This is a genomic window from Aquabacterium sp. (genome assembly GCF_016234775.1).
Classification (GTDB): domain Bacteria; phylum Pseudomonadota; class Gammaproteobacteria; order Burkholderiales; family Burkholderiaceae_C; genus Aquabacterium.
Map to the genome: position 1 here is coordinate 1 of NZ_JACRAH010000045.1, position 57,671 is coordinate 57,671.

At 61.0% G+C, this 57,671-nt stretch carries 42 protein-coding genes and 3 tRNA genes; 25 read left to right on the forward strand and 20 right to left on the reverse strand.

Annotated features, from left to right (window positions below):
* Nucleotides 1-3,975, forward strand: a 3,975-nt coding sequence (gene hrpA / locus HY836_RS13875; protein WP_367114706.1) for an ATP-dependent RNA helicase HrpA, incomplete at its 5' end; no start/stop codon positions are given.
* Nucleotides 3,976-4,007: 32 nt separating this feature from the next.
* Complete coding sequence (locus tag HY836_RS13880; RefSeq protein ID WP_290676795.1) at nt 4,008-4,373, forward strand: DUF4440 domain-containing protein; 366 nt, start codon at nt 4,008-4,010, stop codon at nt 4,371-4,373.
* Nucleotides 4,374-4,400: 27 nt separating this feature from the next.
* Here HY836_RS13880 and HY836_RS13885 read toward each other — a convergent pair whose 3' ends face one another.
* A complete protein-coding gene (locus HY836_RS13885; protein WP_290676797.1) occupies nt 4,401-5,411 on the reverse strand; it encodes an AraC family transcriptional regulator in 1,011 nt (336 codons plus the stop codon).
* A gap of 170 nt (nt 5,412-5,581) precedes the next feature.
* On the opposite strand from HY836_RS13885, the gene HY836_RS13890 reads away from it, so the two are divergent.
* From HY836_RS13890 to HY836_RS13925, 8 genes are all read left to right on the forward strand, one after another.
* Entirely contained in the window at nt 5,582-6,694 is a 1,113-nt protein-coding gene (locus HY836_RS13890; RefSeq protein WP_290676799.1) for an acyl-CoA dehydrogenase family protein, read from the forward strand.
* Nucleotides 6,691-8,076, forward strand: a complete 1,386-nt coding sequence (locus HY836_RS13895) for an acyl-CoA dehydrogenase family protein (protein ID WP_290676801.1) — start codon at nt 6,691-6,693, stop codon at nt 8,074-8,076. The genes HY836_RS13890 and HY836_RS13895 overlap by 4 nt, the downstream gene beginning before the upstream one ends.
* 17 nt (nt 8,077-8,093) lie before the next feature.
* Complete coding sequence (locus tag HY836_RS13900) at nt 8,094-8,855, forward strand: acetoacetate decarboxylase family protein (RefSeq protein WP_290676803.1); 762 nt, start codon at nt 8,094-8,096, stop codon at nt 8,853-8,855.
* A gap of 55 nt (nt 8,856-8,910) precedes the next feature.
* Nucleotides 8,911-8,987, forward strand: a tRNA-Pro gene (locus HY836_RS13905).
* 369 nt (nt 8,988-9,356) lie between these two features.
* Nucleotides 9,357-15,023: a PA14 domain-containing protein gene (locus HY836_RS13910; RefSeq protein WP_290676805.1), complete on the forward strand. Its 5,667-nt coding sequence runs from the start codon at nt 9,357-9,359 to the stop codon at nt 15,021-15,023.
* A complete protein-coding gene (locus HY836_RS13915) occupies nt 15,010-15,492 on the forward strand; it encodes a hypothetical protein (RefSeq protein ID WP_290676807.1) in 483 nt (160 codons plus the stop codon). Before HY836_RS13910 ends, HY836_RS13915 begins: the two co-directional genes overlap by 14 nt.
* Nucleotides 15,489-16,184 (forward strand): SCO family protein, encoded by a 696-nt coding sequence (locus HY836_RS13920; RefSeq protein WP_290676809.1) that lies wholly within the window; start codon nt 15,489-15,491, stop codon nt 16,182-16,184. Before HY836_RS13915 ends, HY836_RS13920 begins: the two co-directional genes overlap by 4 nt.
* 120 nt (nt 16,185-16,304) lie before the next feature.
* Nucleotides 16,305-16,781, forward strand: a complete 477-nt coding sequence (locus tag HY836_RS13925; protein WP_290676811.1) for a type II secretion system protein — start codon at nt 16,305-16,307, stop codon at nt 16,779-16,781.
* On the opposite strand, the gene HY836_RS13930 is transcribed toward HY836_RS13925, so the two are convergent.
* The 3 genes from HY836_RS13930 to HY836_RS13940 form a co-directional block, all read right to left on the reverse strand.
* Nucleotides 16,770-17,642, reverse strand: coding sequence for an alpha/beta fold hydrolase (locus HY836_RS13930; protein ID WP_290676813.1), 873 nt, complete (start codon nt 17,640-17,642; stop codon nt 16,770-16,772). The genes HY836_RS13925 and HY836_RS13930 overlap by 12 nt on opposite strands.
* Before the next feature lie 82 nt (nt 17,643-17,724).
* Nucleotides 17,725-18,186 carry a Cu(I)-responsive transcriptional regulator gene (cueR, locus tag HY836_RS13935; protein ID WP_290676898.1) on the reverse strand — a complete coding sequence of 154 codons (462 nt, stop codon included), beginning with the start codon at nt 18,184-18,186 and terminating at the stop codon, nt 17,725-17,727.
* On the reverse strand, nt 18,170-18,379 hold the full coding sequence (locus HY836_RS13940) for a cation transporter (RefSeq protein WP_290676815.1): 210 nt from the start codon (nt 18,377-18,379) through the stop codon (nt 18,170-18,172). The genes cueR and HY836_RS13940 overlap by 17 nt, the downstream gene beginning before the upstream one ends.
* A gap of 160 nt (nt 18,380-18,539) precedes the next feature.
* Between HY836_RS13940 and HY836_RS13945 the strand changes: the two genes are divergently transcribed.
* Nucleotides 18,540-20,903 (forward strand): cation-translocating P-type ATPase, encoded by a 2,364-nt coding sequence (locus HY836_RS13945; protein WP_290676817.1) that lies wholly within the window; start codon nt 18,540-18,542, stop codon nt 20,901-20,903.
* Nucleotides 20,904-20,916: 13 nt separating this feature from the next.
* A tRNA-Arg gene (locus HY836_RS13950) sits at nt 20,917-20,993 on the forward strand.
* Between the two features lie 18 nt (nt 20,994-21,011).
* Here HY836_RS13950 and HY836_RS13955 read toward each other — a convergent pair.
* On the reverse strand, nt 21,012-21,257 hold the full coding sequence (locus tag HY836_RS13955; protein ID WP_290676819.1) for a hypothetical protein: 246 nt from the start codon (nt 21,255-21,257) through the stop codon (nt 21,012-21,014).
* 375 nt (nt 21,258-21,632) lie between these two features.
* On the opposite strand from HY836_RS13955, the gene HY836_RS13960 reads away from it, so the two are divergent.
* Nucleotides 21,633-22,295, forward strand: a complete 663-nt coding sequence (locus HY836_RS13960; protein ID WP_290676821.1) for a hypothetical protein — start codon at nt 21,633-21,635, stop codon at nt 22,293-22,295.
* A gap of 15 nt (nt 22,296-22,310) precedes the next feature.
* Here the strand turns inward: HY836_RS13960 and HY836_RS13965 are convergent, their stop codons facing one another.
* Nucleotides 22,311-23,078, reverse strand: a complete 768-nt coding sequence (locus HY836_RS13965; RefSeq protein WP_290676823.1) for an oxepin-CoA hydrolase, alternative type — start codon at nt 23,076-23,078, stop codon at nt 22,311-22,313.
* Nucleotides 23,079-23,215: 137 nt separating this feature from the next.
* Between HY836_RS13965 and HY836_RS13970 the strand changes: the two genes are divergently transcribed.
* On the forward strand, nt 23,216-25,267 hold the full coding sequence (locus HY836_RS13970) for a hypothetical protein (protein WP_290676825.1): 2,052 nt from the start codon (nt 23,216-23,218) through the stop codon (nt 25,265-25,267).
* Here the strand turns inward: HY836_RS13970 and HY836_RS13975 are convergent.
* The 4 genes from HY836_RS13975 to lptF are packed head-to-tail and all read right to left on the reverse strand — an operon-like array spanning nt 25,255 to nt 28,941.
* Nucleotides 25,255-26,226 carry a CysB family HTH-type transcriptional regulator gene (locus tag HY836_RS13975; RefSeq protein ID WP_290676830.1) on the reverse strand — a complete coding sequence of 324 codons (972 nt, stop codon included), beginning with the start codon at nt 26,224-26,226 and terminating at the stop codon, nt 25,255-25,257. The genes HY836_RS13970 and HY836_RS13975 overlap by 13 nt on opposite strands.
* A 15-nt stretch (nt 26,227-26,241) precedes the next feature.
* Nucleotides 26,242-26,628 (reverse strand): CbiX/SirB N-terminal domain-containing protein, encoded by a 387-nt coding sequence (locus HY836_RS13980; RefSeq protein ID WP_290676832.1) that lies wholly within the window; start codon nt 26,626-26,628, stop codon nt 26,242-26,244.
* A 19-nt stretch (nt 26,629-26,647) separates the two neighbouring features.
* On the reverse strand, nt 26,648-27,814 hold the full coding sequence (gene lptG, locus HY836_RS13985) for an LPS export ABC transporter permease LptG (RefSeq protein WP_290676834.1): 1,167 nt from the start codon (nt 27,812-27,814) through the stop codon (nt 26,648-26,650).
* The gene (lptF, locus tag HY836_RS13990) at nt 27,811-28,941 is read right to left on the reverse strand and encodes an LPS export ABC transporter permease LptF (RefSeq protein ID WP_290676836.1); all 1,131 of its coding nucleotides are present in this window, start codon (nt 28,939-28,941) and stop codon (nt 27,811-27,813) included. The genes lptG and lptF overlap by 4 nt, the downstream gene beginning before the upstream one ends.
* A 42-nt stretch (nt 28,942-28,983) precedes the next feature.
* On the opposite strand from lptF, the gene HY836_RS13995 reads away from it, so the two are divergent.
* The 5 genes from HY836_RS13995 to HY836_RS14015 all read left to right on the forward strand — a co-directional run bounded on the left by HY836_RS13995 (nt 28,984) and on the right by HY836_RS14015 (nt 32,944).
* Nucleotides 28,984-30,573: a leucyl aminopeptidase gene (locus HY836_RS13995; protein WP_290676838.1), complete on the forward strand. Its 1,590-nt coding sequence runs from the start codon at nt 28,984-28,986 to the stop codon at nt 30,571-30,573.
* Nucleotides 30,574-30,575: 2 nt separating this feature from the next.
* Nucleotides 30,576-31,022 (forward strand): DNA polymerase III subunit chi, encoded by a 447-nt coding sequence (locus HY836_RS14000; protein WP_290676839.1) that lies wholly within the window; start codon nt 30,576-30,578, stop codon nt 31,020-31,022.
* Nucleotides 31,019-31,612: a hypothetical protein gene (locus HY836_RS14005; RefSeq protein WP_290676841.1), complete on the forward strand. Its 594-nt coding sequence runs from the start codon at nt 31,019-31,021 to the stop codon at nt 31,610-31,612. The genes HY836_RS14000 and HY836_RS14005 overlap by 4 nt, the downstream gene beginning before the upstream one ends.
* Before the next feature lie 64 nt (nt 31,613-31,676).
* Nucleotides 31,677-32,810, forward strand: a complete 1,134-nt coding sequence (locus tag HY836_RS14010; RefSeq protein WP_290676900.1) for a branched-chain amino acid ABC transporter substrate-binding protein — start codon at nt 31,677-31,679, stop codon at nt 32,808-32,810.
* Between the two features lie 44 nt (nt 32,811-32,854).
* Nucleotides 32,855-32,944: transfer RNA gene (locus HY836_RS14015), tRNA-Ser, on the forward strand.
* A 372-nt stretch (nt 32,945-33,316) separates the two neighbouring features.
* On the opposite strand, the gene HY836_RS14020 is transcribed toward HY836_RS14015, so the two are convergent.
* From HY836_RS14020 to HY836_RS14040, 5 genes are all read right to left on the reverse strand, one after another.
* Entirely contained in the window at nt 33,317-34,729 is a 1,413-nt protein-coding gene (locus HY836_RS14020; protein WP_290676842.1) for a hypothetical protein, read from the reverse strand.
* Nucleotides 34,726-36,456: a VPA1262 family N-terminal domain-containing protein gene (locus HY836_RS14025; RefSeq protein ID WP_290676844.1), complete on the reverse strand. Its 1,731-nt coding sequence runs from the start codon at nt 36,454-36,456 to the stop codon at nt 34,726-34,728. Before HY836_RS14025 ends, HY836_RS14020 begins: the two co-directional genes overlap by 4 nt.
* Before the next feature lie 170 nt (nt 36,457-36,626).
* The gene (locus tag HY836_RS14030) at nt 36,627-38,009 is read right to left on the reverse strand and encodes a hypothetical protein (protein WP_290676846.1); all 1,383 of its coding nucleotides are present in this window, start codon (nt 38,007-38,009) and stop codon (nt 36,627-36,629) included.
* 194 nt (nt 38,010-38,203) lie between these two features.
* Entirely contained in the window at nt 38,204-39,628 is a 1,425-nt protein-coding gene (locus tag HY836_RS14035; protein ID WP_290676849.1) for a hypothetical protein, read from the reverse strand.
* Nucleotides 39,629-39,907: 279 nt separating this feature from the next.
* Entirely contained in the window at nt 39,908-45,019 is a 5,112-nt protein-coding gene (locus tag HY836_RS14040) for a HEAT repeat domain-containing protein (protein WP_290676852.1), read from the reverse strand.
* A gap of 846 nt (nt 45,020-45,865) precedes the next feature.
* Between HY836_RS14040 and HY836_RS14045 the strand changes: the two genes are divergently transcribed.
* Together HY836_RS14045 and HY836_RS14050 are read left to right on the forward strand one after the other, a co-directional pair.
* Entirely contained in the window at nt 45,866-47,194 is a 1,329-nt protein-coding gene (locus HY836_RS14045; protein WP_290676855.1) for an AAA family ATPase, read from the forward strand.
* Nucleotides 47,191-48,033: a hypothetical protein gene (locus HY836_RS14050; protein ID WP_290676857.1), complete on the forward strand. Its 843-nt coding sequence runs from the start codon at nt 47,191-47,193 to the stop codon at nt 48,031-48,033. Before HY836_RS14045 ends, HY836_RS14050 begins: the two co-directional genes overlap by 4 nt.
* A gap of 54 nt (nt 48,034-48,087) precedes the next feature.
* On the opposite strand, the gene HY836_RS14055 is transcribed toward HY836_RS14050, so the two are convergent.
* The 5 genes from HY836_RS14055 to HY836_RS14075 form a co-directional block, all read right to left on the reverse strand.
* Nucleotides 48,088-48,618 (reverse strand): hypothetical protein, encoded by a 531-nt coding sequence (locus HY836_RS14055; protein ID WP_290676860.1) that lies wholly within the window; start codon nt 48,616-48,618, stop codon nt 48,088-48,090.
* Between the two features lie 280 nt (nt 48,619-48,898).
* Nucleotides 48,899-49,537, reverse strand: coding sequence for a hypothetical protein (locus HY836_RS14060; RefSeq protein WP_290676863.1), 639 nt, complete (start codon nt 49,535-49,537; stop codon nt 48,899-48,901).
* Between the two features lie 2 nt (nt 49,538-49,539).
* Nucleotides 49,540-50,241 carry an AHH domain-containing protein gene (locus HY836_RS14065; protein ID WP_290676866.1) on the reverse strand — a complete coding sequence of 234 codons (702 nt, stop codon included), beginning with the start codon at nt 50,239-50,241 and terminating at the stop codon, nt 49,540-49,542.
* A gap of 17 nt (nt 50,242-50,258) precedes the next feature.
* Nucleotides 50,259-51,482 carry a hypothetical protein gene (locus HY836_RS14070; protein WP_290676868.1) on the reverse strand — a complete coding sequence of 408 codons (1,224 nt, stop codon included), beginning with the start codon at nt 51,480-51,482 and terminating at the stop codon, nt 50,259-50,261.
* On the reverse strand, nt 51,483-54,593 hold the full coding sequence (locus HY836_RS14075) for a type VI secretion system Vgr family protein (protein WP_290676871.1): 3,111 nt from the start codon (nt 54,591-54,593) through the stop codon (nt 51,483-51,485).
* Between the two features lie 162 nt (nt 54,594-54,755).
* Here HY836_RS14075 and HY836_RS14080 point away from each other — a divergent pair, with 162 nt between their 5' ends.
* The 4 genes from HY836_RS14080 (at nt 54,756) to HY836_RS14095 (ending at nt 57,170) form a co-directional block, all read left to right on the forward strand.
* Entirely contained in the window at nt 54,756-54,998 is a 243-nt protein-coding gene (locus HY836_RS14080; protein ID WP_290676874.1) for a cold-shock protein, read from the forward strand.
* 229 nt (nt 54,999-55,227) lie between these two features.
* Nucleotides 55,228-55,815 (forward strand): hypothetical protein, encoded by a 588-nt coding sequence (locus HY836_RS14085; RefSeq protein WP_290676877.1) that lies wholly within the window; start codon nt 55,228-55,230, stop codon nt 55,813-55,815.
* Between the two features lie 21 nt (nt 55,816-55,836).
* Nucleotides 55,837-56,211 carry a hypothetical protein gene (locus HY836_RS14090; protein ID WP_290676880.1) on the forward strand — a complete coding sequence of 125 codons (375 nt, stop codon included), beginning with the start codon at nt 55,837-55,839 and terminating at the stop codon, nt 56,209-56,211.
* Nucleotides 56,212-56,267: 56 nt separating this feature from the next.
* Entirely contained in the window at nt 56,268-57,170 is a 903-nt protein-coding gene (locus tag HY836_RS14095; RefSeq protein ID WP_290676883.1) for a hypothetical protein, read from the forward strand.
* Nucleotides 57,171-57,671 lie beyond the last annotated feature (501 nt).

The window sequence follows — 57,671 nt, forward strand, 5'->3', positions numbered from 1 at the left end:
CCCATCACCTTTCCCGAATCCCTGCCCGTCAGCGGCAAGCGCGACGAGATCGAGGCCGCTCTGCGCGCGCATCAGGTCATCATCGTCTGCGGCGAAACGGGCTCAGGCAAGACCACGCAGCTGCCCAAGATCGCGCTGGCCATGGGGCGAGGAGGCTGGGGGCAGCCACGTGATCCGAACTTGCCACGCCACCTGCGCCCCAAGCTGATCGGCCACACCCAGCCCCGGCGGATCGCGGCCTCCAGCGTGGCCAAGCGCATCGCCGAAGAGCTCAACACGCCGCTGGGTGAGGTGGTGGGCTACAAGGTGCGCTTCCAGGATCGCATCCAGCCCGGCGCCAGCGTCAAGCTGATGACCGATGGCATCCTGCTGGCCGAGACCCAGGGTGATCCGGACCTCAAGGCCTACGACACCATCATCATCGACGAGGCGCACGAACGCAGCCTCAACATCGACTTCCTGTTGGGCTACCTGCGCCAGTTGCTGCCGCGCCGGCCGGATCTGAAGATCATCGTGACCTCGGCCACGATCGATGCGGAGCGCTTTGCCAAACACTTTGAATCCGCCAAGGGCCCAGCGCCAGTCATCATGGTGTCGGGCCGCTTATTCCCGGTGGAGCAACGCTACCGGCCGTTCGAGGAAAGCCGCGAATACGGTCTGAACGAGGCCATCACCGATGCAACGGACGAACTCTGGCGCGAGGGGAGCGGCGACATCCTCGTGTTCTTGCCGGGCGAACGCGAGATCCGCGAGGCGGCGGATCACCTGCGCAAGCATTTCGCGCACCACCGCGTCACGGCCAACATCCTGCCGCTGTTTGCGCGCCTGAGCCAGCAAGAGCAGGACGAGGTCTTCAGGACCGGTGGCGGGCGGCGCATCGTGCTGGCCACCAACGTGGCCGAAACCTCGCTGACGGTGCCCGGCATCCGCTACGTGATCGATTCGGGCATGGCGCGCGTCAAGCGCTACAGCTTCCGCAACAAGGTCGAGCAACTGCAGATCGAGCCGATCAGCCAGGCCGCCGCCAACCAGCGCGCCGGGCGATGCGGCCGGGTGGCCAACGGCATCTGCATCCGTCTGTATGACGAGAAAGACTTCAACGCGCGGCCACGCTTCACCGACCCGGAGATCCTGCGCTCTTCCCTGGCGGGGGTGATTCTGCGGATGAAGTCCCTGCATCTGGGCCTGGTGGACGACTTCCCCTTCATCGAGCCGCCGCTGCGCAAGGCCATTGCCGACGGCTACCAGTTGCTTAACGAGCTGGGCGCGGTCGACGACAACAACGAGATCACGAAGCTGGGCATGGACCTGGCCCGACTGCCGCTGGACCCGCGTGTGGGGCGCATGATCCTGGAAGCCAAGGACAGACAGGCGCTGGCCGAAGTGTTGGTGATCGCCGCGAGTTTGAGCGTGCAGGATGTGCGCGACCGGCCCATCGACCAGCAACAGCAGGCCGACACCAAACACAAGCAGTTCGACGATGAAAAGTCGGAGTTCATGGGCACGCTCAAGCTGTGGAAATGGTTGGATGAATCGAGGGGGGGGCATGGGCACCATGAGCCCGGCCAGCCCGAGAAACACAAGCTTAGCCACCGCAAGTACGAGCAGCTGCTGCGCGACAACTACATCAACCCGCGCCGCGTGCGCGAGTGGAAGGACGTCTACACGCAACTGCACACGGTGGTGGCCGAACACAACTGGCGGCTCAATGGCTCGCCGGCCACGTATGAGCAGGTGCACCTGTCCTTGCTGTCGGGCCTGCTGGGCAACATCGGCTGCAAGAGCGACGACGAAGACTGGTACCTGGGCGCACGCGGCATCAAGTTCTACAAGCACCCCGGTGCCAACCTGAGCAAGAAGCCGGGGCGCTGGATCCTGGCGGCTGAACTGGTGGAGACCACGCGCCTGTTCGGGCGGGGCATTGCCAACATCGATCAGCAATGGCTGGTGTTCATGGGCGGGCACCTGCTCAAGAAACAGTTGCTGGAGCCCCATTGGGAAAAGAAGGCCGCCGAGGTGGTGGCGCTGGAGCGGGCCACGCTGTATGGCCTGGTGGTCTACAACAACAAGCGCGTCAACTTTGGCCTGATCGATGCGCCCAAGGCCAGAGAGATCTTCATCCGCGAAGGCCTGGTCAACGACGAGTGGGAAACGCGTCTGCCTTTCCTGGCGGCCAACCGCAAGCTGATCAACCAGGTCGAGCAACTGGAGCACAAATCCCGCCGCCAGGACGTGCTGGTGGACGACGAGCTGATCTTCGCGTTCTACGATGCCCAGATCCCGCCCGAGGTGATGAGCGGCCACAGCTTCGAGCGCTGGTACAAACAAGCCAGCCGCGAGAACCCGAAGCTGCTCTACCTGAGCCGCGAAGAGCTGATGCGCCATGAGGCCGCTGGCATCACCAGCAGCGCCTTTCCCAAGGTCTTGCGCATTGGCGGGGTGGACTGCGCCACCGCTTACCTGCACGAGCCGGGCGATGCCCGGGATGGCGTGACGGTGACCGTGCCCATCTTCGCGCTCAACCAGGTCAGTGACGAGGCCGGTGAGTGGCTGGTGCCTGGCATGCTCAAGGACAAGGTGCTGGCCCTGGTCAAGAGCCTGCATCAAAAACCTCGTGCACGCCTGGTGCCGCTGCCCGATTACGCCGAGTCTTTTGTAGAGTCGGCCGAGTTCGGCAAGGGCAGCCTGATGGACGTGCTACTCAAGGCCGTGCGCGACAAGACGCAGCTCGACGTCAAGCGCGCTGACTTCAAGCTCGACATGCTCTCGCCGCACCTGTTCATGAACTACCGTGTGGTGGACGAGCATGGCCGCCAGCTGGGCATGGGCCGCAACCTGCCTGCGCTGAAAGCCGAGCTGGGTTCGCTGGCGCGTGGGGCCTTCCAGGCCTTGGCGGCGCTCAAGGCCCAGGCTGTGGCGCAAGGGGGCGATGCAGCTGCCGCATCCGGTCAGCCTGGGTCGACGTCATCACAGACGAACTCGCTAAAAGGTGGCTCGCAGCCCGGTGCGGCCAAGCCTGGTGTGCAGCGGGTACCAGGTTCACAGGGCGCGCACGGTGCCCAAGCTGCAGGCAAGGGCGGGGCGGCTCCTGGTGCTGGGGCAGCCGGAAGCAAGCCTGCACAGGCGGCACAAGCCCTCACGGACTGGACTTTTGGCGAGCTGCCGGAACTGATGGAGATTCAGCGCGGTGGCCACACCCTGATCGGCTTCCCGGCCTTGATCGACAAGGGCCAGCATGTGGAGATCGAGGTGTTTGACGAGCCCGATGTGGCCGCGGCCAAGCACCTTGCCGGCCTGCGTCGCCTGATCGCCTTGCAGATCCGTGAGCCCTTGAAGTACCTCGAAAAGAACATCCCCGATCTGCAGAAGATGGCCATGGCTTTCATGCCGCTGGGTACTTCCGATGAACTGCGCGATCAGATCATCGAAGTGGCACTGGACCGTGCCTACCTGCACGACCCCTTGCCTTCCGATGCGGCCAGCTTCAAGGCTCGCGTGGAAGAGGGCCGCACGCGCCTGAACCTGATCGCGCAGGAGGTGGCGCGTCTGGCTGGCACCGTGCTGACCGAGTATGCGGCAGCTGCGCGCAAACTCAAGGACTCACGCCCCCCGAAGGACGTCGCCGATGACATCGCCGCGCAATTGCAGCGCCTGATGCCCAAGCGCTTCGTGGCGTTGACGCCGTATGCGCAGTTGCAGCATTTCCCTCGCTACCTGAAGGGCATCACATTGCGACTGGACAAGCTCAAGGGAGACCCTGTGCGTGACGGTCAGCGCATGACCGAGTTGCGTCCGCTGGACCAAAGGCTGACGCGTCGCCTGAGTGAGCTCAAAGGCACCTACGATGCCCGTCTGGACGAGTTCCGCTGGTTGCTCGAAGAGTTGCGCATCAGCCTGTTTGCTCAGGAGTTGCGCACGCCGCAGCCGGTGAGCGCCAAGCGCCTGGAAAAGGTCTGGGCGCAGATGAATTCTTGATCGAGGCCGTAGACCCTTGGGAGACATGCACCATGGCTGATCTGCTCCAGACCTTGACGCAGCTTGAGCGCGCTTTGCATCACCCCGGTAGCGTGCTTGCAGCAGCGCAGTGTGATGCCCTGCTGCATGCGGATTTCTTTGAGGTGGGCAAGTCTGGCCTTCGCTACAGCCGTCAGCAAGTTCTGGCTTACTTGTCGCAAACGTCAGGCCAGGCGCCTCCCGTGGTCGAGACCTCGGATTACCAGGTGCACGAACTGGGGGCGGACTGCGCCTTGTTGACGTATGCCTGTGTTCACGCGGGTGACAGTGCGCCGTTCAAGGTGCTGCGCAGCTCGATCTGGCGGCGCACGCCATCAGGTTGGCAACTGTTCTACCATCAGGGGACGGTGGCGCCTTGAGCCCTCGCCGCCATGAGGCCGTGTGATTCAAGCCGGGGTAGCTGGGCCTGTATCAGGCTGGCGGCTCTGGATGCGGAAGGCTGACGGCGTCTGGCCTGTCCATCGTTTGAAGGCATGCGCAAAGGCTGCTGTTTCGCTGTAGCCCAGCTTCTCGGCGATCAGCTCGATGGGCAGTTGGGTGTGGCGCAGGTGATGAACGGCGCGTTGCTGCTGCACACGTGTCACCAGATCCTGAAATGTGCAGGACTCTCCCTGCAGGCGGCGCCTCAATGTACGCTCAGCGCAATGCAGGCGTTCGGCCACGGTGCCCAGATCCGGCATGGGGTGCGTGCTCAACAGCAGGTTCTCTACCTGCCGTGACCAGGGGTTTTGCTGACGCTTGAGCAACTGGGCATCGCACTGCTCCTGCATGATCTTGAGCGTGATTGGATTGGCCAGGCGCAGCGGTTTCAGCAGGGAGGTCAGGCGGGCGATCACGCGCGTTTCTGCCGCGCCAAAGTGCAAAGGCCAGCCAAAGAAAGTCTTCACGGCAGCCAGATCGGCGGGCGCCTCCATGGCGATCTCCATATCGTCCACCAGTTCGGACCAGTCCTCGGCGCCCGCCTCCTTGCTCAGGTTGCGGATGAAGGCCAGATCCCGCATCAGGTAGAAGCTGCGGCAATCGCCCAGGTCCATGCAGTCCATGTAGTGGGCGCTGACCAGGTCGCCATCCTCTTCCATCAGAATGCGAAATGGCGTGAAGGTCAGGTCCACGTAGCGGGCCAAGAAGCGGCAGGCCTCCAGCATGGTGGGGTGGCTCACCAGTGCCGCACCCAGGGTGCCAAAGCTGTTGTAGTGATAGAAGGTGCTCGCGCGCAGACCGGGCACGGTCTCGCGGGTCAGGCGCAGGTAGTTGCGCACCACGATCAACTCGTGGCTGAAAGGGATGTCGCGGTTGGCATCGCGCAGCAGGGCTTCGGTCAGCCCCGTGCCAGCCAGCAGTTGTTCGCCAGACAAGCCTTCATCCAGCGCGCATTGCAGCAGGGGGTACACCGACATGGTGGAAACGCGAAGCGAGCGAAGGTCCATACATCCAGATTTACGCAGAACAAGCCAAGACAGCCAGACAGTGAATTGGCCAGATCGATCAGTAGCCTGACCGGTCGTAGCATCCACACCTGACCAGCCCCCTCCTAGTATCACCTCGTACATCACAACGAGGAGACGTCGTGCAATTGAGCGATGAAGACATCGCCATGATCGGCGACAGTTTGCAGCACATCTGCAGGGATCTGGCTGAGGACTTGTTCGCACGTCCGGAGCAGACATGTGAACCAGACCGGTTCCGGGCGGTGCTGGATCTGTTCGTGGATCAGGGTTTCGTCAACACATCATCAGATGATGGATGCGGCTTGTGGGAAGGATGCGAACAAGCACCCCAACTGGCCTTGACCTTGCGCAACCTCACCACGATTGCCAGGGTGAGCGCCTCGCTGGCCTTGAGTTTGCATCGATCGGCATTGGCGCTTCACCTGCTGAAACAGCTGGGCGAGGCGGCGCCAGAGCGGGCCCATCCCTGCGTCAGCCTGCATGGCCGCCATGGCATTGGTCGCGGTGAGCTGGCCAACTGGTGGTGCGGGCAGGCTGTGGACGAGGCCATGTTGCGCGATGCCTTTGATCCAGGTCGAGTCTGTGCGGGCTTGATGCACGGGCAGGCTCACCTGCTGCTGGCGCCCGTGTTCGCACAAGGTACGCTGGCCTGGCAGATCCTGCAAGGCGAGGTGCATGGCATCACGCCAGGCCATGGCCTGGATGAGTTGCACGACGGTGAGTTCGTGCCGCGACAGGCTCGCATCGTGAGCTTGCCCGCAGAGCAGGCCAAGGCCTTGTCTCGCGATATCTGGCACCGGGAGTGGCTGGGCTTGCTGGCCATCCAGCAAGGCTGCGTCCAGCAGATGACCGAGATGGCCCATCAGTTCAGCGCCCTGCGCTTTCAGGGTGGCCGCGTCATCGCCGGGCACCCGGCGGTGCAGAACATGCTGGCCGACATGCAGGCAGCCCTGACCGATGTGCGCACCGTGTTGGCAGGGCAGCGCCTGAACGAATCCGGCTTTGCGGATGTGCTGCGGGCACGCAACCGTTTGCATGAGGGCCTGGCCCTGGCAGCCAATGTAGCCATGCAGACCTTCGGTGGCCTGGGCTATATGCGCGACAACGGCATTGAAAAACGCTGGCGCGATGTCAATCACCTGCGCCTGCAAAGCGGTGGCCCCCTGGAGATGCAGTTGATGTCGGCCAACTGGGCGTCGATCTCAGGGGCGAACGCGGGAGCAGGCGCATGAGCACACTGGATCACATCGAAGGGCATGTGGCGCCCCTGCACATGCTCAATCCCCTGCAGCGCATCAAGGAGCTCAACACCTTGGGGCGTGCGCTGACACACTATGGTCCCGCCGACTTGTGGGAGATGGACACGGCCAGCCTGCCGGCCGCATTGGGGCGTTTGCGCCGTCGCGTCCGCCAGTTCGCGCAGACCCACATGGCACCCAATGTGCGCCTGCTGGACGAGGCCGAACACGCGCAGCCGGGCACCTTGCATCCGGCTGCGCGGCAACTGCTGATCAAGGCGGGGCATGCAGGCTACATGTCCAACGTCGTGCCGACCCCGCTGGGTTCGGCGTCGTGGTGGGAGATGCGCTTCTCGCCGGCCTACCGCATGGCCATTCAGGTGGAAGAGATGTCGGCCGTGTGTGCGGGCCAGATGCTGTTGCTGAGCGCCCATCACCTGGGCCTGGCGCCCGTGCTGCTCAGTGGCGATGTGCAAGCGATGTGGCGATTCATCCGCCCCATGCACCAGGCCTTCATGCAAGGCAGGCCTCATCTGTTTGCCTATGCCATCACCGAGCCCACGGCAGGCAGCGACGCGGAAGATGGCCATGGCGCGCACACCAACCGCCCTCGGGTGGTGGCCAGGGCGGTGCCTGGCGGTTACCGCATCAACGGGCAGAAGTGCTACATCAGTGGTGGTGATGTGGCCCGCAAGGTCGCCGTGTTCGCTGCGCTGGAAGGCGAGGGCTTCGAATCCTGGACCTGCTTCATGCTGGACGCCAGCAACCCTGGCATGCGCGCCTGCCGCACCGAGTTAAAGATGGGGATGCGTGCCAGCAGCGCCGCCGAGCTGACTTTCGAGGATGCCTTCGTGCCGGAAGCCGACGTGATCGGCGGCTTGCGCAAGGGCTGGGCGCTCAACCGCGCCACCCTCAATGCCTCGCGCTATCCCGTGGCAGCCATGGCCGTGGGCATCGCCCGTCGTGCCTGCGAGCTGGCTTTGAACCATGCCATGGACACCCGCCTGGGCGGCCGCCCCTTGATCTCGTATCAGGAGGTGCAACTGCAGTTGGCGCAGATGGTGGCCGAGACCCGCACGATCCGCTCGCTGCTATGGCAACAAGCCAGCGGCAGCCAGCAGGCCAGGCAAGCGGGCGCCTGCATCAGCAAATTCATGGCCACCGATCGGGCCCAGGCGATCTGCGAGATGGGCATGGCCCTGATGGCCGAGCACGGATCGCGCACCGCCACCGGCCTGGAAAAGCTGCTGCGCGACATCCGCCTGACCCGCATCTTCGAGGGCACCAACCAGATCAACCGACTGGGCCTGATCGAAGACATGCAAACCCAGCTGCTGGCCCGCATGACCGGCGAGCCCCTCCACATCAGCGTGTGAACAAGGATCCAGACATCATGAGAAGTTATTTCGACGTGGACAGGCAGACCTACCCAACCCGAGTCGGGCCGGTGGAACTGCCCATCCTGTACTACAACGCGGCAGCCGTGTTTGCTTCCTTTCTGGTGGACGAGGACAAGGCGCAGGCCGTGCTGCCGCCCGAGCTGAAGGCTGTGACCTTGCGGCCCGGCAAGGGCCTGGTGACCGTGGCCTTCTTCGAGTACGTGGATACCTCGGTGGGCCCTTACAACGAGATGGGCGTGGCCGTGGCCGGGCACCCGGTCAAGGCGAAGTTCAAGGACACGGCAGCCTGGCACTGGGGCCAGTCCTCACTGCCCGGCATGTACGTGGCGGACTTGCCCGTCACCACGGCAGCGGCCCATGCAGCTGGGCACGACTGCTGGGGCTATCCCAAGATCATCGTGCCCATCGACTTCCAGTTGCGAGACAGGGATCTGGATTGCGCCGTGCGCAGCGAAGATGGGCGAGACCTGCTGTGCCGCCTGTCAGGGCGTGTGGGAGCAGGCGTGAAGATGTCTGCGCCCAACCTGATGACCTACACGCTGTTCAAGGGGCAATTGCTGCGCACGGTGATCAACACCCGAGGGCGCATGCGCCATGGCCTGGGCGGTGAGGTGCGCTTGCAATGTGATGGCGGGGGTGCCCATCCCTTGAGTGCGCGCCTGCGTGGGCTGGGCCTGCATGGCGCCAGGCCGCTGATGGTTCAGACCATTCAGGGCATGCATGCCATCCTGCCTTCCGGCGTGCCTGTGAAATGATTTTCAATCGTCGGCTTTGACGAGGTGAATTTTCGGTATAGAATAGCTGCTTCGTCGGGGCGTAGCGCAGCCTGGTAGCGCATCTGCTTTGGGAGCAGAGGGTCGTGAGTTCGAATCCCACCGCCCCGACCATTGATTCAAGAAGCCTGCAAGTGAAAACTTGCAGGCTTTTTTGTTTTTCTCCGCCCTTTCTCATCCACATTGGTTTGGCATGTTTGGCGGAGACCGGCGGTGCTACCCGTGGCCTGCCGATCAGCATTTGTCGTATCCCGCCATATTGCTGTCGTGATTCGCCTCCTGTGGCTTTGAGGCCTCCATTCACATAAGGGGAATGGGGCTTCGGGCATCGATCTGAGTGGTTGCCTTCGTTTCGCACAGTGCAACACAATCCGCCCTCTGTTAACAATTGACATGTTGTTAACAAATTCACACATGTAAAACGGCATCCATTTATCGACGTGTTTGTCGCGTGGTTTGGCGTGCCGGCGGAAGCGATTGCCCATGAATAACAAGGTTCTAATCACCAGTCAGAACGCGACGCGCAAGCGTGTTGTCCTGCTTGTGGCCTGTGTGTCGGCGCTGGCTTATGCGGCGTCTCAACTGGTGAGCGGTTCGGGCTCAGCTACGCTGTTGGCAGCCGGGGATACGGCTCCCGTGGCGGCTCCTTCCGGTAGCGCTTCTTTGGTGTCGGCGCAGAACACCTACGCTGCACTCACGCCCGAACAAGCAGCCTTGACCCGGTGGGATGCCCCGGTTTCGCTGCCGGTGGTGCCGGTGGGCGCGGCCCTGTTGTCCAATGGCAAAGTGCTCGTGTGGGCCAGCAACCTGACGAACAACTTCAACGCCAGCGGCAACACCATGACCGCCTTGTTCGATCCCGTGACGGGCACGTCCGTGGCTCGCAACGTGACCGAAACGGCGCACAACATGTTCTGCCCGGGCACGGCCCGTCTGACCGATGGCAGCTTGTTGATCAACGGTGGTTATGACGCGGCGCAAAGCTCGCTGTATGACCCGGTGGCCAACACCTGGAAGGCCACGGCCAAAGTGACCGTGCCACGCGGGTACCCAGGTAGTACCACGCTGGCGGATGGTTCGGTCTTGACCCTGGGGGGCGCCTGGGGCAATGTGACCGCCGGTGCAAAAGGTGCCGAAGTCTTCACGCTGGCAAGCGGTTGGCGTCAACTCAGCGGCGTGCCAGATGTGCCCGAGTTCATGATGGACCGCACGTTCAAGGGCTGGCAGAGCAACTCTCACTACAACCTGATCCCCACGGGTAACGGCAAGGTCCTGCTGGCTGCGCCCGCGGTGGACATGTACTGGATCGACACGCAAGGCAACGGCAGCTACACGCCTGCCGGTCAGCGTGGCGACGATGGCCTGGCGTTTTCTGCCAACACGGTGATGTTCGAGGCCGGCAAGATCCTGAAGGTGGGTGGCTCCTCCTGGAACAACAACACGCCATCGAGCGCCGGTGCCTATTTGCTGGACACCAACAACGGCGGGGTGGATGTGCAGAAGCTGGCGCCGATGGCGTATCCGCGCACCTTCTCCAATAGCGTGGTCTTGCCCAATGGCCAGGTGGTCGTTGTAGGGGGGCAGACGGCCACCCTGGAGTTCTCGGATTCCAACGCCGTGCTGGCGCCGGAGATCTTTGATCCGGTGACCGGCAAGTTCACCGTGCTGCCGCCGATGAAGGTGGCGCGCAACTATCACAGCGTGGCGGTGTTGCTGCCTGACGCCAGGGTGATGGTGGGCGGTGGTGGTCTGTGCGCTTGCGCGGCCGACCATGCCGATGCGGAGATCATGTCGCCGCCGTATCTGTTCAATGCCGATGGCAGCAAGGCGGCGCGCCCAGCCATTACGGTGTCGCCCGACAAGGTGGGTTACGGCAGCACCGCCAATGTGGAAACGGATTCTGCCATCACGGGCTTTGCCATGGTGCGGCTGGGCGCGGTGACGCACGCGGTCAACAACGGGCAGCGGCGTGTGTCGCTGTCCTTCACGCAGACGGACGCCACCCACTACGCGCTCAACATCCCCAGCAACCCGGGCATCCTGGTTCCAGGCCAGTGGATGTTGTTTGCGATGAACGCCAATGGCACGCCTTCCATGGCGCGCTTTGTGACCGTGAGCAATGAAGGCGCCCCGGTGCTGCCTGCTCAGGCCGCCATCACGGTGACGGCGGGCGGCACGGTCAATGCCAGCGTCAAGGCCTCGACCGCAACAGGCACCCTGACGTACAGCGCAACAGGCTTGCCTCAAGGGGTGTCCATCAACAGCAGTACGGGCGCCATCACGGGTACGGCTTCTGTGCCGGGCAAGTATGTGGTGACTGTTCGCGTGAGCAATGGCACCCAGACCGTGAGCACTGACACCACGCTGGACGTGATCGGCGCCGGCGCGGGCACGGGCCTGCTGGCGCAATACTTCAACAACACGACCGTCAGTGGCACGGTGGCTTTGCAGGCCACGCAAGCCGTCAACTTCGCGTGGGGTAACGGTGCGCCTGCCGCGGGCCTGTCCGCTGACAACTTCTCGGTGCGTTGGATCGGCTCGATCGAGGCAGTGAGCTCCGGTGCCACACAGATCCAGACCGTGACCGACGACGGTGTTCGCGTGTGGGTCAACAACCAGCTGGTTATCGACAACTGGACCGCCCACGCGCCCACTACCAATACCGCCATGGTCAACATGGTGGCCGGCCAGCGCTATGCCGTGGTGGTGGAGTATTTCGAGCAAGGTGGCGGGGCCACCATGCAACTGAACTGGCAGCCGGCCGGTGCCACGGCCTTCGTGCCCGTGCCAGCTGATCGCCTTTACGCAGGTGTCGCGCCTTCGGTGTCTAACCTGGCGCAAGGCAAGGCCGCCACGCAGTCTTCCACGTATGAGACAGCGGCAGCCAGCCGTGCGGTGGATGGCAATACCAACGGCACTTACGGTGCTGGCTCCGTGAACCATACGGCATCCACCGCTGCACAGGACTGGTGGCAGGTGGACCTGGGGCGTCTCAGTCGCATTGACCTGATCCAGTTGTGGAACCGCACGGATGGCAGCACAGCCCGTCTGCAGAACTTCTATGTGCTGGTCTCTCCGACCGACATGACTGGTCGCACATTGACCAATCTGCTGTCTGACCCCAAGGTCATACAGCGCAAGGTTGGCGTAAGCACGGTGGTCAGCAACATTGGTATCCCGGTCAATGGCCTGGGTCGCTATGTGCGCGTGCAGTTCATCGGTCAGAACTTCCTGCATATGGCCGAAGTCCAGGTCTGGGGTGGCCCCGGCGTGTACAACACGCCGACCATCAACGCCATTGGTGCGCAGACGGGTCTGATCAACAGCAACTTCAATCTGGCCGTGAGCGCCAGTGATGTGGACGGCAATCCCTTGACCTTCACCGCCACCGGCTTGCCTGCTGGTTTGAGCGTTGCGCCGGCCAGTGGCGTGATCCAGGGCAGCCCCTCGGCGGCGGGTGTGTTCAACGTGACGGTGACGGCCGCCAATGATGGTGGTTTGAATGCCTCGACCAGCTTCCAGTTGACGGTGCTGGACGCGGTGCCGGCAGTCACCAATCTGCCCGCGCCTCTGGTGAGCAGCGGCGGTGCAGCCAGCTATGCGCCGGTGATAGGCAGTGGTGCCAGCGCGCAGTACAGCTGGAACTATGGCGACGGCACGGGTGATACGGCCTTCAGTGCCACCGCAGCTTCCAGTCACATCTTCAGTGCGCCTGGCGTCTACAACGTGGTGCTGACCGTGCGCACGGCTGATGGTCGCGTGTCGTCCTATCGCTTCCTGCAAGCCGTGGGCAATGGTGCGGCGACGTCGGTGAGCCGAACCACATCCAATCTGGCGCTGGAGGCGCGCACCGGTGCGTCGACCCGCCTGTGGGTGGTCAACGCGGACAACGATTCGGTCAGTGTGTTTGACACGGCTACCAATGCCCGCGTGGCGGAAATCAATGTAGGCAGTGCGCCCCGCAGCATCGCACGTGCCAATGATGGCCGCATGTGGGTGGTCAACAAGACAGGTGCATCCATCAGCGTCATCAACGCCGGCACGCTGGCGGTGGTGCAGACGATCAGTCTGCCGCGTGCCTCACAGCCTTACGGCATTGTGTTCTCGCCTGCAGACGGCGCAGCCCTGGTCACGCTGGAGGCTGGCGGCAAGCTGCTCAAGCTGGATGGCAGCACGGGTGCGCCGCTGGCGTTCCTGGATGTGGGCATGGACGTGCGCCATATGGCAGTCTCTGCCGGGGGCGACAAGCTCCTGCTGTCTCGTTTCATCACCAAGCCGCTGCCGGGTGAAGGCACGGCCACGGTCAGCACCACCAACGCGGCAGGCAACCCGGTTGGGGCCGATGTGCTGGTGGTCGACCCTCGCACCATGAGCTTGAGCAAGAACGTGGTGCTGGCGCACAGCGAGCGCGTGGATGGCTCCAACTCGGGTCGGGGGATCCCCAACTACCTGGGCGCTGCGGCCATCTCGCCTGATGGGCAAACGGCCTGGGTGCCTTCCAAGCAGGACAACATCAAGCGCGGCACGCTGCGCGATGGCAACAACCTGGAGTTCAAGCACACGGTGCGCTCCATCAGCTCGCGCATCGACATGGGCAGCCTCAGTGAGGACCTTGCCGGTCGTGTGGACTTCAACCTGTCCAGCGTGGCCAGTGCGGCCGCCTTCCATCCCAAGGGCGCCTATCTGTTCGTCGCACTGGAAACCAACCGCCAGGTGGCGGTGGTGGACGCTGCGGGCAAGCAGGAGCTCTTCCGTCTGGAAGTGGGCCTGGCACCGCAAGGTCTGGTGGTCTCGGCAGATGGCTTGAAGCTGTACGTGAGCAACTTCGTGAGCCGCACGGTCAGTGTCATCGATCTGACGCCGCTGGTGAACTTCGGCCAGGCCACGCTCAATGCGCAAGCCACGCTGAATGCCATCACCACGGAAAAGCTGCCGACCGCGGTGCTCAAGGGCAAGCAGTTGTTCTATGACGCTCGCGACCCTCGTCTGGCACGCGACAGCTACATGAGCTGCGCTAGCTGCCACAACGACGGTGGGCACGATGGCCGCGTGTGGGACCTGACCGGACTGGGTGAAGGCCTGCGCAACACGATTACCTTGCGTGGCCGTGGTGGCATGGCCGATGGTTTCCTGCACTGGAGCGCTAATTTTGACGAGGTGCAGGACTTCGAAGCCCAGATTCGCGGCCTGGCTGGCGGCACAGGTCTGATGAACGATGCTGACTTCAATCTGGGTACGCGCAGCCAGTCCCTGGGGGACAAGAAGGCCGGCGTCAGTGCCGATCTGGATGCGATGGCGGCTTATGTGGCCTCGCTCAACACCTTTGCGCCATCACCTAATCGCAACGCGGATGGCAGCCTGACTACTGCGGCTGTGGCTGGCAAGGCCGTGTTCAAGGCCTTCAACTGTGCCAAGTGCCATTCAGGTAATGACTTCACCAGCAGCGGTGATGCCAGCCTGTTGAAGGACATTGGCACGATCAAGGCCAGCAGTGGAGCCCGTCTGGGTGGCGTCTTGCCTGGCATCGACGTGCCCACGCTGCGTGATGTGTGGGCAACCGGGCCCTATCTGCATGATGGTTCTGCAGCCACGCTGGCGGATGCGGTCAGCGCGCACAACAGCGCCAGCCTCAATGGGGGCGTGATCAACAGCACCGACATGGGCAACCTGGTGGCCTACCTCAGCCAGGTTGGCAGCGAGGAAGGCGCCGCGCCCACGCCCTACACAAACGGCACCATCTTTGGCAAGACCACGACCGGGGCGGCCTTTGCCGATCCTGTCGTGGCAGGGCAGAAGCTCACTGGTGTGATCGTGCGCTCAGGGTGGTGGCTGGATGCCATACAAGGGCTGGCCACACCAGCCAACCTGCCTTCACACGGTGGCACAGGCGGTAGCGCCAAGACCGTGACCTGGCCGGCTGGCGAGTACCTGGTCCGCATCTATGGCAAGGTGGGCTCAACCGGCGTGATCTCGGTGCTCAACTTCGTGACCAACACAGGGCGTGTACTGGGCCCTTACGGCACAGGCCAGGGACAGACCAGCACCACCGCATTCGACTACACCGTGCCCACGGGCAACCGCGTGCTGGGCTTTGTGGGCAATGCCGGCACCTCCCTGAATGCCATCGGGGTGATTTATGGGCCGCTCTGATGCGGGCTTGTCGCGCTGGAGACTGTTGCTGATCTTGCTGGTGATCGGTGCAGCGTTGGCGGGGGGCTATGCCTGGTGGCAGCGGCAAGCGCAACTGTCCGAGGGTGAGGCCTTGTTTCGTGGCGAGCAGGCCATGAACGCTTCCCTGGCCGGCCAGTCGATGGGCCTTCCTGTGGTGGCCACGCGCTGCAGCAATTGCCATGAGGCGCGCCAGCCTGTGCCTTTGTCGGACCAGGCGGCTTCCGCGGTGTCTGCTCGCACCTACGCCAGCCCCTTGAGCGCCATGTGGCTCCAGCAGGCTCGCTTGCGCCATGGTGGGCCCGAGACTGTGTATGACGCCCGCAGCCTGTGCCAGTTGTTGCGCACTGGTGTCGATCCCGCCATGATCATGGTCAGCACCGTGATGCCACGCTATCAGGCCACCGAGGCACAATGTGCCGCTCTGTGGACTTATCTGACCTCACGATGACCAGCCGCCAAGTCGCAGACCTTGGTTCCGCACTCACCAGGCGGCACGTGTTGCTCGGCCTGGCCGCAGGCCTGGCCTGGCGTTCGACGCTGGCCGCGCCTGGTACGGAGAAGCCAGGCGTCAAGCGCACATCGAAGAAGTCGGAAGAGCAGGCCGCTGCCGAGCGTGTCAGCCAGCACTTTCCTTTCGGCCCGGTGTTGCCCGTGCGTCCCTTGCCGGCCTGGCCGATTCAGACGCATCAAGGCCTAAGCACCCATCTGGCTGCCTTGTGCAATGGCCATGTCACGGCCATCCAGTTGGTCTACACGAACTGTTCGGCGATTTGCCCTATCCAGGGTGCCTTGTTTGCGCAGGCCCAGAAGCTGGCAGCAGGCAAGCTCTCGCCTCAGGCGCAGTTCCTGTCCTTGAGCATTGATCCCTTGTCGGATACGCCGCAGGCCCTGGCCCGCTGGATCAAGCCCTACACACCCGCTGCAGGCTGGCTGGCCGCCGTGCCGTCCGTGGACGATGTCAAGGCGATGCAGGATCTGCTGAGCAAAGGTGGCGAGGCCAAGGGGGATTCTCTGGATGCCCATCCTGGCCAGGTCTATTTCGTGAACCGAAAAGGTGCCCTGGTGCACCGCTCGCCATCCTTGCCCACGGCCGCGCAGATCGTGGCCATCATGGCGGACATCGAGCGCAGTCCGGATTGAGGGCCACTCATCCGGAGGTGGGCAGGGTGCGCGCTGCCTTCTAGAATCCTGTGAGACCTATTGCTCACTGATTTCACCAGACGACAAACCTTCGCCACACGCAGTGAGGGTTCGCCACTCATGCGCCGTATCCCTTCTTCTCAAGCCGCACAGCGAGGAACCTCACTGCTCGAAATGATCTGTGCCATCACGATCATGGGCAGTGTGTCGGCCACGGCTTTGCCGGCCTTTGTGGATCTGCCTGGCGAAGCGCGCAAGGCGGTCATCGCCGGGCTGGATGGTGCAGTGGAGTCCGCCAGTGTGCTGATGCACGTGAAGTGCGCCACGCAGATGGATTGCCAACTCTCGGCGGGCCGTTCCGTGCTGAACCTGCCCAGTGGGCGCGTGCTCATGGAGCGAGGCTATCCGCAAGGTGGTGATCCATCCGGCATTGAAAACGCCTTGCAGCTCTCGGGCTTCACTGCTGTGCACGTGGCTGATCGCACCGTGTTCCAGAAGGATGGCGCACCACAGGCGGCCAACTGCTCGGTGAGCTACACCTCACCCCAGACAGATGGCAGCTTGCCCATCATCACGGTAGATACCTCAGGCTGCTGAGGAGAGCTGCTGGCGCAAGAAGGGCACCACGGCGTCAGCCACGCCTTGGGGGTCATCTGCAAACGGGAAGTGCCCGCTTTGCGGCAGCAACACCACTTGGGCCTTGGCGAAGGTTTCCTTCTGTTGCTCGGCGTAGCGTGCCGGCAAGTAGGGGTCTGCGGCGCCCCACACCACCAGCGTGGGTGGGTTGAGCGGCGCCAGCATCTTGCCCAGCGCCTGGCTGCGGTTGTCCAGATCGCCCGTGGCGCGGTAGAGCTTGAGGATGGCTCGCTTGGTGCCCCAGTCCATGTCGTCATACATGCGGTTGACGAATTCCAGCGGCAGGCCTTTGGGGCAGCCCACCGAGATGGCCCATTTGAAGCCACTGCGGTTGGTAATCAATTGCTGCAGCTCGCCCAGGATGGGGGTGCGCCAGATGCGCGCCATGTAGTGCCAGCGGTAGCCTTTGAGCACGCCTGTGTTGATCAAGGTGAGGCTGCCCAGGCCCAGGGGGTTCATGGCGGCCCACATCAGACCCCAGGGCCCGCCAAAGTCATGCAGCACCAGGTGTGCTTTGAGCACGCCGAGCTGGCGCAAGGCCTCCGTCAGAAAGGCCGCGCCGCCTTCCACCGAGTAAGGGTACTCGGCGGGTTTGTCGGCCTGACCGAAGCCGGGCATGTCCATGGCGATGACGCGGCCGTGTGGTGCCACTGCCTGCATCAGTGTGCGCCAGTCCTCGCTGGAGCCTGGGTTGCCATGCACGAAGACCACCGCCTCCGTGGCCTTGAGGTTGACCCCGCCCTGGAACACACGCGTGTTGATGCCGCAGGCGTTCAGGCTGGATTGCTGCAAGGGCCACGTGTTGTCAGCGGTGTCGGTCATGGTCCGGTCTCCTTGTTATGAGTTTGCCCGTGATCATGCACCCAAAGCCGCTGAGGCGTCAGTTCACATGCGACAGGCCGCCTCAGTGGCGGTTGGCGTCGCAGCAGGCAGAGACGAGCGGTTTGTCTGTACCAGCGAGGTCATCCAGAATCGGGCAACCGGCGCGGTCATCGCCATGACATTGTTCGGCCAGATCGCTGAGCGTGCGCTTCATGGCTTCCAGTGCCTCGATGCGCGCTTGCAGCGAGGCCACATGGGTCATGGCGAGCTTCTTCACCGCGGCACTGGAGCGGCGTCGGTTGCGCCACAGGTCGAGCAACTGCGCGATGTCCCCCATGCCGAAACCGAGGTCACGCGCGCGGCGGATGAAGTGCAGGGTGTGCACCGCATCGGCATCAAACAGGCGATAGCCGGAGTCGGTGCGCGGCGGTGGTGGCAGCAGACCCAGGCCTTCATAGTGGCGAATCATCTTGGCAGACACACCAGTCTGCTTCGACGCTTCGCCAATGTTGATGGGCTGAATCGCCTCAGGCCTGGACGTCATAGCCTTCATCGCTGATGGCCTTGACCGTGTCTTCACGGCTCAGGGTGGTTTGCACCGTCACATGGCCTTGTGGCAGTTCCACCGACACGGTGGCGCTTGAATCCAGCGCCTGGATGGCCTTGGTCACCGCTTTCACGCAGTGCTGGCAAGTCATGCCTTTGACCTGAAGTTGATGGCTGGTGGCTTCGCTCATGGAGATCCTTTGTGTGTGATCACATTGTCAACGCGATCAGTCTGAACCTTGCCATGATGGCAAGGTCAAGAGCAGGGTAGCTGATCGGGATCAATTTGACCTTGCCATGGTGTAAGGGTTGACACTGTCATCATTGCCACACCAATTTGCCGGGCCGAACATGTCTGCCAACGATCAATCACTCTCAGATGGCCACGTCCAACTGGCCGTGCGGGGCATGACCTGTGCGGCCTGCGTCAGGCGGGTGGAACGCGCCCTGGGCAAGGTAGCGGGTGTGCAGGAGGCTCAGGTCAATTTCGCGACCGAGACCGCCAGCGTGACGCTGGTCCCCGATGCCGGTGCCTTTGACCCGGCTGGCCTGGTGGCTGCAATCGAGGATGCGGGCTATCACGCGCAAGTGCAACAGGCCGACGCGCCGCTGCAAGAGGCCATCCTGCCCTGGTGGCAGGTCTGGGGTGCGGTGCTGCTGGGTATCGCATTGAGCCTGCCGCTGGTCTTGCCCATGTTCTGGGGTGCGCACCATTTCTGGCCCGCCTGGGTTCAGTTTGCGCTGGCCACGCCGGTTCAATTTGGCCTGGGCGCGCGCTTTTACAAGGCGGGCTGGGCGGCACTCAAGGATCGCAGCGGCAACATGGATCAGTTGGTGGCCCTGGGCACCAGCGCCGCGTGGGGGCTGTCGTGCTGGTTGTGGTGGTCGCATGCGCAGGCAAGCCAGGGCTTGCACGGTGAGCATGCGGCGCACACTGCACACCAGGCGCCTGATCTGTATTTCGAATCGGCAGCCGTGGTGATCACCCTGGTCCTGCTGGGCAAGGCGCTGGAGGCGCGTGCCAAGCGTGAGACGACGGCGGCCATCCGCGCCTTGCAGGCCTTGCGCCCGGACACCGTGTGCCGCCTGGGCCCGCAAGGTGAAGTGACCGTGCCCCTGGCGCAAGTGCTGGTGGGTGACACCTTGATCGTCCGCCCTGGCGAGCGCATTCCCACGGATGGCCTGATCACGGAGGGCAGCAGCCATGTGGACGAGGCCATGCTCACCGGTGAGCCCTTGCCCGTCGCGAAGACGCAGGGTGATCGCCTGACGGGGGGCGCCGTCAACGCCGAAGGGCGCCTGGTGATGCAGGTCACGGCGGTGGGCAGCCAGACCATGCTGGCGCACATCATCCGTCGCGTGGTCGATGCGCAGGCCGCCAAGGCGCCGATCCAGCGCGTGGTTGATCGGGTGTCGGCGGTGTTCGTGCCCACCGTGCTGGTCATCGCCTTGCTGACCGGGCTGGGGTGGTGGCTGGCGGGGCAGGGCGGCGATGTGGCCTTGATCCGCGCGGTGGCCGTGCTGGTCATTGCCTGCCCATGTGCGCTGGGCCTGGCCACGCCGGCGGCCATCATGGCGGGAACGGGGGCTGCGGCACGGCAGGGCATCCTCATCAAGGATCCTCAGGCGCTGGAGATGGCGCACCGCGTTCAGATCGTGGCCTTCGACAAGACCGGCACCCTGACGCAGGGCCATCCCAGGTTGCTGGATTGGCAGGTGCCTGTGGCCGCCGATACGTCGCTGGGCTGGGATCGCATCCAGGCCTTGCGTGTGGCGGCCAGCCTGCAAGCGGGTAGCGAGCACCCCTTGGCCAAGGCGGTGCTGGAGGCCTTGAAGGCCTTGGCACCAGAGGACGGGCAGCCGGCGGTGGACGCGTGGTCTGCCCAGGCGATCCAGTCGGTGCCTGGGCGCGGCGTCAGTGGGGTGTTGCCGGCAGATGGCCTTCACGCCTGGGCCGGTGAGTGGCGACTGGGCAGCACGCGGTGGATGCAGGAGTTGGTGGGCCACGCCGAAGGGGCCTTGCCTCAGAAGGCGAAAGCCTGGGCCAGCGAGGGCGCCACGGTGTCGTGGCTGATGTACCAGCCGCCCTACGATGTGGCAGCTGGCACCGCGCCAGCCTGGCAAGTCATGGCCGTGATGGCGTTCGGTGACGAGCTCAAGCCGGGGGCCGCGCAAGCCGTGGCCCGTTTGCATGCCTTGAATGTGCGCACCGTGATGATTTCCGGCGACAACCAGGGCGCCGCCCAGGCCATGGCCCGCAAGCTCGGCATCCAGCAGGTGATAGCAGAGGTCCTGCCGGGCGACAAGGCCGATCACATCCAGCGCCTGCAGCAAGGCGAGGATGGGCAGCGCCAGGTCGTGGCCATGGTGGGTGACGGGCTCAATGATGCCCCGGCGCTGGCGGCGGCCGATGTGGGCATGGCCATGGCCAATCCGGAAGGCGGCACCGATGTGGCCATGCAGGCAGCGGGCGTGACCTTGATGCGTGGTGACCCGATGCTGGTGCCCGCGGCTTTGGAGATATCCCGCCGCACCTCGACCAAGATCTGGCAGAACCTGGCCTGGGCGTTCGGCTACAACGTGGTGGGCATCCCGCTGGCGGCTTTTGGCGGGCTCAATCCCATGCTGGCCGGCGCGGCCATGGCGCTCAGCAGCGTCAGTGTGGTGAGCAACGCACTGTGGCTGTCTCGCTGGCGGCCTGCGCGTATCGCTTAAACTGGCGGTCTGGCTGCCCGTAGCTCAACTGGATAGAGCAATTGCCTTCTAAGCAATAGGTCGGGGGTTCGAGTCCCTCCGGGCAGGCCAAATTGGGTGTGATGGCGTTCAGCGTTGAAACGGGTTCTGCCCGTCCGTGAACGTGCTCAACTTCCACCTCGACACGCCTTCGGTGATCCTGCACTCGCGCGCTGGAATCTCGAGCGTGTTCACCATGCAGTTTTTCTCGAAGTCCCAGCCAAGCGAGTCGTACCCGAGGGCCAGTTTTTTCGCATGCCCCACGCTGTCGCTGTCGATATGCGCCAGGCCGACGCCCGCCGAGCCCACCACCAGCACGCCTACGCAGGGCGCCAAGCCGGTGGTGGCGATGATTTGATGTCAGGGCGATGAGGCGGTACCAGCGCCGCCTCGTTCTGGGGCACCTGCACCCACTGGTCCAGCTCGCACTTTTTCAGCTTGGCTCGTCCTGCCTTCATGGCTTCCCTGGCGGAAATGCGCGGTTTGTGAGGTGCGGATGACATGGGTTTCTTCCATCGTGTTGCTTCGGATAGTTCAATACTGACCTGCTGAGCAAAGCGAGCGTTGATCAGGGGCAACTGCAGATGGGGGCACAGAATGCCTCAATCTTCAGGGATTCCGCCATGTGTTTTCTGGCGCCAGACCCCAAGGCGCTCAGTTAGACTGGCCTTTGAATAGACCCACACATTCCCCAGGGGAATCGCCTCTCGCATGTTTGCCTCTCTCAAGCGACTGATTGGTTCTGCACCGGCTGCCCGAGATGAGGGACAGATTCTGGCTGCCTGGGCCAAATCTGAAGGCTACAAGTTCAAACGCGTCAAGGACAAGACCGGCGGTGGCTATGTGGTCGAAACCGATCAAGGCTGGCGCGTGGAGTGGGGCGGGTCTCAGCGTTCCTATATCGCTGGGCAGGAGTTGCGTTTCCGGTGTGATACCGGCCTGCCGGGGGATGTGCAGATGGTCATGCTCAGCCGGGTGCTGGCGCAGTTGCTGGAAACGGAAGTCTTCAGCAGCTTCACCAACGCGATGCAGACGCAGATCGACAACTCCCTGCCAGATGAAATGCGCTGGCTGGCCATGCATCCGAAGGTGTCCTTGAATGCGACGGCCGTTCTGGCCAAGCGCTACGTGCTGTTGGCCAATGCCGAGGCTGTGGCGCAATCCTGGCTGGATGCGGGCATGCTGCAGGCGCTGGAGGCCGCCGCCACAACCTGGTGGACCGACGGCTTGCTGCTCGTGCTGACCGTCAACCGCGGCATGCTGACATTGCGCATGCCGGGGCAGCCGCTGGAGGTCGGGCAGTTGCACATGGTGGGGCAGCTGTTCGCCAAGGCCGCCTCCCGCTTGCGCGAAGTGGCGCTGGCGCACGGCTGACGTAGGCGGCGCCCCTCAGCGTTGCTTGCCCTGCAGGAACTGCTCGATGGCCTGTCCGGCCTCGGGGCGCTGCAGATTCGCCAGAAAATGTTGCTTTTCGGCGTCCAGTTGCGCGCGCAGCGGCCGATCCGCATCGTTCACCAGTTCCTTGACGCTGGCCAGTACACCAGGTGCGACTTGCCCAAGCTGTTCCGCCAGCGCGATGGCCTGTTCCAGTGTTGCGCCAGAGGGAGCCAGTCGGTGAATCAGACCCAGTGTTTGCCATTGTTGCGCTGACTGTTGTTCACCCAGCCACAGCAAGGCCAGCGCCTTGCTTCGGCCCAATGCGCGAGACAGGTGCCAGCTTGCGCCACCATCTGGCGACAGGGCGACCTTGCTGTAGGCCATCACAAACCGCGCGCTTTCCGAGGCCACGATCAGATCGCAGGCCAGTGCCAGAGAAACGCCACCACCGGCCGCTACACCTTCGACGGCGGCGATCACCGGCTTGGGGAAGCTGCGCAGGGCCTCGATCCATTGGTGAAAGGCATCCAGGTTGGCGTTCTGGGTGACCGGGTCGTGCTGTCGATTGTGGTGAAGTCGTTGCAGATCGCCACCCGCGCAAAAGTGTTCACCCTCGCCGGTCAGGACCACCGCGCACACGTCGGGGTTGTCCTCCGCCATGTTCAGTGTTTCGATCCCGGCCGCATAGGCTTGAGGTGACAGCGCATTGCGCGTGGCCGGGCCGGACAAGGTCATGACCAGGGTGCGGCCGCGTCGTTCAGTCTTGAGTTCGGTTGTCATGCAGGAAATCAGGGCTAGCTGCGTTGTTGTCAGCAAGTTGCAAGGGGCAAACTGGAGGCGTTCTCCGGGGCTTCCCACAGGATGGGAAACGAAGCCTTCATGCTAGAGTGAAAACTTGGGCCTCATGATGCACCGACATGAATAACTTTAAGCGGGTATCGGCGGCGGTTTCAGCTGGTATGACGCTGTTATGTGCCTCTGGTGCCTCATACAGCCTGGGATTCGGTCAGCCAAGCAGCCGTGCCATTTTGGGTGACACCTTGCGTGTTACCGTACCTTTGCGCCTCGAGGCAGGCGAAGAAATCGCCAATGAATGCATGGCCGCCGATGTGTATTTCGGCGACGACAAGGTGTCCGCCAAAGCGGTGTTCACCGAGGTCATGCCCGGGGCAAACAGTGAACACGCTGTGCTGCGGGTCAGCACCTCTGCCTTGATCAACGAACCGGTTGTCACGGTCTACTTGGCCGCTGGTTGCAAGTCTCGTATCACGCGCAAGATTGTTGCGCTGGCCGATCCGCCAACAATGAGCAAGTTGGGCTATGACGCGCCCTCGTCATCCGACGTCGGCGAAGCTGTTCAGGCGGTGTCGCTGCCTGTTTCCCCAACGATCAGCCAGCCAGGCGCGCTTCCCGCCGTGGCGCGCGCCACCGGGCCCAAACGGGCTGGGTCGCACCGGGCCGAATCGGCCGCCCCCTTGGCGAGCGCGTCCAGTCTGATGGTCAAGCAGGTTCTGGCATCCAGCGAAACCGGTTTCACGCCCTCGACCTCGTCGTCTTCGTCGTCAGGCAAGCGCACTGCGCGCAAGACTGCAGCCTCCATGAGTAAGGCAGTGGCAGCCGCGAAGGACGACGGTGCCCGCTTGCTGCTGGATCCGGTTGAGGCCGACGCGATGTTCGTGCCTGAGCTGCGCATGACCTCGACGATGGGTGCGGCCGCCAAGACGGAAGACACCTCACCGGACGTCCTGTTGCGACGTCAGGCGGCGGCTGCCTTGTGGCTGGCCATGAATGCCACGCCCGAACAACTGGCGCGCGATCATCAACGCTTGCAGGATCTGGAGCAGCGGCTGGCTCAACTCAAGCAGGAGGGCGAGAAGTCTCGTCAGGTTGTGGCTGCCTTGCAGGTTCGTGCCAGCAAGGCAGAGGCGGCCGGTGGTGGCGTCTGGTTGTACGGCTCGGGCTTGCTGGCCTTCGCCGGTCTGGCTTTGTCTGGTTACCTCTACAACCGTTTGCGCCAGGAACGCAAGAACCAGGCGGCCTGGTGGCAAGCCCAGTCGCAACTGCCCGAAGACAGCAAGGATGAGGCGCGTGAGTCTGCGCTGGAGCGCACATCGGCGGAGTTTGTGCGCGTGCCGGAAGATAGCTGGGACGCAGATCCTGCCGATCGCACGTCGTCCGTAGCCGCGGGCTCAGCCGGGCTGCAGCAGGCTTCGCCAGTCACGGCCAGCAACATTCATCGGCATGTGCCGGACGCGGCGCCTGCGGGTATGGCTCCCCCCACACCCTTGATCGAGCCCCGTGCCGAACCTTTGCGCGAAGTCTCTGTCGAGGAGCTCATCGACCTGGAGCAGCAAGCCGAGTTTTTCGTGGTGCTGGGCCAGGACGATGCAGCCATCGACCTGCTGGAAAGTCACGTCCATCACACCACGGGCGCGAGCCCCTTGCCCTTCCTCAAGCTGCTGGAAATCTACCGCCGTGTGGGCAAACGTGCCGATTACGAACGGGTGCAGGCCGAGTTCAACGAACGGTTCAATGCCTATGCGCCCTCGTGGGATGCCGATTTGCAGCAAGGCCACAGTCTGGCGGACTACCCCGGCGTCATCGATCGCTTGCAGGCGCTGTGGTCATCCCCAGCCAAGGCCATGGAAGTGCTGGAGCGTTCGCTGACCCGACCTGACAGCAGTGAAGATACCTTCGAGTTGCCGGCTTACCGCGAACTGTTGTTCCTGTATGCCGTGGCGCGCGATCTTTCGGAACGCGAGATGGTTGATCGCGACAGCGTGGACTTGCTGCTGCCGGTCGCCGACGTGTCAGGGGTGAAGCCAGCCGAACCGGTGCACCACAGTTCGATCATCGAACCCTTGATGGCCACGCGCCCGATCAAGGCTCAGCCTGATGCTCGTCCGAGCATCAGCCTGGATCTCCATCTGGACGACCTGCAGGCCCCGCAAGTCGATCACAAGCCGTAATCGCCGTCGCCCTGCTGCTTGTGGTGCGATTGCATGGCCTGCATGATCAAGGCGCGCGTTAACCGATCTGAAATCAGCTCGGCAAACGACAGCACGAACTGGCGCAAGTAGGCGCCGCGTTTGAACGCCAGGCGCGCCATATTGGGCCCGAACAGATGGCCCACGGGGCGCCACACGAGTTCGCTGCCGGGCGTGCTCATCATCGGGTCATCCTTGACGGCCATCTCCGCCACCAGGCCGATGCCCAGGCCCAGGCGCGTGTAGGTCTTGATCACGTCGGCATCAATGGCTTCCAGCACCACATTGGGCGTCAGGCCGCGCTGGGCAAAGGCCTGGTCGATGCGCTTGCGCCCTGTGAACGACGGGTGGTAAGAGATCAGCGGCTCGGCGGCCAGTTGCTCCAGCGTCAGGCGCGGAACCTGGGTCAGCGGGTGTGTGGCGGGCATCACCACCACGTGCTGCCATTCGTAGCAGGGCAGGGTGACCAGGTCGGGGAAGTCGCTCAGCGATTCGGTGGCCAGCCCAATGTCGGCGGTTTCATCCAGCACCATCTGGGCGACCTGTTCGGGCGTGCCTTGGTGCAGGCTGACGGAGACCTTCGGAAACTTCTTGCGCAAGGCGGCCACGGGTTCGGGCAGCACATAGCGCGCCTGCGTGTGGGTGGTGGCGATCGACAGGGTGCCGGCGTCCTGCATGGCGTATTCATCGCCGATGCGGCGCAGATTGCCCAGTTCGCGCAGGATGATGTCGATGGATTGCAGCACCTGCTGGCCGGGCTCGGTGACACGCTTGAGGCGTTTGCCGTGGCGCACGAAGATGTCCACGCCCAGCTCTTCTTCCAGTTCCATGATGGCCTTGGAAATGCCAGGCTGCGAGGTGTGCAGGGCCTTGGCCGTTTCCGTCAGATTGAGGTTGCGCCGGGCGGCCTCGTAGACAAAGCGGAACTGGTGCAGGTTCATGGCGTACGCTCCAGGTCAGTCTTCAGGCTGGGCCAGTTGCCAGGCGGCATCCACCAGGGCCTGAATCAGCACATCGGTCTCGCCCACGGCTGAACTCAGGTTCCAGCGCACATCGGGGTAACGGTGCTGCAGCTCTTCCAGCAGCCGGGGCAGGTCCTTGCGCACATGGCCACCTGCGCCCAGAAACAAGGGCACCACGGTGATGCGCGAACAGCCTTTGGACACCAGTTCGGCACCAGCCTCGGCAATGCCGGGTGTCATCAGTTCGAGGAAGGCGAGCCTGACCTCGTCGCCGCTGGCGGCGGCACGTTCGCGCAGCCGGTCGGCCACGGTTTCAAAAGGGCGCGCCCATGCCGGGTCGCGTGCGCCATGGGCAAACAGCAGGATGCCGGATCGGTTCATGTGGGTCTTTGGTTTGAATTCACCGGTATCGCACCAGCCAGATGAAGGCTGACATCGACAGCAGCAGGTAGATCACGCTGGGGGCGGCCGCCGCCAGCCACGGCTGCCACTGGTGCAGCAGGCCCAGGTGGCTGGAGATGTGGTTGATCAGCACGAAGCTGATGCCCAGCATGATGCCGCCAAAGATCTTGAGGCTCATGCCCCCACTGCGGGCATGCAGATAGGCAAAGGGCAGGGCCAGCGCCACCATCACCATGCACACCAGCGGGTAGAAGGTCTTCGTCCAGAACTCGATTTCGTAGCGTTGCGCCGCCTGGGCATTGGTGGCCAGATGCTGGGTGTAGCGCCACAGGGCTGTGGTCGACATGGTTTCCGGTGGCAGCACCGAGGCGGACACCACCAGCGGTGTCAGGCTGCTTTGCCAGTCCATCGTGGGCTGCCGTGTTTCAGCAATGATCTTGCTGCCCTCCAGCACGGCTTGTTCGCCGACCAGATCATGCGAGGTCCAGCGTGTGTCCAGCACGTTTTCCATGTGCCAGATGGAGCCGCTGGCGGTGGCGGCGTTGCCCATGGCCTCGACATGGACCTTGTCTGCCGCGACACGCCGGATCAATCGCCCGCGTGCATCGAACTCGAAGATGCGAACCTGGCCCAACTCGCCCTGGCTGTTGGCCACGCCCACATTGACCGTGATGTTGTGAAAGCCCGATCCCGGCACTTCCCGGCGCTCTCGCAGCCACGTGCCGCCATGCCCCAGGTTGAGCCCTTGCCTGGTGCTGAACTTGGCACGGTGCAAGGCCAGCTGGGCCTCCGACCAGGGCACGTACCAGTTGCCCACAAAGACCATGATCACAGCCGCGGAGGCGCCCAGAACGGCCAGCAGGCCCAGCGCCCGACCGGGGCCCAGGCCGCCGGTGCGCAAGATGGTGAACTCCGAGGTCTGGGCCATGCGAGCCAGCGCCAGGATGCCCCCGATCAGCAGCGCAATAGGGAAGAGGTCATAGAAGTGGGCCCCCTGCAGGAACAGGCAGGTCCACAAGGCATCGACCAGGGTGTATTGGCGATGCCCCAGGTCTTGCAGCTCCTCCACAAAGTCGATGAAGAAAAACAGAGCCGAGAAGGCCAGGGTGACGAAACCCACGTGGGAGATCACCGAGCGGAAGATCAGCCGACGAACCGTGTTCATGCCTGTCCCCTGTTGGACTTGAGTCGGGCCATCGGCCCCGCCCGGCGTGCGACCGATTGGCCGGGCAGCAAGGCCCCGTCGCGCCACCAGATCACGGCCATGGCGCCCAGCGTCAAGCCACCGTGCACCAGCAAGAGGCCGGTGATCCAGCCCAGCTTGCCTTGCGCAACCCAGTTCTGACTGAGGCTCAGCAGGTTGAAATACACCACGAACAGCAGCAGGGCGTAGACCAGGTTCCAGTTGCTGTTTCGCCTGGCGTTGCCCGCAGCCAGGCTCAGGCCGGCCAGCACCATGTTCAAGGTGGCCCACACCAGGCCGAAGCGCCAGTTCAGTTCACCAGCGGCATCCTTGTTGCCGCTCAGGCCCAGCAAGGCGTGGGTAGAAAGAGAGCGCACATCAGGGGTCAGCTTTTGCGGGTCCACCACTTCGCCAACTAGAATGCGTGCGGTCTCGAAGCGCGACAGTGTCTTGTCGCCCGTGCTCAGATCCGTTTGCGTGCGCTCGCCCTGGCTCAGCACCAGGTAGCGGGATTCCTTCTCCACCCGAAGTTGCCCTTCGCGCGCCGTGATCACCGATTCCTGGCCTTTGTCCGTCAGCACCATGAACACGTTCTTGCCGGTTTGCTGGCCGTCGCTGTGGCTGTCGATGAAGAACACGCGCTTGCCGTCGCCCGAGGTCTGGAATTGGCCGGGCGATACACGCGCCATGTCCGAACGCTTCTCGAAACGGTACTTGAGCACCTGGGTCTGGCTTTGCGCCCAGGGGCGCGCCACCAGCGTCGAGAACGCCACCACGGCCAGCACGGGCCAGGCCATGCGCAGCAGCGGCGGCACAAAGTTGAACTGCCGGGCGCCACTGGCCTGCCAGACCACCATCTCGCTGTCGCGCCACAGGCGGCTGAGCACGGACACCACGGCCACGAACAAAGCCAGGGCAATCAGGATGGGTAATTGGCCGATCACGGTGTAGCTCAGCACCAGGCTGACGTCGGCCGGCGCGAAGGCGCCTTTCGTGGCCTGGCCCAGGATGCGGATGAGCACCATGGTCAGGACCACGGTCAGCAGCACGACGAGCGTGCCGATAAAGCTGCGCCAGAGTTCACGGCGCACGGAGGAATCGAATAACATTGCTTAGATCAAATCAATCCGTCCATTATGGACTTGCACTGCATGGACTACCGCTCCACCGTGGCCGAAGGGCCCGCTCTGTCTCAGGTCAACGCTGATGCGCTGCTGCTGGTTCTGACCAGCGAACAAGCCAATACGGGCGACGCGGTGCTCGATAAATTGGTCAAGGACGCCATTTCGGCAGAGGATTTCGCCCTCAAGGCGGGTCGTGCACTGTATATCCACCGCCCCACCGGCGTGAAGGCCGCGCGACTGGTCCTGCTGGCCGCCGCTGACGCCAAACCCAAGTCGTACAAGGCGGCCGTGGTCAAAGGCCTGGCACAGGTCAAGGAGCTGGGTGCGGCGCATGTGGCCGTGGCGGCAGCCAAGGGCTTGGCCCTGTCGGCTGATCATGCCAAGGCCCTGGTGTTGGGCGTGGCCGATGCCACCTATGTGTACCGACACACCAAGCCCAGTGCCCCCAAGGCTGGCGCGCTCAAGAAGGTGACGGTGGTGTCCACCCAGGCGGATGCCGCTGGCGTGAAGGCGGGCCTGACACAAGGCCAGGCCGTGGCCGAAGGCGTGGCCCTGGGCCGCGAGCTGGGCAATTTGCCGGGCAATTACTGCACCCCGACCCATCTGGGCAACGAAGCCAAGCGCCTGTCGCGCGAGTTCAAGCACATCAAGGCCGAGGTGCTGGACCGCCGCGCCATCGACAAGCTCGGCATGGGCTCTTTCCTGTCGGTGGCCAATGGTTCGGCTCAGCCTCCTCGCTTCATCATCCTGCGTTATCAGGGTGCGGCGGCGTCGCAAGCGCCTGTGGTGCTGGTCGGCAAGGGCATCACCTTCGACACGGGCGGCATTTCGATCAAGCCCGGTGCTGGCATGGATGAGATGAAGTTCGACATGGGGGGCGCTGCCAGCGTGCTGGGCACCTTCCGCGCTGTGGCCGAACTCAAGCCCAAGATCAACCTGGTCGGCCTGATCCCGACCTGCGAGAACATGCCCAGCGGCTCGTCCACCAAGCCAGGTGACGTGGTGACCAGCATGTCTGGCCAGACCATCGAGGTGCTCAACACCGATGCCGAAGGCCGTCTCATCCTGTGTGATGCCCTGACCTATGCTGAGCGCCTCAAGCCTGCTGCCGTGGTGGACATCGCCACCCTGACCGGCGCTTGCGTGGTGGCCTTGGGCAATGTGCACAGCGGCCTCTTCTCGGCCGACGAGCAACTGGCTGGCGCCTTGCTGGAAGCAGGGCAGCAGTCGCTGGACACCGCCTGGCGTATGCCGCTGGACGAAGAGTACGGCGAGTCGCTCAAGAGCAACTTTGCCGATCTGGGCAACGTGGGTGGCCGCGAAGGTGGCGCCATCACGGCAGCCGTGTTCCTCAGCAAGTTCACCAAGGCCTACCGCTGGGCCCACCTGGACATCGCGGGTTCTGCCTGGAAGTCCGGTGGTGCCAAGGGCGGTACGGGCCGCCCGGTGGGCTTGCTGACGCAGTTCATTCTGAACCAGGCCGCCGCTGGCAAGGATGCCATTGCGCCCAAGCCCGTCAAGGCTGAGGGCAAGGCCGCGGCAGGCAAAACGGCCCGCAAGGTAGCCGGCAAGACCGTTCGCCAAGCGCCGGCCCGCAAAGCCGCTGCCAAAGCCTGACGATGAGCACAGGCATGGGCAAGGTGGAGTTTCATCACGGTGTGGGCGACAAGCTGTCGTACGCCTGCCGCCTGTTGCGCAAGGCCTATAAGGCCGGCGCACAGGTTGTCGTGACCGGCGAAGCAGCCACGCTGCGCACGCTGGACAAGCAGTTGTGGGTGTTCGATGACCAGGAGTTCGTGCCCCATGTGATGGCCGCCCCCAACCAGCCCGTGCCCGCGCGCCAGAACGAGACGCCCATCTGGTTGTGTGTGGACCCATCCTCGGCACCTGGCGAGCGGAGCATCCTGGTTAACGTGGGTCAGGAGATGCCAGCAGGCATGGAACGCTTTCCCCGCCTGTTCGACATCGTCAGCAGCGCACCAGACGACCGACAGCTCGGCCGCCAGCGCTGGAAAGCCTACGCCGCCATGGGTTGGCAGGTTCAACCACATGAGGTCAAGGAATGAACGCCGCTGCCCAACCCAATCCGGCGCAAGTGCCGACCTTGACCGAGGTCATTGAACTGCTCTCACCCTCGCCGGTGCGAGACGATGGCTTGAACAACTTGCCCAGGCCCGAAGCGCCCAACCAGGGTTCGCCGGAAGGGGCGCCCATCGTGACCGGCGGCTTGCTGGCCAGCCAGCAACGCCCATCGTGGTCGCCCATGACCACGGTCGTCGTACCCTCACTGGACACCGTACGCAGCCCGGCGATGGTTGCCCTGGCTGACTTGCCCGTGCTCGATGCAGTGGTGGCCGAGCCTGCGCCGCCTGTGTCGCAGCCTGTTGCGCCCCCACAGGTTGCCGCGCCTCCCGTGCTCACCGAGCCCGTGCTGCCCGAAATCAACGAAACCCAACTGGCACAACGCGTGCTGGCCGATGTGCAGCGCCAGATTGACGGCATGCTGGACTTCCGCCTGAAAGAGGCCATTGGCCCCATCCTGGCCAAGCACAGCGAAGCTTTGGTGCGTGACCTGCGCGAGGAGCTCAGCCGAACCATGCGCGATGTGGTGGCCCGCTCGGTGACGCAGGAAATCTCCAAGCTGCGACAGCGCTGAGCCATCGCCCACTTTCTTTTTCCAATCAATTCAACTTGAGGTAGACCTGATGTCTGGATCTGTTCTGTCCGTTCAAGCGCGCCTGGCTTTGGCCGCTGCTGTTTCCGCCACGCTGATGGCACCTGCCGCCCAGGCCCAGACCGTGGTCAAGATCGGCCATGTGGGCCCCGTTTCCGGCGCGCAGGCCCATTACGGTCGCGACAACGAAAACGGCGCACGCATGGCCGTGGCCGAGCTCAATGCCCAGAAGCTGAGCATTGGTGGCAAGAAGGTCACGTTCGAACTCGTGGCGGAAGACGATGCCGCCGACCCCAAGCAAGGCACCGCGGCCGCGCAGAAGTTGTGTGACGCCAAGGTCAACGGTGTGGTCGGCCACTTGAACTCCGGCACCACCATCCCCGCATCCAAGGTGTACAACCAGTGCGGCCTGCCCATGGTCACGCCCTCGGCCACCAACCCCGAGCTGACTACGCTGGGCTACAAGAACGTGTACCGCCTGCTGGCCAATGACCTGGCGCTGGGTGCGGGCCTGGCCAACTACGCGGCCGACACGCTCAAGCTCAAGAAGGTGGCGATCATTGACGACCGCACCGCTTATGGCAAGGGCGTCTCTGAAGTGTTTGCCAAGGTGGCCAAGGAGAGGGGCATCGAGGTGGTCAGCCAGCAATACACCAACGACAAGGCGGTGGATTTCAGTGCCATCCTCACGTCCATCAAGTCCAAGAAGCCTGATGGCATCTTCTTTGGCGGCATGGACCCACAAGCCGGCCCGATGCTGCGCCAGATGCAGCAACTCGGCTTGAACAAGGCCTACCTGTTCGGCGGTGACGGCATCTGCACCGACAAGCTCATGGAGCTTTCCAGTGGCGCGAAGACCCTGGCCAATGTCGTGTGCGCCGTGGGGGGCGCTTCGCTGGACAAGCTGCCCAACGGCCAAGCCTGGCGTGCGCGCTACGAGACGCAGTTCCCCAAGCAGTTCCAAGTTTATTCGCCCTATACCTATGACGCCACCATGGTGCTGGTGGACGCCATGAAACGCGCCAATTCGGTGGACCCCAAGGTCTACGGCCCCAAGCTGGCCGAGACCAACTACCAGGGCGTGACCGCCAAGGTGATGTTCGAGCCGAACGGCGAACTCAAGAACCCGGCCATGACGCTGTATAGCTACAAAGAAGGCAAGAAGCTGCCTCTGAACTGATTGGTTCGGAAACGTCGCGAAACCTTGCTACAATAGCGGGCTTCGGAGAGGTGGATGAGCGGTTTAAGTCGCACGCCTGGAAAGCGTGTGTAGGTTAATCCCTACCGCGGGTTCGAATCCCGCCCTCTCCGCCAGATGCAAACCCCAAGTGATTGATTCGCTTGGGGTTTTTTGTTTTCCGGGTTGCGTTTATTTTGGTTTCCACCATTGTTTCTACCAAACGATGTGGTGATTGACTTGAACGTTCTGGGACGAGGTTGAATCAGCGTTGTGGCCTGACCGGTGTAGCGAGTTGGTTTTTTGCCTGCAGGCGGATGCGGCAGTTGGATCGAATGGTCATGTACGTGTGTAGTTGGCAAGTTGCTCTGGCCGTCGTACATGGTCGCCCGCGAAAGGTTTGCGAAGCTGATTTAGCGAGCGTCAAGTTGAGGCTGATTGCTGTCAATGGCCTTGGCGTCATAGACCGACAGCTTTTGCCAAGAGCTGACCGCCAAGGAACTCCAAAGCTAAAACGTCGCCTTGCCCATATTCAGGTCGTACTTTAGGCTCCGATAGGCAGATCCATCCTCCCAGCTTGGCTTGTAAAGCGGTTCGCCCGCGAGCCATTCAGGCGCACCAGCCAGAACAGCTTCGGCGTGCGCAAGTAGCTGATAGGTCGAAATAAGCTTGAATCGTTCCGACACTGCCGGCGTGATGTCCGAATGCCAAGCATGCTCGATGGCCGCCGCTCGCGTCTCAAGCTCGACGGCCATATCGGCTCGAGTTTCAGCGGAGATGCACTCGGTCAGGTATCCCATGACCGGGTAGTCAAAGGAGCTCCTGAGTACCCGGAACAAGCTCCTCGACTCTTCGTCGCATCCGAAGTCCCACGCCTTCCATCTCTTGAAGGCTGCGGTCCATAGCCTCTGGCGGACAGGCAGGGATGCCCTGGCCCGAAACACGCCGAGCGCATCGGCCAAGTGCGGGCGACCGAAATCTGCAGTCTTTGAGATTGACGCGACGTATGCGTCTAGCGCGTCATCTGAGGCGCTGACGAGCGCGTTCCCTAGCGCGAGTTGAATCTGTGGGTATCTAGATGGATGCTCGTTCAGCACCGCCAGCCACCGAGGCCATTCCTCTGGCACTGCAGCTGCCTCGGTTAGGAGGGCCTCCCACTCGAGGGGATAGGACTGCTTGCCCGCCGCAGCAAACCTGGCCGACCTGTGAAACGCCCAGAACTTGAACGTCCAGTTCTTGCATGTCAGGGCAAGCGTGAGGGCCTGGGCCACCGGCGCGTGAAGAACATACGCGGCGACTTCAAACAAGTCATCTGCGCGGTCAACAAGGGCTTCAAGGCGAGGGCGGTCATATTGATGGAGCGCGGCCGCCGTTTGGGTCTTCAAGGGAAGCCACAGCCTGTCCTCCAGCCGATCCATCGTCCGCTCAACCGACTTCCAATCCTTGCGTGCGACATCGTCGAGCACGCTGGAAATCTGCTCGGGGCTGTAGTGCGCTCGTTCCAGGAATACCCGGCCTTCGGGACGCGTGTCGGTGAAGACCTTGGCAATGCCTTCGAGCAGCAGCGGCGGAGGACTAGGGACTGCTTGTGCGAGCTCACCCCAAAGCGCAGCGTTGCCTTCGAGCATCGTGGCTAGCACAAGCATGTCCACCAGGCGCCGCTCAGGGTTGGGCGCGCCGTCCGGGAAACTGCGCAAATGGTCTGCGAGCCAGGCGAAGAGGCCGTCGAACTTCGTAACGTTGGCGCTGTCAACATCTTCCTTGTCCGTATGGAGAAAGGGAAACTCCTCGCTCAGGCTGTAGGCTAGTGTGTCGAAGTCATCGACTCCACCCTCATACGGGAGGTTAGTGAAGCTGGGTTCTATGGGCATTGCGGCTGCTGCCCGAGCGGCGATGCCACAGAGGATGTCTCTTGATTTCATGACCATTGCCAGATGATGTGTTCAGCCTTGCTGCTTTGATTCCAAAAGTCCAGGAAGGCCGCCAACACGGGCTCTGGGTATGCAACCTCCTGAACGATGCAGTGCTCTGAGCCGATGTGGTTAATCGAAGCTCCGAGGGACCAAGCTCGAGTTCGATGGCGACCCCGACCGGGGAATATTAGGAAACGGTCGTGGAAGCTGCCCTGGATGCCCCAACTCATGCGGAAGTCGAGCTTCATGTGGGACGGACCCGTGAACGCGTTGTTTAACTGGTCCTGCTGTTTCTTGATCCAGGCCTTGCGACGGCTGGTCAGGACAGATTCTGCCCCTTCGTCGTCTGCCGGCTCAGGCGTCACGCACCACATCATCGTGCCCAGGGCCTCGTCATCATCCGTCGGCCCCAACTTTGACGGCTTCGAGGACGTGAGTCCTCTGAGCTCAGTTCCTGTGCTCTTGCAAAAGGCGAGGGTATTCAAGATGTCATTGGCAGAGAGGTACGGATCCCAGAGGTAGATCGCTCCCTCGTCGAGCACCTTGATGAGATGCCGCAGGTCCTCAAGGGCGCGCCGGTGCTCGACATCACGAGCGGCCTTACCGATACCGTATTGGAGGAATCGCTTGGACTCGACCAACTGTTTCATGCGCGCCTTCAGTTCTCGTCGAGCGACCCAGTCGATGTTTGGGCGTGGATACCCTATAACCCGCTTGCCGCCGTCGGATTGCCAGAGTTGAACAGTGTGGGTCTCCTCGTCGGTCAGTCCTTTCGCTTGGAAGATGCGTGGCTGTTCCAGTTCGACACTACAAGACGACTCGACGGACCCCCTTCCGTCCGGCGCTCGGAGTACGGCCGTAGCCGCCAACACGACCTGCTTCTCGGTGTCCCACACGGAAAACCGCAGATCGCCAGAGTTGGGAGGAATCTTTAGGCGTGCAGGCCCTACCGGAAAGTTGAAGCGTGCGAGAGAGGAAATCATCCCGTCATGCTCAACACGGTACTCACCGACTAACACTCTCTGCGGCACATCGGGATTCCAAGCCAAGTGGAGGTCCACCGGCTGGTGAGGGCGGCGGTGGAATTCCGCAATCAGTGCGCTCGAGGGAATCTGGAATAGCACGTCGCCGAGGCGGTCCGGTACGCGCTCCAGGTGCATGGGCAGCACCTTGGCAATCGAATCGCAAAGTTCCTCGAACGGAACGTCATCATTGGTCAGGTCTGTCAACGTCGACTTGGCCTCGTCCTTGAGCTCGACCACGTATGAGCCCGCCCAGAAGTTGTTCTTCAGGACGCCGTTTAAGGGGACCTCAGTGTGCGAGTCGCTGGGGCAAAACATCGCTGGCGCGGCGGTGAGCGTCCCGACCTCGAGAACTGGCTGGCCTGGCGGCATCCAAACACCTTCGCTACCATACCGCTCGATACTCTCAAGAAGCTCGGAGAGGTCGACAGGCCGCCTGGTGATACCGAATGCCCAATCTGGGACGCCTTTGAGCCGCCATGGCTTGTTCAGAAAGGGCTGCTTTGGTGCCTGAGGCCGCGCGCCGGGCTCTGCAACGTATACGGAAAAGACGTTGCGTGCCTGAAACTCGCCTACAGCTTCAAGAGGCCGCGTCGCGATGACCTCGACGGCTTCGAACCAGGTGAAGTTCCCTAGTAGCCCTGGCTCAAGAAGGTTCTTCAGCTCGGTCACTGCGTTGGCCATGTTTTCCCGGCGCTTCTTTGCTATATCCATCTGTGCCTCCCAGACACACCCATTGCGGTCCCCCGAGCGACGGCATTCGTTGATTCTCTAGTGAGCGCTCAGGACGCCGAGACGAGGAGAAATGACAGTATCGCGTCCGCCGATGTCTACATCCCGATGCGCAAGGAATCCCCGCCGCATCGGAAGTGACCACCCGCGCGTCAGGCCTGCTTGGCGTCCACTGCCCATTCACGCATCAAGCGCTGATGGTCGCTATCCTTCTCATGCTGATGGGTCAGCCTCTGCACAGCAACCACAAGAGAGTCGTCGCCGGACAGCACACTGTCGATCAAAGCGCGCAGGTGCTTGGTCGTCGACGCATCGCTGCCGATATAGCCAGCTTGGAGCAAGTCGATGAAGGCCTTCTGACGCATGTACCGGCCATCTAAGCCCTTGTAGCCCACGCGGACGTTGCCTCGCGCGGTGCGGAATGCCTTGTCCTGGAGGATTTCCTCGAAGTGGCCGAGTGGCAAGAGCACGTTCGTCGAGGTCTCCGGCTCCTGGCGTCTCACGAACTTGAAATAGAACGCCTCGCGGCTGAGTCTGAAGCCGTCTGCCTTACCGTGGCTCGGACTAAATAGTCGCATGGTTTTTAGCTGCTTTTGCAGATGCTCATCCTCTCGGTAGACCCAATCCGTAGGGGTGTCCTCACCGCCTTGCGGCTTGAGCATCTTGTATTGGACAAGCACCGCGTTGCGGTGGAAGAGGTTCAGGTAGATGAGGTCAACGCCGAACGCCTCCTCGAGCTTGCGTCGATTGGCCGTGTAGACCTCAAGGGTCTGATGGCCCTTGCGGAACGTGGCCTGGCCGCGGACGTCGCTGTCGATGAACTCGTACCCGGGAACGACGCGGGCGTCGTGCTCGATGACGCCATCCTCGTGCACGTTCAGCCTCGTTAGGCCAGTCTTCGAGCCGCGCGCGAGGTTCATCGTCGCCGCCGGCGCATCCTCAGGCAGGCCAAACGTGCGCAGCGCCATCCTGAGCGCGTCAAGTTGCTGTCGCTCGATGGATTCCGACTGCGGCTTCGTCAATCCGCCAGCCAGGGTTCGCAGTGAACCGCGGTTGGCATCGATGGCCAGGAGCTTCTCAATGAGCTTGATGCTCTCCTTCTGCCCTAGCGGGACTAGGGGCTCATCCTTGTTGAGGCGGTTCTTGATGTCCCGCTCGAACTTCTCGCCCTTGAAGAGCTTGATAAGGCCCGCCGGCGTGCTCGGTTGAATCTCGACACCTCGACGGATCGTTAGCCTGGAGTCGAACGTCGTCGCCGCGCCCTTTGTCTTGAAGACCGCAGCGTAGGCCGCAGGTTGATCTGCCTGCCCCCCAAATGGACGCGGCTTTTCAGCGAAGAAGAGGCAGACGCATGGGGTGGAGATGCCGCGGGCGTCATCGTGCTCGCGCGTCAGCGAGAACTGCCGAATCCCATCACGTGTCTCCTTCAGCCCATGCAGCTCGCGCTCTTCCAGGTTCAGGATAACTATGGGGTGGCGGGCGACGTGCGCCTTCAGCTCCCGAACCCAAGTGTCGTCGCAATCGTCTTTTTCCATGTGGCCTTACCTCCCTGTGGTCTCTTTGGATGACCGGCGCTCGCGCGATACTATTCGGCTGACCCTTTGGTTAGCGAATTGTCCGCATAGGCGACCGATTCTGTCTCGGGCGTGGCGCTACCCTCACGCTAGGCTCCTTATTCATGGAGGCAAAGCAAGTCGAAACAACAAAGCCGCGCCACGGTATGCAGTGGTCAATCCCCCACTTCAGTTCCGTCTGACACCGGCTTAAATGAGGCGTTTGGCCAACCGCGTTGGCTGAAATCCTGAAACTCTCCTTCGTAGCCGATGGCTTGGAACACCAAGCGATTGAGCAAGGTGTACACGGCGTTGCACAGAGGGTACAGCTTGGCCAACGCCGTCGGGTCGTACGTGCCCTTGGCATGTGCGGTCTTGTTGCGAAGGTCCTTCCATTGTTTGATCGACAAGCGCGTCACCACTCCAGCCGTCTCCAACGCCTTTAGCTTGTCGGTAGCGCTTGCGGCTGAACTCTTCATTGCGTCGAGTGCGCCTTTAACTCGCCGATCCAACTCAGGCACCTTGCATTTGACCTTGGCAACTCGTTGCGCAAGCGCTTCCCGTGCCGCAAGGAACTCCGACGTGGGTTTACCAATGTCGCTGAACGAGACGTTGAGGACGCCCTCGACAGCCACGCCCACCACCAGGCCGTTCAGGTCCAGCTGTCGGGTCTCCCCCGAGAAGACGTGAAAGAGCTGAGACGAGAGCGGGTGATAGGCATCTGGCTCGTCTGCGGCCAGCACATGCTCCAAGTAACGTGCAAAGAGATGCCAGTAGTGCGGCTTCATGTTTGGATGCCGATAGTCGACTGGTTCATTGAAAAACGACTTATGAACCGGTCGACGAGGCACGACCATCACCTCGCGTATTGTTCCGAACCGTTTCTCTACCATGCACCAATTCACGGAGCTGGCGGTCACATATCGCAGTGCTTCTTCGATCCGCGTTTCGATGGCGGTGGGCATTTCAGCCTCCTGTGACCGCAACAGCATGACGAAGCCCCCATCCTCAGGGGCGGCCTGTTTGGCGGAGCAATCGAAACCCGCGGCACTGAAGGTGGTCGTCGCTTGTTGGGCGCCGAGAAGGCCGAGGGCGACGCGGAGCTCGCTGAAGAAGTACATCGCGGCGCGTGCCGATGCCATATAGGGCAGGCCCACCATCTCGTGCTTCAGAGCATCCTGAAGCACCCCGGTAATCACAATACCGTGCCCAGCATCGTGGGCATCTGCTTGCACCTTGGCGCATCGCCACTCGAAGCCGTTGATGTCTCGGCCCGACATGACGAAGTAGCGCTCATCAGGAATGAGGTCGCCCGGTTTGGTTTCGTTGAACTCGCGCGCCAATTTCACGAATGGGTGTTCATGGTGCTCAGATGACTCGACGTAGAGCCTAAGCTTGAACTCGCCGTCAGTAACCACTTCCAGTAAACCCTTGCCGAGGTAGGTCGTCGGATTGGTGGCTCGTCGTTGCTGCAGACGTAGCGTCGTGAAGTCGAGAACGAGCTTGCCTTGTGAATAATCCTTGAGGAACGCGGGAATAAGCGGGGTCAGATGTTCGCTTAGTGGCTCCGGTGCTGGCTCGGGTGGGCGTGCTGCGGTCATGTTGAGTAGTAAAGTCTGTTATAGCCGGGCATGGTCGGCCTCTGATTATCGAGAGGCATTGTCCTTGCAAGGTCTCTCTTCCCATGAAAGTCCTTTGGTCGCCGACGTTTCAGACCTGAAATGTGAGTGACTGGTCCCTGTCACTCAGCGTCAGTTCGACTGCGGCGACCGACTGACAGCCAACGCTGCAAAAAAGTCGCTTACCAATCAAGGGCAACTCAAAGCTGATATGCGACCCGCGGGGGGCGGGGCATGGAAGCCGCCGATTTGCGGCAGCAGTCACTTGGAGTCGGCATCCTCAACCGCCAGCTTGATACCAGTGTTTTGAGTTTGAGCAAACAATACCTCTGCCGCACGGTCAAGCCGCTCGACCTCGTCTTCTCCGCAGTGCGCCCAGTTGGCCTCCTTAAACAAACGCATCTCTATCAGCGCATAGGAGGCGGCGTCCCTTTCCAGCACACGCATGATTGACTGGAATCGATGCGGATTCATGGGGGCCACCAGAAGCGATTCCAGCAGTTGCGGCCAGTTTGGAATCGCATCGAAACGGGGATGCTCGATGAGGCGATGAAAGCCGTGCCATAACGCAAAGGCGGCATCGTTCTGGGCATGGTCGGCTTTCACCTCAAACCGTCGGATCCAGCGGTGCAGCAACCCTTCAAGGATGGGCTGGATTTCCGGCACGTCGATGCGCTTGGCCAGGATGCATAACCCTTGGAAGACATCATCGCCGCCTACCGCGAGAAAGCGAGTCAAGGCGGGAACGAGACGATGATCGATCTCAAGCTGAGCAGACAGTGCATAGGCATTTTTGCAGAGAGCGGGCATCATGACCTCTTCCGCCTCCGCCAGTGCTTCATAGAACCGCACAGTGTCGCCCTGCGCAGCCAGGCATGCAAGAAAATCGGCGGCATAGCTATCGCCGATGCGGCCTTCTAGCTGCGCTGTGTGCCAAGGCATGGACAGCTTGAATCTATTGGCCGCAGCAATCGCTTTGCGCAAGCGCTCTTGCATGGATGGCCCGCCACGATACGTGGTGCGAACCTGGCTGACGCGATGACCTAGCTTTGAAAAGGAGACCGCTGGAATGAAGACCGTCTCACCTTGTTCAGGATCGTTCTTTGGATCGGCCAAGCAGATAAGTGTTTCGCACTCATCCTCTTCGATGGATCGGAGGACCATGGGCCCCTCCCGAACTGGTCCATTGAATCTCCCAACCAACAGATCTCTCGCCGACCAGAAACTCAGCGACACAATGACTGCCCCCTGATCTGTCTGCGCAGCATTTGCACCCGCATCTGAACTCACCTTCGCCGTTCTTGGTGTAGCAAGCTGATCGAGGAACTCCTTCACGACACGGTCATTCACCCAAGCCGCTTTTGCGATGGCAGTTTGCAGACTTTGCCCAAGCTCCAAGCCACGCTCAGGAAACCTGGACCGTTCCATCAAAGCCCGTATAGCCAGCCAGACATGACTGGCGGACGCCAGGTGTGCGTCGATCCGATCCACCTTGCCCTGAATCCGCAAAGCCCGCAGCACTGCCGCTTGTAGCAAAGGAATGTGAAGAGCATTGTTCAACTGCTCTCCCGGGCATGCTCTCACCGCCCCTTCGACAAGAGCGTCATAGAGCCACCCAGCTATGTCTGCGCCAGGGGGCAAATCGGACCTGTCAAAGGTACGCTGCCATGAAGCTTCGAAGTATGGTTCAAAGCAACTCACGAACCCAGCCCGGTTACCTTGGAAAAGCTGTCTCAGACCTCCATCAGCCTCGGGAAAAACCGCTGTCAGTGCTTCATGAGCAAAGAGACTTCGATGACGATCGATTGTGAAGGGCGAGTACTCCGCCATCACGACGGGTTCGATACGCGCGAGCGCCACTTCATAGGGCAATCTGCCTGCCGCAGCGATCGCGGCCCGCCGCACAGACCAGAGCTGTGTCTGGTTTGTCGCAATCGCAACTAAGCGGTCCGCCGCACGCACATCCCGCGTCCGGTGCGCGAGCACGCACCACCACAAGTCGGCTGCTGGGGTATGTGATCTTGCGGCAAGATCTTCGGCGGACTTCGCGCCTGAGGCGAGGATCGCGGTCGCCAGGACAGCTTGAATCTCTGGCAACACCTCCCGGCCATAGTGCTCGATCAGCCGCGGCAATGCCGCATGATCTCGCCGCCGAGCCAGCGCGTAGGCCGCGCTAAAGCGCACCCATTCTTTTGGATGAGCTAGCGCTTGAAGAAGCGCATCCGTCGCGTCTCGTCCTGGCGTCTGCCCTTGCCGCGCGATGATGCCGGGTAGCTGGACGGCCACGTGGTCATCGCCTGATACCAAAGCCTCTTTCAAGATGGGAATCGCTGCCGCAAAGGGCGCCATGCTGGCAATGACTTGCAGGATCGGAACCCAATGGGGCCAGTTCGCGGAATCATTTGTCTGAAGGCGGTCCACCAACTTATTCAGTTGGGCACCGGACGATGCCAGTGTGATCAAGGCCTGAGCGCGATCCACAAATCCAACTGATTGATCTTCCACCCGCCTCTCGTATGGACGCCAGTCGATGAGCGTCGGCACCACGGCAGGAACCATTCGGGCCAAAGCGCCAGCGGCATCCAGGCGCTCATTGAGCCCCTCGCATAACTCCAGCGTTCTCGGCTCGCCCAGGTACAGGAGAATCCGGATGGCATTGGCAAGTCCAGGGCCATCCAAGGCTTGAGCTTGCAAGACCGCCACGCAAGGAGCACGCAATGCTTTGCGTGCGTGCCAGATCATTCCTCCCAGCGGCCCCAAGCACGGCCCGCGGACTCTGATCATTTCAGAAGGTTCGACGGCCGGGAGCGCCCGCAGAAGATCTGAGACATCTTCAGGCGAGCGGATCTGCATGGTGAATGCGGGCCAGCCGCCATCCCGGCCTGACTCTGCCAACAAGGGATGCTTCCAAAGGTACTGCAACGCGTGTTGCAATGACGCCAAGCCACCTTGCAACAGAAGAGATAGCAGAAGCTTCTGAACTGCTTCGGGTTGCCGGTCGAAAAGAGCCATCGTGGAAGGGCCGATCACCACCCTTTGGCGACGTGCGGCAAAGGGCAGTTCGCTCAGCACGCCCGACATCGCATTTGGATTGGGCACGGTTCGGATCAAAAGTTCGATCAGGGCATCCAACCGCGATGGCTCAATCGCAAGAATGGCTTCAATGATGGGTTTTGCCCATTGGGGATCCGAAGACAGTCGCTCGGACTGAACACGGAGCAAGTCCAAGAGTGCCTCAGTGACCGACTGATCACCCAGCTCCTTGAGCATGCTGGGTAAGAGATAGTCTTCTTCGATCCTTTCACCATTGGCGACAACGGTTACGACCTCCGCTGCGGAGACGAGTTGGTGACGAATCAGGAATGGCCAAAGTGCCGCCCAACAATCACCGGCCAGGAAGGCTTCCCTTGCACGAGCCTGGGCTTGTGCGCTCTGGCCTGACTTCTCCAAGTGAAAGACCACGGCGCCGACCTGGCCCTGCTTCTGGTACCAGTCCGCTAAAGTGGCGTGGGCATCCAGTCGCGTCTGGGGCGCGATTAGCTCTTCAAGCCCCGCGCGAACGGTTTCGTGCATCTCCAGGGTCTCTCCATCGTGCAGACGCAACAAGCCCAAATCAAGCAATTCCCGAATCGCCGAGCCCACGTTGTCACGACGAAAAACACTTTCCGCATCAGCTCGCCGGAACGGAAGTGCGAAGCAGGTTAGCTTCTCAGCCGCCGCACGCGCACCGTCAGACACCCGGCCAAAACGGCTCCTTTCAGCAAAGGCCAACCGGTCGTCTGCCGGGCGTGCTGCAATCGACTCCCTTTCCTCTGGTGTGTCGACTTGGGCGATTGCCCGAGCCAAGCTGACGTTGAGGCCGGCAGCACGACCAGCGGTCAGTTGATGGTAGAGGTCCCACAGTTCAACCCGATCAGCTTCTTTGTGGCGCATTTGAACTAGCTTGACAAACTCTTCAAAGTTCAGCCCGGGCGCATCGATACTGCTTACGCCAATCTGTGCCTGCTCCTGTGGTGTGACTTCTCGAAACACACGCTCCTGTCCAAAGACAATGAGCCGCAAGGTGTTACAAGACAACGCGCGGACGAACGTCGCGAGGTCTCTCCCAAAGCTGGGTGGTTCACTTCCTTCGACCAGGTCTAATAGCAACAATGTTTCGCTGGGCATGCTGGAAAAGGCCTTCGCCAAGGCTGACAGGGCACTTTCATTGGCTTGATCAGGCTGAATCGCGACAGCAAACGGTTCTGACAGACCTCGGCGCCGAAGATGAAATGCCGCACCAACAAGACAATCGCGAAGGCTGGTGCCGGAGCGCACTTCGGCATACAGCGCGGCGCGCTGCGAATGGATCAACCGCGCTCTTTCAAGGATCTCCGCTGCCAATCGCGTCTTGCCCGCACCGGAAATCCCGACGACCTCCATGGCCACTCCGGCCCAGGGATCGATGAAGCTCGCGGCCAGAGATGGCCGTCCAATATGATCTGTTTCCAGCGGTGGTGGCGCCTTGATGGGAACCATCTGCGGCCAGACGCACCGCAACTCGGTCTCGAGGTCTTCGCGATTGAACGTCAACCCCGGTTCTTTAGCGATGTCATTGATGAAGCCTCGCAGGTTGCGGAACAGGGTGTCTTTGACAATCGACCGTTGAAGACGATATCGCTGTTCCAGGTGTCGCATCACACGCTCGGCCACCTCTTCTTCACGACCGTTCGCATCTATGAACTGGGTTCGTTGAAGAACGCTTGGCAGAAGTCTGTGCAGCCGTTCGGCCTCCTGAGAATAACGTTGGAAAAATGCTGCTCCCGCAGCACCGTGGCGCCGAGCGAACGTGTTGGCTGAGGTCACCAGCGCCGCCAGCGCTTCTTTGGGGTCATCCGACAACTGCGAGGGAATTCGGCGCTTCGATGCGGATCGAGCAGCAACAGATCCATCGCGAAGAAGTTGTTGTGCTTGAGCGCGCGCGAGGCTGTGAATCACGACCCAATACCCGCTCGAGGCTTTAAAGGGAGCCTCAACACCTGCATCGAACAATCTTCGAACCGCTGTCGCGATTGAATCGCCAAGCACGAAATACTGCTGGTCGTCGTTGTCCGCCAAGCGAGTCAGGACTTTAGGCAGGAGATCGCGAACGACATCTGCCAAGCTCCAGGATGATGGCTTGGGTCGGGCTAAGGCGTCTTCCCTGGGCTTCTTAACCTGGATAAAGCGATGGCGCTCGGCGCCAGCCTCCGTCCATCGCAGATCAAGATCATCCTTGCCTTCAGGCCGAACGATTGCGCCGGGTCCATGGCTCTCGAAATGTTGGAAGAGCAGATCTAGGATGACGGTGGCCTGGTAGTCAAAACCACGGATTGCACTGATACCTCCTGACATTATTCGTCAAACTCGGGAATTCCCGCAGCCCTCATATCAGTGCCGACACCACAAGCGCGTTTCGCATCAAAGTGGGATTCGCTCCATTCGGTCAACTCTATCAGACATCCCCTTCTCGTCGATCCGATCAGGCGATGCCAAGCCGCTGCAGGACAAAGCTCCTGCGAAGACCGCAGTGGGTCGGTACCGTTAGTTCGCAAGGAGGGCCAACAGTCGTTCAAGCAGCAGACAGGCCGAATCGCAACCCTTGGTCGGCTGTGCATCTCGCAGCGGTCGGTCAAATCAGCACAAGTTGCCAAATCGAATGTCAGGTTGCGGACGCCTACCGTGAGCAGATCTGCCGACCGCGATTGGCTCCTAACGCTGCGAAGCTGCCGGTCGCTTTGACTTTCTGAAACTGGTCGGGGTCATTCTCGGGAAGAAGTTTGGATGACTGCATCGATCACAAGCAGTCAATCGACGGGCAAGGAGGCGCATGGCCTCCCCGATGCCAGCCTCTTAGCATAGAGATTCCAACCTGAATGTTTGGCCCTCGGCACAATGTGGGCGGGTATGCCCCCTGAACAGTATCTCTTCCATTCAACTCGACAACCCTAGGTTGCCGGCCGACCCTGCGGATTGACAATTGATTCAAGCGCTAAGAACGAACCACAATCGACGACAAGCCCTTCGTCATCCAGGGCTGGTCGGGTTATCTCACTGCTAACTATGTGGGAGGTTACTATTCGCCTGAACAATCCGCACTCTTGTTTGCAAATCAGTCAGGGCAGTTGACTTGCAAGGCCCGCGCCAGGGTGAATCTGGTCCATCGATGATTTGTGCGGACCAACAGATGAGGTGGTAGTGATGTTTCTTTCCAGAGTCTCGCTGAGCAATGTACGGTCCATAGAGTCGATGACGCTCGACTTCTCAACCGGTCTAGGCAGCAATCGACGCTGGACCCTGCTGCTGGGTGAAAACGGTTGTGGCAAGAGCTCTGTTCTTAGGGCAACGGCGCTATTGTTGGCGGGTAGCGACGCACTGCCTGATCTGCTCGGTGAGCCCGATGCATGGATTCGAAACGGTGCCAAGCAATGTCGCATCGAAGGCACGCTTGTGACGGCCAAGGGTGAATCCAGAGAGATCTCGTTGGTCATCAACCGGGGCGATCGCCTAAAGTCCATCTACGATCGAAACGGAAATTCACTGGAGGCTCTTGACGCTGCGATCGCTCACGCGGATCGCAACTATTTCGTCCTTGGGTATGGCGTATCCAGGCGCCCGTCATCGGGCAAGTCCAGCGCAGCGGTCTTCGAGGAAAAAAAACGCTCACCGCGCGCCCAGGCCTTGGCAACCATGTTCTCGTCAGATGCGCCATTGGTCTCGCTCGAACAGTGGGCCATGGACCTCGACTATCGCAAGGGCAGGAACTCAATAGCCGCTGTGCGATTCGCGCTGGACCGGCTGTTGCCAGAGATGAAGTTCATGGGTATCGATCGAAAGGAACGTCATCTAGTTTTCAACACCGTCGATGGTGAGGTGCCACTTAGCCAGCTCTCGGATGGATACCAGAACATGGCTGCGTGGTGCGGGGATCTGTTGTATCGGATAACGGAGGCTTTTCCTGATCGAAAGGACCCGCTCAACGCGCGAGGCGTGCTTCTCATCGATGAACTCGATCTTCACCTGCATCCTGCATGGCGCCGAAAGCTCGTTAACTTCCTTTCCGACACATTGCCGAACTTCCAATTCTTGGCCACCACGCACTCAGCACTGACGGCTCAGCAAAGTGGGGAAGGTGAACTCTACGTGATTCGCCGAGAAGGAACCAAGCAACGACCGACCTTAGTGCCCTTTAGCGGGGAGCCGCGAAAGATGATGTTGCATCAACTTCTGATGAGTCCGATGTTCGGATTGGCATCAATGGACTCTGTAGAGGTTGAACAAGCTCGCGCGGACATGCGAAGGCTTCGTGATAAGAAGTCAGCGCTTACGGCATCAGAGCGAGCACAAATGGTTCACTTGCGGCAAGTGCTACAAGCGGCGCCAGATTGGGATGCCGTGCCGCATTACGCCCGTGAGCAGGTTGCATTGCTAAAGGACATCAAGACTTCCATGTTGAAGGAGGGGGAGCGCACGACTGTTTCCGCGAAGAAGCTGCAGACTACGCTCAAGTCCTTGGGGAGCAAGAAGTGATTAAGCTTCAACGAACACGCGCCGCCAATCAATTGAAGGGGTTCACAGGTGCGGCGCTCGAATCCAAGCTCGAAAGGCTACTTGGCTACTACTACGACGGCGGCGGAACGGTTGATTTCAAGCCCAAAACCAGACAGGTCTGGTCCAAGGCAAAGGCGCAGCTCAAGCTAGAGTCGTCAAACAAGTGCGCCTACTGTGAGGCCGACACTGCCGCGGTGGCCCATGGTGACGTCGAACATTTCCGCCCCAAGAGCGAGTACTGGTGGCTCGCATATTGCTACGACAACTACACCTTCAGTTGTCAGATCTGCAATCAGACTTATAAGAGCAATTTTTTCCCCATCGTGGGAAAGAAATTGCCCCGTCCGAAGCTGCCTGCCGTAGTGCCGACTGATCCGGCAAGGCTTGCGAAGGTGGTCTCTAGCCTTTGTCCGGACCCCGCCAAAGCGACCGATGCGGCCGTCAAGAAGCTGCTTTCAGCAGAAAACGCCGATCTGCCTGATCCCTACTTGATAGATCCGGAACGGTTGTTCGCCTGGAGGGCTGATCCCGACACCAAGGAGGTCTGGATCGTTGCGAAGGGGGGTACCGTTCGCGCCAAGCGCGCTCTCAAGGCTGCTGAGTCAGTCCTGGGCCTCAATCGGTCGGAGTTACTGCGATTGCGCTGGAATCACTACGATGAGTTGGAGACCTTGGTCCTCGTGCTGCAGGAAGGCAACTTCTCCGATGACAAAAAGCTGCAGATTCTGGAAAAGGTCAAACGCCTCGCAGGCAGTGACCGTCCATTCGCTGCCATGAAGCGCTTTTACCTGAGGTCTTGGGGACTTTTGCCCAATTAGAGCTCTTTTTTGCCCTGGGTATCCGCATGTCTTGACCGATGCCAAGCAGCCAAGTTATTCAGTCGGCTTCTGCATAGTTGTTTTTGCCGGGACCACAGTGTCCAAAAGGTATGTCGGCACACGCCTTTGCAGGTAACCGTCCAGTTCAGCAACAAATGCATTTCTCGCATTCACTGCTAGCTCGTAGGCCTTGCCTTCACCATATTTCTCAACTGAAAAGCTCTTCTTCCTTGGAGGCTTGAGGCCGGCAGGGGTTCGAGCTTCCCAAGAGACATGGACGCGAACATTGCCGGCGCGATCCTTCTTTAACGTTCTCATCAAGTAGACGCCTGGATGTCCTGATGAGTTGTTTCTACGTTCGATAGAGCAGTATGCGGCGAGAGTCATTGTCTTGACCATGCTGGCAATTTCATCGCGCCATGCAATGGCGGCCAGGAGGGCAGCCTCCGTGCCTCCATGTCGAGAGGCCGTGAAGCACTTGCGATACTCATTGCCTTGCCTGCAAATTTCAACACTCCATCCTCGCTGACCGCCGGAGCAGACAGGCTTGATGGCGTACAGCTTCTGACTGAGTTGCTTTGACATGCTCGAACCCATTCGAATCAATCAATACTTATCGGGATAGTCCTGAAGTCGGAGGATCTGCACACTGGATACGCCTCCAAAAATTGCTGCCAAGGATTGGTGAACTACGGCAAAGCCCTCTTGAGTGCTGCCCATTTGGAACAGCAAGCGACTCTGCTTGTCCACATGATCGAGTACCTTGTCATCCAAGTTGAACTTATAGACCTGATGGAGTTCGACTCCACCTAGCTCTAGCGGTGGTTCTGCTTGGTGTAAAGACCGTAACCTCTCCAAGCACGAATCAGTACTCGTCTTCGAAGTGCGGAACGGCAATGACCTGAGCTCCTCCTGCCCGAGTGAATAGGCCTGCGACCGAGCGATGTGCAAAGACAAATGGATCAAGTGATGCACCCATCTGGAAAACCAGGCGCTCCTCAATTGGCGTCGTATCGAGTACCCCTTCGTCCAAGCTGAACTGGTAGACCTGATAGAAGTCCATTCCTCCGATACTGAGGGGCGGATTGCTTTGCGAGAAATCCGATTTGGCGCGATCCCAACAATCGAGTCTGCTCAGGAACGTCATGAACCAATAGTCTTCGTTCCATGTACCCCAGTCATCGACGTAGATGGCTGGTTGCAGTGCCACGTTGGGCATGTCGAGGTGGAGCAATTTTTCCCGAAGAGCTCCGCTGATGACAGGGTGCGCGCCTGCAAATAGCACTTCGGGCGGGTGCTTGATCGTCGTGCGCCCGTACTTCGTGTTGTAGTCAGATGCTCCGTTTCTAAACAATAGAGGTTTGCTTCCTACAGGCAGAACCGAGTGCTCAAACGGAAGCTTGGCCGTAGCTTCGTCAGGCGTGAGAAACGGAAAGACATTGGTATTGAGATCATCCTGACGAGGCAGGACAATCATGTAGTACTCCTGATCGTACTTGCTCATTCTTATTCTCCGACAACAGGTGTGTAGCGCCCGATGGGGTGGTACTTGATGCTTTCCTTGCGCTGCCCTGAGCCTTGACATCCAAGGTGACTGCGTTCAGTCGGGCAGCGACGACTGTCATCATGATTGCCCACTGAGTCGACTCCAGCGCATCCAACATGGTTGCCCAACGAGAAGTGATCTGCGATGTTTGTGAGGCGGGCTCGCTTTGGCCGGTCAACGATTGTGTCAAGGATCTCTCGGCTGAGTGCGTCCAACTTTGTTTTGACGACGCCACGCGCTGGATCGTCCAGTCCTGTGCATTGCCGCTCCAACGCAAGCTTGAGGCCATGTATCCGAGTGGCAATCATCGAGTGATAGCTGAAAGGATGCTCGTCGTCATCGTAATCGTCCTCTTCAGAATCTAACCTCGGGGGGCGTTCACTGATCGCAGTGTGATCGCCTCGATGGGGCTGCACTTTCAGATGGCATGCACCCTGAAGCGTGCAGGGTAGGAAAACAAGGTTCGGTCCCAGGTTAATGTCGTATCCAAACTCTTCCAGCTTGGCGCCCATGCCCGACATCTTCACGCCTTCGGCAGAAATGATGTGATGAGCTTGCATGCGTACACCTTGGTTCTTCGGGTGCGTCAGCTTTCCTTTGATGGATCTGTTCATCAGGCCAAGGTACTTGCTGTCCTTGGAAGTGTTTCCTCTCAGAAGCATGGTCTTCTTCTTGATGATTATTTGTAGACGACGATTCCTCGCGGACCGCGCGGGGTTCTGTGTGCAGTACTGCCGCAACGTCTGCAGCGAATGTCTCGCTTGATCAGAGAGCGCTTGGCACCCAGTTTTTGCTGAGTCTTGCCGCGCAAGCGAAGGCCCTTTAATCGAGCAACAACCAACTTCTCGCCAAGATCCTGCAGCCGATTGGCAGCGTCGCAAAGTGTCTCGATCATCCGAATGAACGCATCCAGGGCTTCTTTCGCCTTCTCAATCTTGCGTGCTGCATTGGCAACTTTGGCGCTGCTCATCGCCAAGCGAGTGACCAGGGCCGTCACACGAGCAGCAACAGCAGCACCAGCGGTAAGAAGCGCAGAGATGATGATCATCACCACCTCAATCAGGATGTACATGGCGCCTTTACCGGCAATGTAGGCCAGGAAGTTGGGCGGGACGGCCTCCATCATCAGCCCCACATAAGCCATGAATGTCACTGCGCTGTCGTGATCACTGATGATCTCCAGCACCGCATAGAAATTCGGGTTGTTCTTGATCTCCTTGGCGAGCGCGGGATCAATGTCCTTCACCACTGTGTCTACGAAGGATTGAACGCCCTTGATGTCACCGCTGGCGATCAGCTCGGGTACGCCCAGGATGGCTTGCCTGTGCGCATAAAACTTCTGGGCCTTCTCCACCATCTCTTTGGTGGTTTCAACTGCCTCATTGACTGTCTTGGCGTACTGCTGCAGCTCAGCCTCGTAGGTTTTCTCGACCTCTTCAATCTGCGCAGACCACCATCCCCAACTACGTAAGGTTGTGTCTTGTGAACTGTTGAGTTGTTGCACCTTGTTGTAGGTTGCATTCGCCTTGTTCACGATGTCCTGGGTAGTCTTGCTGGCGTAGTCATAGCCTGCATCGACAGCCGATCCGGCCATGGATTTGACCTTGCCACCCAGCTCTACCCAAGTCTCCTTTTTGAACATGTCCTTGAAGTCATCCGTCCAGGCACCGGCGCCATCACCTGCGCCTTGACGCACGCTTCTAGCGATAGAGAGCAAAGGACCAGAATCCCATTCCCTCTGAAATGGCAGCATGTATTCAACCAGCCCTTCATATGCGCCGTGCAATTGCAAGACAAGCAATGACCGGTCGTCTTCGATCTCTTTTTCTGTGATGTTTGGTACGGCGGTAATCGAGACATCCCCGCTCTTAGGGACCATGACCTGCCAATCTTTCTCAGCCATTTAGACTTCCTTGCGAACGCTTGCCGATTCAATGGCGGTCTTGCCTGCCACATCGATCTTCAGGTTATCCAGTGGCCATGAGGTGCCCCAGGCATCGTCATAGAGGCCCTCAACTGAAACCCAAGAGGTTTCGCTGTTGGGCATAACTGGCATCGTGTAGTTCTGAGTGCCTCCACCAACCATCGATTTCTGTCCCGCCTGCACGGTGATCTTGCCCGGGCACTGCGCCGTGAAGCTGCCACCCTCAATCGTGATGCTCGCCCCACCGCTCACCGCCAGCGTCACCTTCTTGGCAGCGGCAATGTTCACCACCCCACTCGCCGTCTTCAACTGCAACTCCTGCTTGGCCGCAATCTGCGCCGGGCCGGCTTGAGCCTGCATGTCGATCGGGCCTTGGGCGGCGATCACGGTCAGGCCTTTGCCTGCAGCTTCCGAACCGGGTTGAATCGCGCCGGCCAACAAGCCAATGGCCTGCCCCGTGTGGATGCGAGCCTGGCCACCCACTGCAAAGTGCGTGTCCTGCCCGCTGGCGATCTGGGTGGTGTCTTGCGCACTCAGGTGCAGGTCCTGGCCAGCCGTTAGGCCGATGCCGGCTTTGCCGACCAGGGCGATGTTGGGATCCGCCATGTGCGGTACTTTGCTCTGGCCCGTGCGGGTGGCTTTGTCTGCCGCGTCTGCCTGGGCATTGGCCAGGCTGCTGGTGCTGACCATGCCGCTGAGGCTCTTGCTCAAGGCTGCCGAAGGGGCGGCCTTGTCGTCCAGGTTGCTCTTGTTGCCGCCCACGCTGCCGGCTGTTGTGGCCAGCCCAACTGTCTGGTGGGTGCCTGCGGCCTGGTGGAAGGTGCTGGCCAGTTGCTGGGCCTGTTTGGCCAGGGCCATGCCGGGGGCGTTGTCGCCGGCCGGGGTGCTGGTTTGGCCGAGGCCGTTGCCCAGCCCGAAGGTGCTGAGCATCACGCCGCGCGCAGCGCGCAGGCCGCCCCAGGCGTCGGTGCGCAATTCGAAGCCTTGGCCGCGGAAGCTGCCGCGGTGGTTGTCAGCCTGGTGCAGCAGGTGGCCCATTTGTAGCCAGGTCTGGCTTTGGGTGCTGTGCAGTTGGGTGCGTAGTTGGCCGGGGGTGTCGTCGAACACGAGCTGGTTGTAGCCGCTGCCACCAAACTCCTTGCTCTTGACGCCGCTGAGCGCTGCTGCGTTGTTCTGGCCTTCGCTGCCTTCGGTGGCCGCATTGGGGGCAGCACCGTGCCAGGCAGGGCTGTGGCCGCCGGAGCCGGCGCCCACCAGGTTCATCTGGCTGCTGGGGCTGAGGTCGGTGGATTCGGCCAGGGCAGCGGAGTCGGCTTCAGCGGCCTGGCCGCCGGGTGTGCGGGGCACACCGGATTCGCCTCGGCCGTTGTAGAGCGCGGCCATGACGAAGGGACGGTCGATGTCGTTGCCCAGGAAGCCGACCAGCACTTCTTGCCCGATGCGGGGGATGAACTGGTGGCCCATGCCAGGGCCTGCCAGGCGCTGCATGACGCGCAGCCAGCAGCTGTGGTCGATGTTGGCGCGCTGGGGCGCAAAGGCATTGGCTTGCCAGTGGAACTTGACCTTGATGCGGCCAAGCTGGTCGGTGTAGAGCTCGTCGGCGCCGCTGGCGTTCACGTTGCCGCCCGGGCCCACGACGATGGCGGTTTGCGGGCCCAGTGCGGTGGGCCTGGGGCGGGGGCGCAGGCCCGTGTCGTCCATCAGCACGGCCCGCCAGGGCACGTTGCGGCGCAGGGCCTGGAACTGGCAGGCAAAGCCGCTTTGGCCGGCTTGCTGGTGCAGGGCTGCCCGGTCCACGGGGATGTGGTCGCGGCCACCTGCGGCGTTATCCAGGGCAGGCAGATCGGCTTCGCCCAGAGTCTGGGCAATGCGGTGGCTCAGGTCCTTGGGCAGGTTGTTGATGCCGACCACGTCACAGCGGGTCACGAAGAACTGTTTGTCGTCGTCACTCAGGCCGAAGGCTGACAGCGGATCGAGCGTGGATTGGGTGACGGCAAACCAGGTGCCGGCGCGCAGGGTGCGCACGGTGCCGCGGCCCAGCCAGGTCTTGTAGCGGGCTTCGTGGGCTTCTTGCAGTCGGGTGGCGGCGAACTGGGCTTCGGCGTTGTTGCCAAAGACGAAATCGCCCGTAGGGTCATAGCTGGTGAGCCAGCTTTGCAGGCTGGTGGCCTCGTTGCCGCCCCAGTCGTGGGCGGTGGGGGCATCGGCCGTGATGGCGGCGTTGGCCTTGTAGTCCCAACCTTGCACGGCGGTGGCCGTGGGGCCGATCTGGCGCATGCTGCCCAGGGCCTGGATGCTGTCTTGCGCCTCCTGGCTGCTGCTGCGGTGGTAGCGAATGCCGGCGCCGCCCAGGCTGCTGGCGCTGATGGCGTCTTCGGGTTGCTGGCTGCTGTTGGTGAAAAAGACGAGGGTGTGGCCGCCCGGTGCGGCTTCGGCTTCTTCCACACGCCAGCAAATGCCTTCTTCGGCCAGCAGGCGTTGAACGAAGGCCAGATCGGTTTCGCGGTATTGCACGCAGTAGGCGCGGCGGCCGGCGTTGCGGGCGAACAGGCCTTCGGCCACATAACGTTCGACGTCATCGTCCCATTTCCAGGCGGCGATGGTGTCGTGGTCGGCGAAGACGTCTTCCACGATCTCGACCACGGATTGGTCTTGCCAGACGCGGCTGTTGAGCGTGTGGCCCAGCAGCGCGATCCAGGGTTGTACCAGCAGGCCCTTGCGGGCAAAGCCGCCATCGGCTTCGAGCGAGCGGGCTTCGGTCACGTAGCCGCTGCGGCGGGCGCGGCTGCCGTCGGCCAGCGTGGTCTGCAGGGTGATGGGGCGGGCGTAGAGCTGCTTGAGCTCGACGTGGGTGTTGAGCACCAGGGCGTTGATGTAGAGCGAAAACGGCTCGGATACGGCCTCGTGCAACGCGAAGCTCTCGACCATCAGGTCGGCGGGCAGGCTGCGCTCGCTGCTGGGTGCACTCAGGGTGTAGAGGCGGGTTTCGCTAGCCCACTGCCCAAAGAGTGCAGTGAGTGCTTTATCCACGATCGTGCTCAGTGATGGCAATGCAGAAGCAAGCTCACCAGGCAAAGATGGCAAAGCCATGGCTGGTCCCTGTAATTTCGGTTTATTTGGAGTCAGATTCTCGGTGAGGACATCTTCTCCGCACGCCCCTCTGTTGGGTGAGCATGCAACCGGCTGTAACCAGACAACCGCTATGGAGCAAACCACCATCTACACTGCCTAAAAGAAGTAATGGGAGTGGTTATGGCTATCGGAACAGTCAAGTGGTTCAGCGACGTCAAAGGCTACGGCTTCATCGCCACGCCGGAGGTCGATGCCGATGTGTTTGTGCACTTCTCATCCATTTCGATGGATGGGTTCAGAACACTCAATCCAAACGATGAAGTGAGCTTCGAGCTCGTGCGTGCGGACAAGGGGTACCTAGCTCAGCAAGTCAGGTCAGCTTGCGCCAGCTCGGCGACGGCACCGGAAGTCGGCGCGGCATAAAAAAGGCTCGCTGACATTAAGCCAGCGAGCGCGAAGCGCAACGCTGTCAACACGGTGCGCACCGGCTCAGGGAGGAAAAGCCGGGCCCGAGGTACGAACCTACTGGGCGATTTGCATCATAAGTGCAGATCTCCTGGGTCAAACCATCCGTTTACACGGAACAACCTGCCGTTTGTAACGCAGGCCTGTCGTTGTTGCAGGCTTGGTCAAATCAACTAGGGAACCTGAAATGCTTCAACTGTTCAATCCACGATTGATCCTCGCCACTTCTTTGACGGTAGCGCTCAGTGGTTGTCTGATTCCTGAAAAGTTCACTGCGAAGGTGGACATCAAGCCGGATGCTTCGTATCGATATCAGTACCAAGGCACGGCCGTGCACATGTTGGCAGCCATGCAAATTCAAAAGGCCGGGCATCTGACCGCCAAGGATGAGGCACAGCTGAAAGCTGATGCAGACAAGGCAACAAAAGCCGATGGCGTCAAGAAGCTGACATATCAAGGCGCAGGTCAGTACGAGGTGAATGTCGATCGCGATGTGGCCCCTGGCCAGCGGTCACCCGTCCTCAACATTGTGTCGCTGGTCAAGGGTAAGGATGACGCCTACACCTTGACTGCCTCAGAGCTCAAACCCAAAGATCGCGATGGCTTGATGGGCCTTGGCATCAAGGTAGACGGTACCGTTGAAGTGACGCTGCCGCCCAATGCCAAGGTGATCAGTCAAAACGCCACCAGCACGCCAGGCGTTTTTTCTAAGGCATACGGTTGGAAAGTCAACGGTTATGACGCCAGACCCGTTTTGACTTTCAAACTCAATTAATCAGGACAGCTGGATAGGCTCATGAAATTCACCGTTTTCCGCATCGGCATCATCACGTCATTTGCCGCATTTGCAGGCTGCGCATCTGTTGCCGTGAGCAATGACGCGATTGAGCAAAACACTGCATTCACGCTCGGCGTACCAAAAGGCTCGTTCACGATTTCTGATCGTGTCGATGATGGCGTCAAGTCCACATACGTGGCAAAGACGAACACGGGTAAGCAGTACAACTGCTATGTGACTGGCGCGATCGGCATAACTGGACGGGTTGTGTCAGATGCCATTTGCCAGCCAATCGCGACCAACAAGTCCTCGACTACGAGGGTGTCACCTGCAGCATCCAGTCAGAGTAACGCGACCTGCAACGCGCTACTAAAGGCAGCAGGCAAGTGTTAACGTGATTGAACGTGAGAGCAATCAATACCAATCATTCGAATACAGCTTCAGTGACCATGACTGGTGCCGCATCCAAGCTCAAGTCTTCAAGACGTCGAACGATGCGGGAGGCCGCGAAAGAGCGTCCTGCGAAGGTTTTTAATCAAATCACCAGTCACAACTCAGATTCGGTTGAGATCCTTTCCGTGGTGGATCCAAATTACAAAGAACCACACGTTCTGCTGCTCACCACGAGCCGCCAAGAAACGCTTCAAAGGGTCCAAGATCAGATTTATAGATCTGGGAAGATCGACATCAGAGCGGATTACCTGATGGGTCCACTAGAAGACCGAATTGGTGGTTTGGTCTGCGATATGGGTGGGGCGGATGGTTATAGACACTCGCTGCGCATTTCCAATGGCGACATCATGGTTCGTATGGCTGAGCTGAGGGGGCTCAAGATTTCGTCGTTCATGCTCAACAGAGTTGTTCGTTGGGCCAAATGCTTTGAAGCAGACAGAACCATCAGACCATTCAAGCTTGTTCACCAGGACGGCGTTGACCCGGCCAACCGATCTGCGCGCAACAAGCTATACCGAAAATTCGGAATGCGGCTGATCTTTACTGATCCTGTCTTGGAAACGGAAGGCTATTCAGATCCAACTTTGACTGTTGACGACCTAATTGAATTTAGCGACAGGGAATGGCCAACTGTCAGCGCAACCACCTACCCGTATGCATTCAGAGCACTAAGTCATGAGCGCCACAAGATCAAGGACCGCTTGACCTACAACACTCGACGTATGTTGAGGTACAAAAGAGAGAATGACAGATTCGACCTTAAGGTGGGGAAAGTCATGCGAGCTCTCCGCATACTCGTCAACTGGCCGCTGCTGCTGCTGGTCGCTTTCCTTGCGTATGGCCTTGGCTCAAGCCAGTTGGGGACCTACTTGGATGCAATCAAGCAATTTCTCTCGTGATCAGTTGCGGATGATCAGCTCGATCTACTCGTTTCTCGGACGAGAAACGGAGTTCTCTCTCAATCTGCAAATTCCCGTAGGCCATCAGAGCAACGCCGACCAAGGCAGCAGCAGCAACGCTGGACACTAACGACCATCGATACGGATGCCTGTTGCCCCCAGACTTGAAACGTCTGCTGAAGCGACAGCTGCCGATCGACCTCCAGTGTGCATAGTTCACTACGGCATCAACTCGATTGGCGCCGCGCTCGCCTGACTGTTCGGCGCCGAATGACTCCTATGCTGTCGAAAGGTGGCATTACTCTCCAAATCGCGAATGACTCATCCCGCTGCGAAGTGGCCGTCCGTGCAGTAAGGTCAGCATAAGGCTGGAATGAGACACTCGCGCTCGACTGCCGAGTGTCTCCGTCGTTCATGACCGGCCATTCGGTAGGCAGCCGCACCAATGGCCGCTTCGCTGCCGAGACAGGCCAACTCGTGATGAGTTGTACGAGCCCCATG

What these genes read in the sequence shown, in the direction of transcription:
- HY836_RS13975 (WP_290676830.1), bottom strand. Translation starts at nt 26,226, where the DNA reads ATGAACCTGCACCAGTTCCGCTTTGTCTACGAGGCCGCCCGGCGCAAC.
- HY836_RS14090 (WP_290676880.1), top strand. Translation starts at nt 55,837, where the DNA reads ATGAAATTCACCGTTTTCCGCATCGGCATCATCACGTCATTTGCCGCA.
- HY836_RS14055 (WP_290676860.1), bottom strand. Translation starts at nt 48,618, where the DNA reads ATGTCAAAGCAACTCAGTCAGAAGCTGTACGCCATCAAGCCTGTCTGC.
- HY836_RS13965 (WP_290676823.1), bottom strand. Translation starts at nt 23,078, where the DNA reads ATGACAACCGAACTCAAGACTGAACGACGCGGCCGCACCCTGGTCATG.
- HY836_RS14030 (WP_290676846.1), bottom strand. Translation starts at nt 38,009, where the DNA reads ATGGAAAAAGACGATTGCGACGACACTTGGGTTCGGGAGCTGAAGGCG.
- HY836_RS13970 (WP_290676825.1), top strand. Translation starts at nt 23,216, where the DNA reads ATGAATAACTTTAAGCGGGTATCGGCGGCGGTTTCAGCTGGTATGACG.
- HY836_RS14070 (WP_290676868.1), bottom strand. Translation starts at nt 51,482, where the DNA reads ATGGCTGAGAAAGATTGGCAGGTCATGGTCCCTAAGAGCGGGGATGTC.
- HY836_RS13915 (WP_290676807.1), top strand. Translation starts at nt 15,010, where the DNA reads ATGGGCCGCTCTGATGCGGGCTTGTCGCGCTGGAGACTGTTGCTGATC.
- HY836_RS14020 (WP_290676842.1), bottom strand. Translation starts at nt 34,729, where the DNA reads ATGAAATCAAGAGACATCCTCTGTGGCATCGCCGCTCGGGCAGCAGCC.
- HY836_RS14005 (WP_290676841.1), top strand. Translation starts at nt 31,019, where the DNA reads ATGAACGCCGCTGCCCAACCCAATCCGGCGCAAGTGCCGACCTTGACC.
- HY836_RS14075 (WP_290676871.1), bottom strand. Translation starts at nt 54,593, where the DNA reads ATGGCTTTGCCATCTTTGCCTGGTGAGCTTGCTTCTGCATTGCCATCA.
- HY836_RS13945 (WP_290676817.1), top strand. Translation starts at nt 18,540, where the DNA reads ATGTCTGCCAACGATCAATCACTCTCAGATGGCCACGTCCAACTGGCC.
- HY836_RS14060 (WP_290676863.1), bottom strand. Translation starts at nt 49,537, where the DNA reads ATGAGCAAGTACGATCAGGAGTACTACATGATTGTCCTGCCTCGTCAG.
- HY836_RS14035 (WP_290676849.1), bottom strand. Translation starts at nt 39,628, where the DNA reads ATGACCGCAGCACGCCCACCCGAGCCAGCACCGGAGCCACTAAGCGAA.
- lptG (WP_290676834.1), bottom strand. Translation starts at nt 27,814, where the DNA reads ATGAACACGGTTCGTCGGCTGATCTTCCGCTCGGTGATCTCCCACGTG.
- HY836_RS13910 (WP_290676805.1), top strand. Translation starts at nt 9,357, where the DNA reads ATGAATAACAAGGTTCTAATCACCAGTCAGAACGCGACGCGCAAGCGT.
- HY836_RS14065 (WP_290676866.1), bottom strand. Translation starts at nt 50,241, where the DNA reads ATGCTTCTGAGAGGAAACACTTCCAAGGACAGCAAGTACCTTGGCCTG.
- lptF (WP_290676836.1), bottom strand. Translation starts at nt 28,941, where the DNA reads ATGTTATTCGATTCCTCCGTGCGCCGTGAACTCTGGCGCAGCTTTATC.
- HY836_RS13900 (WP_290676803.1), top strand. Translation starts at nt 8,094, where the DNA reads ATGAGAAGTTATTTCGACGTGGACAGGCAGACCTACCCAACCCGAGTC.
- HY836_RS14045 (WP_290676855.1), top strand. Translation starts at nt 45,866, where the DNA reads ATGTTTCTTTCCAGAGTCTCGCTGAGCAATGTACGGTCCATAGAGTCG.
- HY836_RS13940 (WP_290676815.1), bottom strand. Translation starts at nt 18,379, where the DNA reads ATGAGCGAAGCCACCAGCCATCAACTTCAGGTCAAAGGCATGACTTGC.
- HY836_RS14085 (WP_290676877.1), top strand. Translation starts at nt 55,228, where the DNA reads ATGCTTCAACTGTTCAATCCACGATTGATCCTCGCCACTTCTTTGACG.
- HY836_RS13960 (WP_290676821.1), top strand. Translation starts at nt 21,633, where the DNA reads ATGTTTGCCTCTCTCAAGCGACTGATTGGTTCTGCACCGGCTGCCCGA.
- HY836_RS14080 (WP_290676874.1), top strand. Translation starts at nt 54,756, where the DNA reads ATGGCTATCGGAACAGTCAAGTGGTTCAGCGACGTCAAAGGCTACGGC.
- HY836_RS13930 (WP_290676813.1), bottom strand. Translation starts at nt 17,642, where the DNA reads ATGACCGACACCGCTGACAACACGTGGCCCTTGCAGCAATCCAGCCTG.
- HY836_RS13925 (WP_290676811.1), top strand. Translation starts at nt 16,305, where the DNA reads ATGCGCCGTATCCCTTCTTCTCAAGCCGCACAGCGAGGAACCTCACTG.
- HY836_RS13895 (WP_290676801.1), top strand. Translation starts at nt 6,691, where the DNA reads ATGAGCACACTGGATCACATCGAAGGGCATGTGGCGCCCCTGCACATG.
- HY836_RS14025 (WP_290676844.1), bottom strand. Translation starts at nt 36,456, where the DNA reads ATGGATATAGCAAAGAAGCGCCGGGAAAACATGGCCAACGCAGTGACC.
- HY836_RS13995 (WP_290676838.1), top strand. Translation starts at nt 28,984, where the DNA reads ATGGACTACCGCTCCACCGTGGCCGAAGGGCCCGCTCTGTCTCAGGTC.
- HY836_RS13980 (WP_290676832.1), bottom strand. Translation starts at nt 26,628, where the DNA reads ATGAACCGATCCGGCATCCTGCTGTTTGCCCATGGCGCACGCGACCCG.
- HY836_RS13920 (WP_290676809.1), top strand. Translation starts at nt 15,489, where the DNA reads ATGACCAGCCGCCAAGTCGCAGACCTTGGTTCCGCACTCACCAGGCGG.
- HY836_RS13885 (WP_290676797.1), bottom strand. Translation starts at nt 5,411, where the DNA reads ATGTCGGTGTACCCCCTGCTGCAATGCGCGCTGGATGAAGGCTTGTCT.
- HY836_RS14000 (WP_290676839.1), top strand. Translation starts at nt 30,576, where the DNA reads ATGAGCACAGGCATGGGCAAGGTGGAGTTTCATCACGGTGTGGGCGAC.
- HY836_RS14040 (WP_290676852.1), bottom strand. Translation starts at nt 45,019, where the DNA reads ATGTCAGGAGGTATCAGTGCAATCCGTGGTTTTGACTACCAGGCCACC.
- cueR (WP_290676898.1), bottom strand. Translation starts at nt 18,186, where the DNA reads ATGACGTCCAGGCCTGAGGCGATTCAGCCCATCAACATTGGCGAAGCG.
- HY836_RS13880 (WP_290676795.1), top strand. Translation starts at nt 4,008, where the DNA reads ATGGCTGATCTGCTCCAGACCTTGACGCAGCTTGAGCGCGCTTTGCAT.
- HY836_RS14095 (WP_290676883.1), top strand. Translation starts at nt 56,268, where the DNA reads ATGACTGGTGCCGCATCCAAGCTCAAGTCTTCAAGACGTCGAACGATG.